Consider the following 56,161-nt stretch of genomic DNA (forward strand, 5'->3'; position numbering starts at 1 on the left):
TTCCTCCAGCTCCAGCTGGGCGCGCAGGAGGAGGTCTGCGCCCTGGTGACGGGCAAGCCGATCGCGGTCTCCGGGATGGAGAACGACGCCGAGGAGCAGGCGGCGGGTCGTGGGGTGCGCTACCGGGTGGTCATCGAACGCGAGGTGCTGGCCCTGCCCTCCGGTCTCCTCGAACTGTCGGCGGCGCTCGGCCGGGAGGAGCGGATCCGGGTCACCGACCGTGTCCCGACGAAACTGGTGGTCGCGGACGCGAGCCTGGCGATGGTGCCGCTGACCGGGCGGGGCGCGGAACCCGCCGCGATCGTCGTGCACGCCAGCGGACTCCTGGAGTCCCTGCGGGGGCTGTTCGAGTCGGTGTGGCGGGACGCGCTGCCGCTGCGGCTCGGGGCGGGCGCGCAGATCACCGAGGAGGAGGCCCCCGGTCCGGACGCCGTGGACCTGGAGATCCTGTCGCTGCTGCTCGCCGGGATGACGGACGCGAGCGTGGCCAAGCAGCTGGACCTCGGGCTGAGGACCGTACAGCGGCGGGTGAAGGGCCTCATGGAACTGACCGGGGTGACGACCCGGCTCCAGCTGGGCTGGCACGCGTACGAGAAGGGCTGGGTGGCCCGGCACTGACCGGGGGCGTGGCCGGGCGCTCCGGTCAGTAGCTGGAGGGGTGGCCGGGCGGCCCGGGTGAGTACCGGGGACACGGCCGGACGCCCCCTGTCAGTACCGGGGGGCGTGGCCGGGCGCCCCGGGGCAGTGGCGGGGGCGTGGCCGGGCGCTCCGCACCGACCGGCCCCGTACCCCGACCGATGGCCTTGACCTGCGGGAACACCGGGTCTCCTGCACCCTGGTCACATGGGTGTGGCGCAGTTCCTGCTGATCGCGACGGTGATGCTGCTCGGACTGTTCGGGGTGCTGGTCCCCGGCGTGCCGGGGACGTGGCTCGTCTGGGCCGCGATGCTGTGGTGGTCCCTGCACGAGCGGACGGACCTCGCCTGGATCCTGCTGGCGTCCACGACGGGCCTGCTGCTGCTCACCCAGGTGGTCGTATGGCAACTGCCGCCGCGCCGCTTCCGGGGCACCGGCATCACCCGCCGGACGGCGGCGTACGCCGGAGCGGGCGCGGTCCTGGGCTTCGTGCTGGTCCCGGTGGTCGGGGCGGTACCCGGCTTCGTCGGCGGGATCTACCTCTCGGAACGGCTCCGCCTCGGCGGGCACGGCCAGGCGCGGGCCTCGACCCGCGCGGTGATGCGGGCGGCGGGCACGAGCGTGCTGGTGGAACTCTTCGCGTGCCTGTTGATCGTGGGGGCGTGGGTGGGGGCGGTGGTGGCGGAGTGACGGGGCCGCCCTTCGGGGTGGCGCCCTTCAGGGGTGGTGCCCTTCAGGGGTGCGGAGCAGGACCCTCAGGGGTGAGGAGGACCTGCCGAGGGGCACGTACGGGCCCCTCTTCGGGGGTGCGGGCGGCCGAGGGGAGGAGCAGGATGAAGTCGGCTCCCCCTCGGGGGTGTTGGGGTCGGCCGGGTGCCGCCGTGCGGGAGCGCGTTCTCCGGGGCGGGACCGGGACCGTATCCCGCCGGAGCGCCGGTCCTCCGCCGGGCGCGCCCATGAGTCCGGCCCTTAGGGGTGGCCCTACCCGTAAGGGCGATCCGACTTGTGCGGGTCGCCCGCCCCGTAAGGGGCGCGTCCTCTACGGGCGTGCGCCTGGCACCGGCGCGGCACGGTCGAGGTACCGCGTCGCGTAGGACCGCCAGGGGCGCCACGCGTCCGTCCCCGAGAGGTCCGGTTCCGGTGCCTCCGGTTCCGGACGGTCCTGTTCTGGACGACCCTGTTCCGGACGGTCCGGGTTCGGGTGATCCGGCAAAGAGACGTCCGGGTCGCCGAGCGCTCGCATCCGGATGAGGGCGGCGGCCCCGGCGTCGACGCCCGGGACGGCTCGCAGGGCGCGCTCGGCCTCGTCGCGGTCGGCGCCCGGGTCGAGCCGGACGTCGCCGTCGGCGAGCGCGCGGGCCAGCGGACCCGCGACGGGGTGCCCGGTCAGCGCCCGGGGCTCCGGGAACACATGGGTGAGGGTGCCGCAGGCGGTGGCCAGCGGCGTACCGCACGCCTCGACGACCCGGGCCGACTCCGCCGCGCCGAGGACCGTCCGCAACGCGAACTCCTCCGGTTCGGCCGTCCCCGGGGAGCGGACGCCGGGCCTGGCCGCGACCTCGGCGGCCAGCCCCGGGACGGCGCCGAGGCGCTCGGCGACCGCGTACGGGTCGGCGTCCAGATCGAAGAGGCGGCGCAGCCGGTGCACGGCGGTGGTGAGGTCGCGCAGTTCGGTCAGATGGATCCGGGCGTCCAGCCAGTGCCCGGCGGACCGTTCGTCCACGGAGACCACACCGGTGCCGTACGGCAGTCGCAGGGTGCGCCGGTAGGTACGGCGCCCGGGGGCGCCGACGACCTCCTCCACCCGGGGCACGGCCTCGGCGGCGAGCAGGTCGAAGACCTCGTCGGCGGCGTACGGCCCCCGGTGCGCCAGCCGCAGCGGCACCCCGGCGGCGAGGGCGGTGCGCGCCCCGGCCCCGCTGCCCGCCTCGGCGCGCAGGTCGGTGGGGGTGCGGGCGTACACGGTGCGGATCGTCTCGTTGAACTGGCGGACGCTGGCGAACCCGGCCGCGAACGCGATCTCGGTCACCGGGAGCCCGGTCGTCTGGAGCAGCAGCCGTGCGGTGTGCGCCCGCTGGGCGCGGGCGAGCGCCACGGGGCCCGCGCCCACTTCGGCGGTGAGCTGGCGCTGCACCTGCCGGGTGCTGTAGCCGAGGCGTCCGGCGAGACCGGGCACGCCCTCGCGGTCGACGACGCCGTCGCCGATCATGCGCATGGCCCGCCCGACGACATCGGCCCGTACGTCCCAGGCGGCGGAGCCGGGCACGGCGTCCGGACGGCAGCGGCGGCAGGCCCGGAAGCCGTGGCCCTGGGCGGCGGCGGCCGTCGGGAAGAACGCGACGTTCCGCCGCTTGGGGGTGACGGCGGGGCAGCTGGGACGGCAGTAGATCCCGGTGGTCCGTACGGCGAAGAAGAACTCGCCGTCGAAGCGTGCGTCCCTGCTGCTGACCGCCTGGTAGCGGGTGTCGTCGTCGGTCACGTCTCCCAGTGTGCGGCCGTACGCGGGGCGGGGCTCGCGGTTTTCGGACGTGACGCTGACGGGAGGGAGGGGGAAGGGAGGAGGGAGGAGGGAGGAGGCGGGCCGGGAGCAGGGGCCGCCCGGCTTCTGGCTCACCGGGGTGAGCCGGGCCCTGGCACGGGCGGGCGGACCGGACCGGGGTCCCGGCTCACCCCGGCCCGGTCGGACGGACCGGGCCGGACCGGACCGAGCCAGGCCGGACCGAGCCAGGCCGGGCAGGGCCGAGCAGGGCAGGCAGGGCGGGCAGGACAGGGCAGGCAAGGCAGGCCCGGCCGGACCAGCCGGGCCCATGATCCGGCCCGATCGGACCACGTCGGGAAGGCCCCGGCCCTGTCGGAGGGGCGCCGGGCCGAAGCCCCCGGGGGTCCACCCGGGTCGGCCGGAACCAGAGGTACCCGCCCGTCCCCCGGGCGAACCGAGGAACGACCGCACCCGGCGGCCCGTACCGCGCGGGCCCTGTCCCGAACCATCCGGCACCCGCCCGCGCCCCGGCCCGGACCCCGGGCCTGCGGCAGGGCGGGGTCCGGACCTCCCGGCCCTATCGGACGCGTCCGCGCTTCAGTTCCATCGCCTGGCGGCCCTCCACACCCTTGCGCTTCCAGTCCTTGAGCATCTCGGTGCGCAGGCGGGCGTCGGTCTTGGCGACGATCCGCTGGTTCTCCCGGAGGAGCTTGCGGTAGCTGTCGAGCCGGCGCACGGGCAGCGAACCGTTCTCGACCGCCGCCGCGACGGCGCAGCCCGGCTCGGACTCGTGGGCGCAGTCGTGGAAACGGCACTCACGGCCCAGCTCCTCGATCTCCGAGAAGACCTGGCCGACACCGGTCTCGGCGTCCCAGAGCCCGACGCCGCGCAGTCCGGGGGTGTCGATGAGGACTCCCCCGCCGGGCAGCACGAAGAGGTTCCGGGTGGTGGTGGTGTGACGGCCCTTGCCGTCGATGTCCCGGGCCGCCTGGACGGCCATGACGTCCTGGCCGACGAGGGCGTTGGCCAGGGTGGACTTCCCGGCGCCGGAGACGCCGAGGAGCACGGTCGTCCCGCCCGCGACGGCGGCGGACAGCACGTCGACCCCTTCGCCGGTGGTGGAGCTGAGGGGCAGCACCTGGACGCCGGGGGCGACCGTCTCGACGTCGTCGACGAGGTAGGAGAGCCCGGTGGGGTCGGGGACGAGGTCCGCCTTGCTGAGGACCACGATCGGCTGGGCGCCGGACTCCCAGGCCAGGGCGAGGAAGCGCTCGATGCGGCCGAGGTCGAGTTCGACGGCGAGGGAGACGGCGATGACGGCGTGGTCGACGTTGGCCGCGAGGATCTGTCCCTCGGACCGCTTGGAGGACGTGGACCGCGCGAAGGCCGTACGGCGCGGCAGGCACGCCCGTACGTACCGGGGGTCGCGGCCCTCGGGATCGACGGCGGCCCAGTCACCGGTGCAGACCACCCGGAGCGGGTCGTGCGGGGTCACGAACGCGGTGTCGGCGCGGACGGTCCCGTCGGCGGTGGCGACATCGCACTGCCCCCGGTCGACGCGCACGACCCGCCCGGGGACGAGCCCCTGAGCGGCGTACGGGGCGAAGGACTCGGCCCAGCCGGAGTCCCAGCCGTGGTCGTCGAGCACGGTGGAGCGGGAGGGAGAGAAGGAAGAGGAGGAGCGGTGGGAAAGCGGGAAAGACAAGGGGGACCCTTCACAGGGGCGGCCCCGGCGCTGCGTTTCTGAACGGTGAGGTCAGCCGGTGGCCACGGAGGTGGAGTGGACGAGCTTCTGCGTGAGGGCGAGGCCCTTCATGGCGACGACAGTCATCTGTCACACCTCCTGTGTCTCTGTGTTCCGCGCGCGGTCCGTCCGCGCTTCCGTACGGCACTGCCGCACGGAATCCCGTACGGCGGTGCCGTACGGGAAACACGGTAGCCGGACCGTCCCGTCGTACGCCACGGGTTTTCTCAGGTCACCGCGAGCACGGTCAGCAGCGCCGCCGCGAGGAGGGCGGCGACCAGGACGGCCGGGGTGCCGGGGGCCGGGACGCGGAGCCTCGGGGCGGGCGGGGCCCCACCCGCGTCGCGGGCGGCGGCGCGGGCGCGGGCCAGGGTGTCGGCCGGGGGGCGCAACGGCAGTTCGACCCGCCAGGGACGGCGCGGTTCGTGGCGGACGACGGCCGCGCGGGGGGTGCGGGCGTCCTGGAGGTCCAGCGGGTGCTCGACCTCGATCCGGTACGGGGGTCCGGCGTCCGGCAGCACCGTCAGATCGAAGACGAACGTGGCGCCACGGGCACGGACCGAGTGGAGCCACGCGGGCGCGTGCGCGGCCCGCCCCGGGTCCACGGGGCCGCGGGCCACGCCCGGCCGGTGCCGCAGGCGCAGCCGGGCGAGCATGACGAGGAGGGTGAGGGTCGCGTTCAGACCCAGCATCATCAGCCAGCGCGGGCCCTCGAACGCCCCGTACACGAGGGCGGCGACGGCGGCGGCACCGAGGACGGCCGCGCCCAGGGTGCCGGGGGCGACGGCGAGGCGCAGCAGCGCCCGGAGGGGGAGGCGACTCGCCCCGGGCTCCGCCACCGGCCCCGTGGCCGCCCTCGCGGTCGCGCCCGTGGTCGCGGCCATGGCCGGGTCCTTATCCAGCTCCCGGGCCGGGTCCCTGCCCGTATCGGCCGCCCCGTCCGTATCCGGTTCGAGTTCCGGATACAGCTCCCGGTACCGGTCGGGGTTCGTGGGGCGCAGGGCCCGCGTGGTGCCCGCCAGGAGCAGGAGGGCGCCGAGGACCACGAGTCCGTGGGCGACGACCACGGCATGGTCGTCCTCACGGCCCACGAGGAGCCCGAGGCCGGCCAGGAGCACGGCCAGTCCGGCGGCCCCGGCGGCCCCGAGGAACGGGGCGGCGCGCAGGACGGCGCCCACCGCCGACAGCGCCGCGAAGAGCAACGCGCCACCCGCCAGGTCGTCGGTGCCGCAGCCGTCGGAGTCGCAGGTCCAGCGGACGGCCGAGCGTTCGGTGGCGTACACGTGGCAGAGGAACCAGGTCTGCCAGAACAGCAGAACGGCTGCCCCGGCCCAGGGCCAGGAAGTCCGTGCGTACACGCGCGTGTCCATGGGCCGACCGTAGTGGGTGGGCCGGACGACGGGGAGGGGCGGACCCCGTGGACGTACGGCACTCGACAGGCAGGGACCGGCTCCGTGGACGGCATACGGGCATACGGCGGACAGCGTCACGCGCGCGTGGCCCGGGACGGTGGCCCCGACGCCCGGTCCCGCTCCGGCCGTCCGTCCGCCCCCGCGCCCGTCCGACGCCTCCGTGAAGGGCTTCCCCTCGTCCGCCCGTCCCGTCCGCGTCCGATTCGTTCAAGACCCGTTCCGGTCCGGACGCATACGTTTCCCTCATGAACACAGCACCCCGTATCACCCCTCAGCTGGACCTCGTCGGCATCGTCGTCTCGGACATGGGCGCCTCCCTCGGCTTCTACCGGCGGCTCGGGATCGAACTGCCCGAAGGGAGCGAGGGGGCGCCGCACGTCGAGGCCGTACTGCCCGGAGGGCTGCGGATCGCCTGGGACACCGAGGAGACCGTGCGGTCCTTCGACCCGGGCTGGACGCGGCCCGTCGGCGGGAACCGCGTCGAACTGGCCTTCCGGTGCGCCGCGCCCGAGGACGTGGACGCGGTCTACGCGGAGCTGACCGCCGCCGGGTACCGGGGCCATCTGGAGCCCTGGGACGCCGTCTGGGGCCAGCGTTACGCCGTGGTCCTCGACCCGGACGGATCCGGTGTGTCGCTCTTCGCGGACTCCGGGAACGAGGCCGCGTAGGCGCCCAGGGTGGTCCCCGCGAGAGCCCGGGTCTCGCGGGCCAGATGGGCCTGGTCGGCGCAGCCCGCGCGGACCGCCGCCTCGGCGTACGGCACTCCGGCCCGGACCAGGGCCAGCGCCCGCTGGAGGCGGAGGACCCGGGCGAGCGTCTTGGGACCGTAGCCGAAGGCGTCCAGGGAGCGCCGGTGGAGCTGCCGTGCGCCGAGCCCGACCTCGTCGGCCGTCTCTGCGACGGCCCGCCCCGCGCCGAGCCGTGCGACGACGGTGCGCAGCAGCGGGTCGGGGGCGGGGGCGTCGGCGGCCCGGACCCGTACCAGCGCGTCGAGGGCGGTCGCCGGGTCGGGGGCGGCGGTGATCCGTTCGCCGAGCCGCCGGGCCTCGGCCCCGCCCCACAGCGCGCCGAGGTCGGTCCTGCGGTCGCGCAGTTCGTGTGCGGGGACGCCGAGGAAGCGGGGCGCGTCACCGGGCGCGAAGCGGATTCCGGCGTACCGGGCGGCGGTCTCGCCGGGCACGTGCGCGCGCGTGTCGGGTCCGGCGACCATGAGGTGCCCGTCGGCCCAGATCAGGTCCATGCACCCGTCGGGCAGCACGGCCCGGACCGGCCCCTCGTCGGGGACGGCGGTACGGCTCCACAGGACGGCGCCGTCGAGCAGGGCGGGACGTTCCTCGTACACCCTTCCAGCCTAGGTCCTGTCGTCACGTTCCCGTCGTCGCCCGAAGGCAGGCGGGAGTTTGACGACAGATGCCAGGCCGTCGCCGCCGGGAACTCCCCCGGTCCGGCGGCCGTTGGAACGTCCGGACCCGGGGGGCGAGCGGATCTGGACCGTGGAGGTCGGTATGGCTCGGCAAGGGGCGCTTCGGCGTGGGTTCGGTGTGATGGCGGTGGTCGTCGCGGTGACGGCGGGCACGGTGACGGCGGCTTCGGCGGCCGGTGGGGACGGGAGACACGGCGCGACCAGGGCCGCGATGGCGGAGCTCGTACGGGACGAGGGGCTGCCCGGGACGATAGCCGGGGTCCGGGAGGGCGACGGCGGCTGGTCGGCGGCCGTCGGGGTGGCGGACACCTCGACGGGGCGGGCGCGGTCGGCCCGGGAGCGGTTCCGGATCGGGAGCGTGACGAAGACCTTCACCGCGACGGTGGTGCTCCAGCTCCAGGCCGAGGGGCGGCTCGATCTGGACGACACCGTGGAGGAGTGGCTGCCCGGCGTGGTGCCGCCCGACGGGACGCACAGCCCGGTGATCACGGTCCGGCAGATCCTCGGGCACCGCAGCGGGCTGTTCTCGTACGACGAGGACCCGCTGATGATCGAGCGGCTGGCCTCGCCCGCCTTCCTGGCGCACCGCTACGACACCTACCGGCCCGAGGACCTGGTGCGGATCGCGGTCTCCCACCCCCGGCTCTTCGAGCCGGGCGAGAGGCTCTCGTACTCCAACACCAACTACATCCTGGCCGGGATGATCATCGAGAAGGTCACCGGCCGCCCGTACGCGCGGGAGATCGAGCGGCGGATCGTCCGGCCCCTCGGTCTCTCCGGGACGAGCCTGCCCGGCACCTCGGCCGCCATGCCCCGGCCGCACGCGCTCGGCTACTCCACGCTGTTCGGCGGCACCACGACCCCGCTGGAGACCACCGAGCTGAACCCCTCCTGGGGCGGTGCGGCCGGGGAGATGATCTCCACGACCGCCGACCTGACCCGCTTCTACTCGGCCCTGATGCGCGGGAGGCTGCTGCCCCGGGCGGAGATGGCCGAGATGGTCCCCGCCACCGGCGGCCCGGGGCTCGGCATCGGCACCGCGAAGCTGAGCTGCGGGGTCACGCTCTGGGGACACGACGGCGGCATCCACGGTTCGTCGACGGTGGCGCTGACCACCCGCGACGGACGGCACGTGGCGGCCTTCCACACCAACGCCGACTGGGTCGTGGGCGAGCGGCGGCTCCTGGAGGCCGAGTTCTGCCGCTGAGCGGCGTCTCGGGGGCACTCCGTCAGGTCCGGGAGCGGAGCGGGTCGCAGTGCCCCCCGCCGGTCTCCCTCCCGCCCGGCCTCCGGGGCGGGCGAGGGGGATACTGGGCGGGAGAATCGCCCCAGCGCCGAAACCGCTCCGGAGGGGTGGCGCCGGCGGGGGTGGCGTCGTCGGAGCCTTCTGAGGGGAGCCGTTCCATGACCACGGCGAAAGACCTGTTCCTCATCGCCATGGAGCCGGGGCCGGGGCGTTCCGTGGGGCAGGGCGATCTGTCGCTCGCGCTCGCGGGAGCCGAGCTGATCGACCTCGTCGGGGCGGGGGCGGTGACCGTGGACGGCGACCGCGTCGTGCCGGGCGGGACCTGGACGCCGGACGATCCGCTCCTTCGGCAGGCCGTGGCGGAGGTCGGCCGGCAGGCGTCCCCCGAGCTGATCGAGGACTGGCTGTGGCGCCGGGGCCGGAACCTCTCGGCCACGTACCAGGAGGCGCTGGAGGCGGACGGTGAGCTGATCCGGAAGCGCGACCGCCGGTCGCCCTTCGGCGCGGGACACGTCGAACCGGCCGACACGCCCGCGCGTCTGCGGGCCGCCGACCGCAGGCGGGAGGGGGAACCCGTACTGGCCGCCCTCGCCTCGGCGGTGGGCATCGGCGAGGGTGCGGGGCTCTCCGGGGGACCCGACGACGGTACGGACGTGAGCACCGGCGGCGCGGACGGCACCGACGTCGATGACAGCGGGCCCGTCGACGGTGGGCCCGACCTTGGGGACGACGCGGTCACCGCCGTGGTGGCCCGCGTCCACGACGCGGTGATGGAGCTGGAGGCGGTACGCCAGCGGCGGGCCATCGAGGGCTCCGCCTTCGCCAATCTGTGGCGCGGGGTCTGAGCCCCGGTCCGGGGCACGGGGTCTGAACCCCCGTCCGCGGTGTGGCGGCTGAGCTCCAGTCCGTGGCGCGGCGACTGGACCCCGGCCCGTGGCGCGGAGTCTGGGCCCCGGCCCGTGGGCCCGTCAGTCCTTCTCCCGGCCGGAGTGCAGCCGGGACTTCACGTCGTCCGGGGGGAGGAACCGGGACCAGCGCTCCGGGAACTCGGACGGCATGTCCGGGTCGTCCTCGTCCACGTCCTCCGCCTCCGCCCGCACCCGGGCGACGAGTTCCGCCGCCTGGACGGCGCGGGCCCGTTCGTTCGCCTCGCGGGCGGCGGCGGTGGCGACGGACGGCCAGACACGGTCGATGGCCGCGTTCACGGCGGCGCCGACGAGGACGGCGAAGGCCGAGATCCCGATCCAGAGGAGGACCGCGATGGGGGCGGCGAGCGAGCCGTAGATCGTGGGGCCCTCGACCTGGCTGGTCAGGTAGATCCGCAGCACGAAGCTCCCCAGCACCCACATCCCGAGCGCGACGAGCGAGCCGGGGATGTCCTCGATCCACGGCGACCGCACCGGCACGGACACGTGGTAGAGCGTGGTGAGGAAGGCGATGGAGAGCAGGATGACGGCCGGCCAGTAGAGGACGGAGACGACCTCCGTGCCCCAGGGGAACAGCGCCACGACCCGGTCGGGGCCGACGACCGCGAGGGGCAGGACGACGGCTCCGATGAGCAGCGCCACGATGTACAGGAGCAGGGCGAGAAGCCGGGTCTTGACGATGCCCCGGTGCCCGTCGAGGCCGTACATGACGGTGATGGTGTCGATGAAGACGTTCACCGCGCGGGAGCCCGACCAGAGGGCGATGGCGAAGCCCAGGGAGATCAGGTCGGGCCGTTTGCCCTGGGTGACGTCGTCGAGGAGGGGTTCGGCGATGTCGCGCACGCCCCGGTCGGAGAGGACCGTCCCGGCCGCGTGGAGGATGTTCTCCCGGATGCTGGCCACGGTGTCCGTGTTGGTCCAGCCGTCGACGTAGCCGAGGACGGCGATCAGACCGAGCAGCAGCGGTGGCAGGGACAGCAGCGTGAAGAACGCGGCCTCGGCGGCGAGCCCGAGGATGCGGTACTCGATGCACGAGTTCACGGTGTCCTTGAGGAGCAGCCAGGCCATCTTCCGCTTCGAGACGTTGCGGTAGAGGACGCGCGCGCGGTGGAGCCTGCTCCAGGGCCGCCGCTCGGGCCGTTCGGGTGTTTCGCTTGCTGCCTGCACCTGCTTACCGTATCGGCATGGCACCGAGCACCCACACCGTGACCAACCAGCCCCCTCGCCTCGTGGGACACGACGTCTTCACGAGCGACCGGGCGCTGGCGGAGGCGGTCGAACGGCACCTCGCCCCCGAACTCCTCCCGGAGGCCCGCGAGGAGCTCGCCGCGCTGGGCGTGGCGACCGGATCGGAGCAGGTACGGGAGTGGGGCGAGCGGGCGAACGCGAACCCGCCCCGGCTGCGGACCCACGACCGGTACGGGCACCGCATCGACGAGGTCGAGTTCGATCCGGCCTGGCACCGGCTCCTGGGCCGTTCGGTGGGGGCGGGCCTGACGAACGCGTGGGGCCGTCCGGGTGGTCATGTCCGGCGGGCCGCCGGGTTCCTGGTGGTGTCCCAGGCGGAGGCGGGGCACGGCTGTCCGCTATCGATGACGCACGCCGCCGTGCCCGCGCTGCGCGCCGAACCGGAACTCGCCGAGGTGTGGGAGCCCGCGGCGCTCTCCTCCGTCTACGAGCGGGAGCTGCGGCCGGTCGCGGAGAAGCCCGGGGTCCTGCTCGGGATGGCCGTGACGGAGAAGCAGGGCGGCAGCGACGTCCGGACGAACACGACGGAGGCGCGCCCGCTGGCGGCCGACGGGGAGTACGTCCTGACGGGGCACAAGTGGTTCTGTTCGGCGCCGATGTCGGACGGGTTCCTGGTGCTGGCCCAGGCACCGGAGGGGCTGACCTGTTTCCTGGTGCCCCGGGTGCTCGCGGACGGTTCGCGGAACGCCTTCGCGCTCCAGCGGCTGAAGGACAAGCTGGGGAACCGTTCGAACGCCTCCGCCGAGGTGGAGTTCGACGGCACGACGTGGGCGCGGCGGGTCGGTGAGGAGGGGCGCGGACTGCGCACCCTCATGGGCGCGGTGGCGGCGACCCGGCTCGACTGCGTCCTCGGTTCGGCGGCGCTGATGCGGCAGGCGGTGACGCAGGCCGTCCACCACTGCGCGCACCGCCGCGCGTTCGGCGGGCCGCTCGTCGACAAGCCGCTGATGCGGAACGTACTGGCCGATCTGGCGCTGGAGTCGGAGGCGGCGACCGTCCTCGGGATGCGGCTCGCGGGCGCGTACGACGCCGGTACGGAGCGGGAGCGGGCGCTGCTGCGGATCGCGGTGCCCGCGGCGAAGTACTGGGTGACGAAGCGGTGTACGCCGTTGGTGGCGGAGGCCCTGGAGTGCCTGGGCGGCAACGGTTACGTGGAGGAGTCGGGGATGCCCCGGCTGCTGCGGGAGTCGCCGGTGAACTCGGTGTGGGAGGGCTCGGGGAACGTGCAGGCCCTCGACGTGGTCCGGGCGCTGCGGACCGAGCCCGCCGCCCTGGACGCGCTGCTGCGGGAGGTCGGGGCGGCGCGCGGCGCGGACCACCGCCTCGACCGGGCGATCCGGGAACTCCTCGGGGAGCTGGCGGACCTGGACGGGGTCGAGGCGCGGGCCCGGCGGCTCGCGGAGCGGCTGGCCCTGGTCCTCCAGGGGGCGCTGCTGGTGCGCTGGGCCCCGCCGGAGGTCGCGGACGCGTTCTGCGCGGCGCGGCTGGGCGGGGACGGCGGCGCGGCCTTCGGCACCCTGCCGCACACCCTGGACCTGCGGAGCCTGGTGGAACGGGCCCGGGTGGAGATCTGAGGGGGCTGGGCCCGTAGGGGGTCGGGGGCGCGGGGCCTGGGACCCGTAGGGGAGCCAGGGGCGCGGACCTCGGGACCGTACGGGAGTCGGGGCGCGGGCTCTGCGACCCGTAGGGGTCCCGGGGGCACGGGCCCTGGGACCCGTACGGGAGTCAGGGGCACAGACCCCCGGGACCCGTAAGGGAGTCAGGGGCGCGGCCCTGCGGCTCGTACGCGAGTGGGCGTTGTGGAGCCCGGAGCCGTACGGGTGCCGGGGGCGCGGTCCCGGGGCCGTACGGGTGTGGGCGGCGTGGGTCCCGGAGACGTACGGGAGTGGCGCCGTCCAGGGGCGGGCCGTTCGCCCGGCGCGGGGGCGGGAAGCTCACCGCGCGCACCAGGGGTGGACCGCAGGGGGTCGGCACGCGCGGAAAAGCGGGGGTGGTGCTGCGCCGACACGGCACCACCCGCCGCTCCGAGCACTGTCACCCACGAGGGGGGTGGACGGCCAGAGTTGCAAAGGGTTGCAGGATTACCCGAACCGGGCCGCGCCGGGTGGTCCCGAACGGCACGATGGGCACCGGCACTCCGGGCAGCCGCCCTGTGCAGAACCGATACAGCGCCCCGGGTGGCTGGGAGAGACCGATGAACAACACGCAGCTCGACATGAAGCGCCTCGCCGCCATGGACGCCGCCCGTGCCACCCGGCTGCTGCACCGGGTGCGGGAGGAGACGCTGGCCGGGCGCCGGCCGCCGATCGCGCCCCGCCCCGTCATCGACGCCTCCTGGCAGCGGATGGCCCGGCTCGGTCTCGACCCCGACCGGGGCACGAGCAGTGTGCTGCTCCGCCGCGACGAGCTGGAGCAGCGGCGCAGGACCACGCTGCTCGCCGAGGTCCTGCAGACGCTCACCGGCGGCCTCGCCGGGATCGCCGACGCCTCGCTCCAGATCATGGTGGTCACCGACGAGCACGGCCGGGTGCTGTGGCGGCAGGGGAACTCGTCCGTGCTGCGGCGGGCGAACGGCATCTGTCTGGAGGAGGGCGCGGCCTGGACGGAGCACACCACCGGCACCAACGCGGTCGGCACCGCGCTCGCCCTGGGCCGCGCGGTACAGGTGCACTCCGCCGAGCACTACGTGCAGGCCCTCCACGACTGGACCTGCGCCGCCGCCCCCGTGTACGACCCGCGCGACCGGCGGCTGCTCGGCATCCTGGACGTGAGCGGTCCCGCCTCCACGTTCCATCCGGCGATGCTGCCGCTGGTCGGTTCGGTGGCCCGGCTCGCGGAGGCCGAGATGCGGGAGCGGCACCGCGGCTCGGTGGACCGGCTCCGGGCGGTGGCCGCGCCGATCCTGTGCCGGGTGGGCGGCCGGGCGGTCGCGGTGGACGAGCACGGCTGGACGGCGGCGGTCACGGGCCTCGCGCCGACGGACCGCGTCCCGCTGCCGAAGTCCTTCGGCGCGGGCCGGATGTGGCTGCCCTCGCTCGGGACGTGCGCGGTGGAGCCGCTGCCCGGCGGCTGGCTGCTGCGGGTCGAGGAGGAGACCCCTCCGGCGGACCCGGGCGCGGGGGCCACGGGCCGGGTGGTGCTCGACCTGAGCAGGCCGCGCCGCTGGACGGTGGCCGTCACGGGGGAGGCGGGCAGCTGGCAGCAGGAGCTGAGCCCCCGGCACGCGGAACTCCTCTACGTCCTGGCGCTGCACCGGGACGGCCGGACGGCGGCGGAGCTGGCGGACGACGTGTTCGGGGACCGCACGAGGACGGTGACCGTACGGGCGGAGATGTCCCGGGTGCGGCGGAACCTGGCCGGGGTCCTGGCCCACCGCCCGTACCGCTTCCGCGAGGAGGTGGTGGTGGAGGTCCTGCGGCCGGAGCACCCCGAGGACCTGCTCCCCCACTCGCTGGCCCCCGCGGTCCGCGCGGCCACGCCCTGACCCCACCACGGACCACCGCCCACCGGGCCACGGGGCCCGGGACCACGGGGGCCTGCCGCCAGCCGGGCCGCGTGTGCCGTGTGTGTCGCCTGTGCTGTGTGTGTCGCCTGCGCCACCTGCGCCGCGTGTCCAGAATCCGGACACTCCGGCCCGCCCACCGGTCTCCAGGCCGAACACCTTGCGGGACCCGTAGGGAAGAACCCGTACGGAAGGTCCCGTACGGAAGGCCCCGTACGGAAGGTCCCCTAACTTCAGGAACCCCCACTCAAGGCCCCGCACGACAGCCCCCTCGCGGGAGGCGCCGCGCCCCGCCCTCACCGACCCCCCTCGCCCCCTCCTTCCGGGCCGTGATGCGATGGCTTCATGCGCATCTCTCTCACCACCTGGTCCCTCGAACAGACGGCACCGTCCGACCTCCGGCCCTCCCGCGTCCCGGAGGGGGACGACATCACGGTCGTCCGGGCCTCGGTCCCCTCCCCCGAGTACAGCCGTTACCTCTACACCGCGGTCGGCGGCGACGTCCGCTGGTCCGACCGGCTGCCGCTGTCGTACAAGCAGTGGCAGGAGATCGTGGAGAAGCCCGGCACCGAGACCTGGGTGGCGTACGACAAGGGCACGCCGGCCGGTTACGTGGAGCTGGAGGCCCAGGACGACGGCGTGGTGGAGATCGTCTACTTCGGTCTGATCCCCGCCTTCCGGGGCCGGGGTATCGGCGGCCACCTCCTCTCCCAGGGAGTGGCGCGCGCCTGGGACCTGGCCGGGCGCTGGCCGGGACGCGAGGAGACCGCGCGGGTCTGGGTGCACACCTGCTCCCTCGACGGCCCGCACGCGATGGCCAACTACGAGCGGCGCGGCTTCCGGCTCTTCGACACCAAGGTCGAGGAGACCGAGGAGTCGGAGACCCCCGGCCCGTGGCCCGGCGCCCACGCCTGAGCCAGGAGGGACCCGTACGGGCCGGACGCGCCATCCCGGACGCTCCCGGAACGCGCCCCCGGGGGCGCCCCTGGGCGCTCCCCCGGGCCGTACCGGCATCCGAGACCGTTCGGTACAGATCTCCACGGCATCCCGGAGGGGCCCCGACCAGGGCCCCTCTTCTGTGACCCGGCACACACCATCTCAACCAGCGAGACCACATCGTCCGCATCCTGGACGATGCTGGACTGGGTCCAAAGTCCCGTGACACGCTTCCGCCATGCCTGGAACTGGAATCGCCTTGGTGAGTCGACGACACGTCGATCTCGGCCGCATGTCCAGCGCCATCTGTCCGGCGCGCTGAGAGAACCAGCACCGCCGCGATCTCCTCTCCACCCGACTCTGCCCCACCCTGCTGCGCACTGCCGCGCCATTCTCTGACCTGAGCGTGAGTGTGCAGGTCAGAGCCGCCCTCTCGCAGTCCCGAAGGACAAGACGCCATGGCCGCCACCCCGGAAAACCCCACTCCCGCCACTGCCCGCCGCAAGGCCGGACGCCACCGTGGCGAGGGTCAGTGGGCCGTGGGGCACTTCACCCCGCTGAACGGCAATGAGCAGTTCAAGAAGGACGACGACGGTCTCAATGTGCGGACACGTATTGAGACGGTCTACTCGAAGCGCGGTTTCGACTCCATCGACCCCAACGACCTGCGCGGACGTATGCGCTGGTGGGGCCTCTACACCCAGCGCAAGCAGGGTCTGGACGGCACCAAGACGGGCGTCCTGGAGCCGGAGGAGCTGGACGACGAGTACTTCATGCTCCGCGTCCGCATCGACGGCGGCCGTCTGACCACCGAGCAGTTGCGCGTCATCGGCGAGATCTCCGAGGAGTTCGCCCGGGGCACCGCCGACATCACCGACCGGCAGAACGTCCAGTACCACTGGATCCGCATCGAGGACGTCCCCGAGATCTGGAACCGCCTGGAGGCGGTCGGTCTGTCCACCACCGAGGCCTGCGGCGACACCCCGCGCGTCATCCTCGGCTCCCCCGTCGCGGGCATCGCCGCGAACGAGATCATCGACGGCACCCCCGCCATCGACGAGATCTACCGCCGGATCGTCGGCAACAAGGACTTCTCCAACCTGCCCCGCAAGTTCAAGTCCGCGATCTCCGGCTCGCCGCTGCTGGACGTGGCGCACGAGATCAACGACATCGCCTTCGTCGGCGTGCACCACCCCGAGCACGGCCCCGGCTTCGACGTCTGGGTCGGCGGCGGTCTCTCCACCAACCCCAAGCTCGGCGTCCGCCTCGGCACCTGGGTCTCCCTCGACGAGGTCCCGGACATCTACGAGGGCGTCATCTCCATCTTCCGCGACTACGGCTACCGCAGGCTCCGCAACCGCGCCCGCCTGAAGTTCCTCGTCGCCGACTGGGGCCCGGAGAAGTTCCGCCGGGTCCTGGAGGACGAGTACCTGAAGCGGAAGCTGACCGACGGCCCCGCGCCCGAGCAGCCCGCGGGCCGCTGGCGCGACCACGTCGGCGTCCACCGCCAGTTGGACGGCAGGTTCTACGTCGGGTTCGCGCCGCGCGTCGGCCGGGTCGACGGCCCCACCCTGACGAAGATCGCCGCCGTCGCCGAGCAGCACGGCTCGGGCCGGGTCCGCACCACCGCCGAGCAGAAGATGCTCGTCCTCGACATCGAGGAGGAGCAGGTCGACTCGCTCGTCGCCGCCCTGGAGGCGCTGGACCTGCGGGTCACCCCCTCGCCGTTCCGGCGCGGCACGATGGCCTGCACCGGCATCGAGTTCTGCAAGCTCGCGATCGTCGAGACCAAGGCCCGGGGCGCCTCGCTCATCGACGAACTGGAGCGCCGGGTACCGGACTTCGACGAGCCGCTGACCATCAACATCAACGGCTGCCCCAACGCCTGCGCCCGCATCCAGGTCGCCGACATCGGCCTCAAGGGCCAGCTCGTCCTGGACGACGAGGGCAACCGCGTCGAGGGCTACCAGGTGCACCTGGGCGGCGCCCTCGGCCTGGAGGCCGGGTTCGGCCGCAAGGTCCGCGGCCTCAAGGTCACCGCCACCGAACTGCCCGACTACGTCGAGCGGGTCCTCAAGCGCTTCCAGGCGGAGCGCGAGACCGGCGAGCGCTTCGCCACCTGGGCCACCCGCGCCTCGGAGGAGTCCCTCTCATGAGCGAGCGAGCCGCCCCCTTCCACTGCCCCTACTGCGGGGACGAGGACCTGCGTCCCAACGAGCAGGGGCACGGCGCCTGGGAATGCGCCGCGTGCAGCCGGGCCTTCCAGCTGAAGTTCCTGGGGCTCCTCGCCCCCGGAACTTCGGGCAACACCCCTGGAAGGGAAGAGATATGACGACCATTCAGGATGTCACCGCAGCCGACCTCAAGGCACTCGCCGAGCAGGCGGGCCGCGACCTGGAGGACGCCTCCCCGCTGGAGATCCTCCGCTGGGCCTCGGACACCTTCGGCGCGGACTTCTGCGTCACCTCCTCCATGGAGGACGCCGTCGTCGCCCACCTCGCCTCCCGCGTCCGGCCCGGCGTGGACGTCGTCTTCCTCGACACCGGCTACCACTTCGAGGAGACCATCGGCACCCGCGACGCCGTGGACGCCGTGATGGACGTCCGCGTCATCACCCTGACCCCGCGCAGGACCGTGGCCGAGCAGGACGCCGAGCACGGCCCCCGGCTGCACGACCGCGACCCCGACCTGTGCTGCGCCCTGCGCAAGGTCAAGCCCCTCGAAGAGGGCCTGACCCGCTACCGCGCCTGGGCCACCGGACTGCGCCGCGACGAGTCCCCCACCCGGGCGAACACCCCGGTCGTCGGCTGGGACGAGAAGCGGCGGAAGGTCAAGGTCTCCCCCATCGCCCGCTGGACGCAGGACGACGTCGACGCGTACGTCGCCGAGCACGGTGTCCTCACCAATCCGCTCCTCATGGACGGATACGCCTCCGTCGGCTGCGCTCCCTGCACCCGCCGCGTCGCGGAGGGCGAGAACGCCCGCGCCGGACGCTGGGCGGGACGGGCCAAGACCGAGTGCGGACTGCACGGATGACGGACACTCAGGAAGTTCAGGAGAAGCACGTGACGGGTGCCACCATCTGGCTCACCGGCCTGCCCAGCGCCGGGAAGACCACCATCGCGTACGAGCTGGCCGGACGGCTCCGCGTGGAGGGCCACCGCGTGGAGGTCCTCGACGGCGACGAGATCCGCGAGTTCCTCTCGGCGGGCCTCGGCTTCAGCCGCGAGGACCGTCACACCAATGTGCAGCGCATCGGCTTCGTCGCCGAACTGCTCGCCTCCCACGGCGTGAAGGTACTGGTCCCGGTCATCGCCCCGTACGCCGACAGCCGCGAGGCGGTCCGCGAGCGCCACCGGGCCGAGGGCACCCCCTACGTCGAGGTGCACATCGCCACCCCGGTGGACGTCTGCTCCGTACGCGATGTGAAGGGGCTGTACGCGAAGCAGGCCGCGGGCGAGATCAGCGGCCTGACCGGGGTCGACGACCCGTACGACGAGCCGGCCGACCCGGACCTGCGGATCGAGTCACAGAACCAGACCGTGCGGGAGTCCGCGGCGCGGCTCCACGCGCTGCTCACCGAGAGGGGCCTGGCATGACGACCACCGTTGCCCATGTTCACGGCGAGACCGACAGTCCGTTCGCACTGTCCCACCTCGACTCCCTGGAGTCGGAGGCCGTCCACATCTTCCGCGAGGTGGCGGGCGAGTTCGAGCGGCCGGTGATCCTCTTCTCCGGCGGCAAGGACTCCATCGTCATGCTGCACCTGGCTCTGAAGGCCTTCGCCCCGGCGGCGGTCCCCTTCTCGCTGCTGCACGTCGACACCGGACACAACTTCCCCGAGGTCCTGGCGTACCGCGACCGGGTCGTCGCCGAGCACGGACTGCGCCTCCACGTGGCCTCCGTACAGGACTACATCGACGCCGGGAAGCTCCGCGAGCGCCCCGACGGCACCCGCAACCCGCTCCAGACCGTCCCGCTGACCGAGGCCATCCAGGAACACCGCTTCGACGCCGTCTTCGGCGGCGGGCGGCGCGACGAGGAGAAGGCCCGCGCCAAGGAGCGGGTGTTCTCGCTGCGCGACGAGTTCTCGCAGTGGGACCCGCGCCGTCAGCGCCCCGAACTGTGGCAGCTGTACAACGGCCGCCACGCCCCCGGCGAACACGTCCGGGTCTTCCCGCTCTCCAACTGGACCGAGCTGGACGTCTGGCAGTACATCCAGCGCGAGGCGATCGACCTCCCGGAGATCTACTTCGCCCACGAGCGCGAGGTGTTCTCCCGCAACGGCATGTGGCTGACGGCCGGTGACTGGGGCGGCCCGAAGGAGTCCGAGACGGTCGAGAAGCGGCAGGTCCGCTACCGCACGGTCGGCGACATGTCCTGCACCGGGGCCGTCGAGTCCGACGCCACCACGCTGGACGCCGTCATCGCCGAGATCGCCGCCTCCCGGCTCACCGAGCGGGGCGCGACCCGTGCCGACGACAAGATGTCCGAGGCAGCGATGGAAGACCGCAAGCGCGAAGGGTACTTCTAATGAGCACGTCCACCGAGCTGTTGTCCGACCAGCTTGCGGCCACCACCCTGCTGCGCTTCGCCACCGCCGGTTCCGTCGACGACGGCAAGTCCACGCTGGTCGGCCGTCTCCTCCACGACTCCAAGTCGGTCCTCGTCGACCAGTTGGAGGCCGTCGAGCACGCCTCGCGCTCCCGGGGTCAGGAGGCGCCCGACCTGGCGCTCCTCACCGACGGTCTGCGGGCCGAGCGCGAGCAGGGCATCACCATCGACGTCGCCTACCGCTACTTCGCGACGTCCCGCCGCCGCTTCATCCTCGCCGACACCCCCGGCCATGTGCAGTACACCCGGAACATGGTGACCGGCGCCTCCACCGCCGAGCTGGCCGTGGTCCTGGTCGACGCCCGCAACGGCGTGGTCGAGCAGACCCGCAGGCACGCCGCCGTCGCCGCCCTGCTGCGCGTCCCGCACGTGGTCCTGGCCGTGAACAAGATGGACCTGGTCGACTACCGGGAGTCCGTCTTCGCCACGATCGCCGAGGAGTTCACGACGTACGCCTCCGAGCTCGGCGTCCCGGAGATCACCGCGATCCCGATCTCGGCGCTCGCCGGGGACAACGTGGTGGAGCCGTCCGCGCACATGGACTGGTACGGCGGCCCCACGGTCCTGGAGCACCTGGAGACCGTCCCCGTCAGCCACGACCTGACGGCCTGTCACGCCCGGTTCCCCGTGCAGTACGTGATCCGTCCGCAGACCGCCGACCACCCCGACTACCGGGGCTACGCCGGGCAGATCGCGGCCGGAGCGTTCCGGGTCGGCGAGCAGATCACCGTACTGCCCTCGGGGCGGACCTCCACGATCACCGGGATCGACGCGCTGGGCGAGTCCGTGGACATCGCCTGGGCGCCGCAGTCGGTGACGATCCGGCTCGCCGACGACATCGACATCTCCCGCGGCGACCTGCTCGCCCCGAGCGGTGACGCCCCGGCGGTCACCCAGGACATCGAGGCGACCGTCTGCCACGTGGCGGACCGGACGCTCACCGTCGGCCAGCGGGTGCTGCTCAAGCACACCACCCGCACGGTCAAGGCGATCGTCAAGGAGATCCCCTCGCGGCTGACCCTGGACGACCTCTCCCAGCACCCGGACCCGGGTCAGCTGGTCACCAACGACATCGGCCGGGTCGTGGTCCGCACGGCCGAGCCGCTCGCGCTGGACGCCTACGCGGACTCGCGCCGCACCGGCTCGTTCCTGCTGATCGACCCGGCGGACGGAACGACGCTCGCGGCGGGCATGGCGGGCGAGTCCTTCGCCACCGCCAAGGCCGTCGTGGACGTCGCGGACGAAGAAGGGTGGGACTTCTAGACCATGCTCTCCGACATCTACTCGACCTTCGCGAAGGAGGGGGGCCGCGTCGGCAGCGGCACCCTCGGCAGCGGCCAGGGAGGTGTGGCGCGATGTGCGTGATGACGTACGCGCACCGCCTGCGCGCCCACACCCCCCACGAGCCGTACCCGATCCCGCTCCATCGCCGAAGACGTGGCCATGTGACCACGTGTCGAGAGGAAAGCTTCCCGTGTCTGCCAACGGAAACGCCCGCACCACCCGTAAGACCCTGCGCCGGAGCGTCGTCGCCGCCGCCGCGCTGCCCCTCCTGATCGGCGCCCTCGCCTCCTGCGGCTACGGCTCCGACGCCAAGAAGGACGAGAACTCGGAGAAGAAGGCCCCGGTCGCGGCCGACGCCAAGAAGCTCTCCGCCTCCGAAGTACGGCTCGGCTACTTCCCGAACCTGACGCACGCCACCGCGCTGATCGGCGTCCAGGACGGCCTGATCCAGAAGGAACTGGGCGGCACCGCCCTCAAGCCGCAGACCTTCAACGCGGGCCCGTCCGAGATCGAGGCGCTCAACGGCGGCTCCCTGGACATCGGCTTCATCGGCCCCTCGCCCTCCATCAACGCGTACGTCAAGTCCAAGGGCCAGAACCTGCGGATCATCTCCGGCTCCGCCTCCGGCGGCGTGAAGCTGGTCGTGAACCCCAAGAAGATCAAGACCCTGGACGACCTCAAGGGCAAGCGGATCGCCACCCCCCAGAAGGGCAACACGCAGGACGTCGCGCTGCTCAACTGGATAGCCGAGAAGGGCTGGAAGGTCGACCCGGAGTCCGGCAAGGGTGACGTCTCCGTCGTCCGCACGGACAACAAGGTCACCCCGGACGCCTTCAAGTCCGGCTCCATCGACGGTGCTTGGGTCCCCGAGCCGACCGCGTCGAAGCTGGTCTCCGAGGGCGGTTCGGTCCTCCTCGACGAGACCAGCCTGTGGCCCGAGAAGAAGTTCGTGATCACGAACATCATCGTGTCGCAGAAGTTCCTCACGGAGCACCCGGACGTGGTCGAGGCGGTGCTGAAGGGCACGGTGAAGACCAACGAGTGGATCAACGCCAACCCCGACAAGGCGAAGGCCTCGGCCAACGCGGCGCTGAAGGCCCTCGGCGGCAAGCCCCTGGCCGACAAGGTCATCGACCCGGCGTGGCCGAGCATCGCCATCACCAACGACCCGCTGGCCGCGACGCTGAAGACCCAGTCCGAGTGGGCCGTCAAGGCCGAACTGATCAAGCAGCCCGACCTGGCAGGCATCTACGACCTGAAGCTCCTGAACAAGGTGCTGAAGGCCGCGGGCGAGCCCGAGGTCTCCGACGCCGGTCTCGGCGTCAAGTAACCGCGACGAGTCCCAGATCCCGTAACCCCAGGAGGTGACGACCATGGCCACGACACTCGCCAAGGCTGCCGAGAGCACCGTGAGGGAGCAGACGCACGCCGCCCGGATCGAGCACGTCTCGAAGTCCTTCGCCGGCCCGGCCGGGGGCCAACTCGTCCTGGACGACGTCAGTCTCGACGTCGCGCCCGGCGAGTTCGTCACCATCCTGGGGGCATCGGGGTGTGGCAAGTCCACCCTGCTGAACCTGGTCGCGGGCCTCGACCGGCCGACCCAGGGGTCCATCGAGACCCCGGGCGGCCGACCGGCGCTGATGTTCCAGGAACACGCCCTCTTCCCGTGGCTGACCGCGGGCAAGAACATCGAACTCGCCCTGCGGATGCGCGGGGTGCCCCGGGCCGACCGGCGGCCCGAGGCCGAGCGGCTGCTCGACCTCGTCCGGCTCGGCGGCGCGTACGGCAAGCGGGTGCACGAGCTGTCCGGCGGGATGCGGCAGCGCGTGGCGCTGGCCCGCGCGCTGGCCCAGGACAGCCGACTCCTGCTGATGGACGAGCCGTTCGCGGCGCTCGACGCCATCACCCGGGACGTGCTGCACGGCGAGCTCACCCGGGTCTGGGAGACCTCCAACACCAGTGGCTCCGCCACGGGGAACCTCTCCGTCCTCTTCGTCACACACAATGTGCGCGAGGCCGTCCGCCTCGCGCAGCGCGTGGTCCTGCTCTCCTCCCGGCCCGGCCGGGTGGCCAAGGAGTGGACCGTGGACATCCCGCAGCCCCGCCGCATCGAGGACGCGGACGTGGCCGAACTGTCCCTTGAGATCACTGAGCACCTGCGTGGGGAGATCCGCCGCCATGGCCAGCACTGACACCACCGCGAAGGCCAAGCGGGACGACCTCGCGGGTCTGGAGGCCGGACTCGACGCCCTGGACGCGGTCGAGATCCGCCGCACCCCGGTCCGGGAGGTCCTCCTCAAGAAGGTCCTCCCGCCGACGCTGGCCGTCGGACTCGTCCTCGTCGTCTGGCAGATCCTCGTCTCGGCGAAGATCACCGAGGAGACCAAGCTGCCCGCACCGTCCGCGGTGTGGGACGGCCTGACCGACATGTGGCTCCAGGGGACCCTGCTCGAAGTCGTCTGGACCAGCGTCTCGCGCGGTCTGTCCGGCTTCCTGCTCGCCCTCGCCATCGGCACCCCGCTGGGTCTGCTGGTGGCACGGGTGAAGTTCGTGCGCGCCGCGATCGGACCGATCCTGTCCGGTCTCCAGTCGCTGCCCTCGGTGGCCTGGGTGCCGCCCGCCGTGCTCTGGTTCGGCCTGAACGACGCCATGATGTACACCGTGATCCTGCTGGGCGCCGTGCCCTCCATCGCCAACGGCCTGGTCTCCGGCGTCGACCAGATCCCGCCGCTCTTCCTGCGGGCGGGCCGCACCCTGGGCGCCACCGGCCTCAGGGGCACCTGGCACGTGGTGCTCCCGGCCGCGCTCCCCGGCTATCTGGCGGGGCTCAAGCAGGGCTGGGCGTTCTCCTGGCGCTCGCTGATGGCGGCCGAGATCATCGCCTCCTCCCCCGATCTGGGCCTCGGTCTGGGCCAGCTCCTGGAGAACGGCCGCAACAACATCGACCTGCCCGGTGTGTTCCTGGCGATCCTGCTCATCCTGGTCGTCGGCATCGCCATCGACCTGCTGATCTTCAGCCCGCTGGAGCGCTGGGTGCTCCGCAGCCGCGGCCTCCTGGTGAAGTGAGCTCTGAGCCGACCGTGAACCGTCCCGTCCTCCTCGTCGTCGCCCACGGCAGCCGTGACCCCCGGCACGCGGCGACCGTCCGGGCGCTGGTGCGCCGGGCCGGTGCGCTGCGGCCGGGGCTGCGGGTGGAGACGGCGTTCCTGGACTTCGACCTGCCGTCGGCGCCGGGGGTCCTCGACCGGCTCGCGGCGGACGGGGTGCGGGACGTGGTGGCGCTGCCGCTGCTGCTGACCCGGGCCTTCCACGCGAAGGCCGACGTCCCCGCCGTCCTGCGGCAGGCCCCGCCGTCGCTGCGGGTGCGCCGGGCGGAGGTCCTGGGACCCTCGCCGCTGCTGATCGCGGCGGTGGAACGGCGGCTGTACGAGGCCGGGCTCACGCCCGGCGACCGGAGCACGACCGGGGTCGTCCTGGCCTCGGCGGGCTCCTCGGACCCGGAGGCGATCGCGGTGATCGCAGAAACGGCGCGGGAGCTGCGGCGCACCGGTTGGTGCTCCGTGCGGCCCGCGTTCGCCTCCGCATCCCTTCCGCGTACGGAGGACGCCGTGGCGGCCCTGCGCGCGGAGCCGGGCGTCGGCCGGGTGGCCGTCGCCCCGTACGTGATCGCCCCCGGCCGTCTCCCGGACCGCATCGCGGCCGGGGCGGCGGGCGCCGACGTCCTCGCGGACGTCCTCGGCCCGGCCCCGGAACTGGCCCGGCTGCTCCTGGAGCGGTACGACGGGGCGCGGGCGGCCCGCCCGGTGGCCCGGACGGCCTGACAACGGCCCCGGTCCCGGGCCGTACGCCCCCTGAAGCGCCTCGCCCGGTCGTACGCCCTCCCGGGCGCGGCGGGCGGGACGCGCACGAGGTCCTCCGCGCCGACGGGCCGCCGCGCAGGCCGACGAGCCGCGGGCCCTTCCGGTGCGGGAGTCGCCCGTGGGGCGGGAGTGGTCCCGTGGGGCGGGAGTGACCCGTAGCGCGAGAGTGGTCCCGTTCCGCCCGACCGGCCCCGCCCGACCGGCCCGGTCCGCACGGTGGACACCACGTCGGTCCCGCCGCCCGAAGGGCGCGCGCCCGCACGGGCACCGCTCCTCCCCGCTCCCCTCCTCCCCGTTCCGTTACACGCCTGAAGTGATCTCCTGATCCGCCCGACACCCGACCGAGACGGGCCGGACGGGAAGCGTGGTCAGGATCGGGGCGGACGGGGGCGGCCGGACGCCGGCCTCGCGCAAGCCCGCCGGGGCGATGCCCGGCGGCAGACGAAAGCGGGTTCACCCTTGCGCAAGTCAATGAGCCGCCGGACGGTCGCGGCCCTCGCGGGGACCGGCGCGTTCGGGATCCTGGGCACGGTCGCTCCCTCCGCCTCGGCGATCGTCGGCGGCGCCCCGGTCGCGGACGGCGCGCGGCCCTATGTCGTACAGATCGAGCAGCAGGAAGCCGACGGCACCTGGTCGCACTTCTGCGGCGGGGCACTGATCGACAGCCGGGTCGTGGCCACGGCGGCGCACTGCTCGATGTGGGCCCAGCAGGGCAAGGTCAAGATCCGGCTCGTGCTGGGGCGGTCCGACTCCGCCTCGTCGGCGGGGACCGTGCTGACCGACGAGCGCTTCACCGTCTACAGCCACCCCGAGTTCTCGACCGCGACCAACTCGGACCTGGGGCTGATCGTGCTCGACCGGCCCGTGCGGCAGACCGCCGCGGTCCTTCCCCCGATGAACGCCGAGCCGCGACCCGGCCGGGTGCTGCGGGCCGCGGGCTGGGGGCGCACCGATCTCGGGGACCCCGCCAAGCCCTCGCGCCTGCGCGAAGCCGCGCTTCTCGTGAAGAAGTTCGACGACGAGGGCGGCATCTGGGACAAGAAGTTCCTCTGCGCGGGCACGGACACGGTCCGGGTCGGGCCCGGTGACAGCGGGGGCCCGCTGTTCGCCCCGAACGCGTCCGGCAGGGCCGTCGTCTACGGCGTCGTGACCGGGGAGACGAACACCTGCACCGGGCTCTTCACCAATCTGACCGACCCGGCGCTCTGGAAGCCGTTCCGCGCGCCGCTCGCCTCCCACGGGCTCTCCCGGGTGATCCCGGCCGAGGGCCGCCCCGCCGACGCGGCCTGACCCCGTCCCGCGCGCCGGGGGCCTCAGCCGAGGTCGAGGCCTCCGGTGCGGGTCCGCTTGAGCTCGAAGAGGTCGGGATGGCGGGCGAGGACGCGGAACCCGTCGAAGAGTTCGGCGGCTGCCTCGCCGCGCGGGACGGCCCGCAGGACCGGTCCGAACCAGACGGTGCCGTCGACGTGGAGGGTCGGGGTGCCGACGTAGGCGCCGCTCTCCGGCTCCTTGCCCGCGTCATGGCTGCGGCGGACGGCCTCGTCGTACGCCGGGTCGTGGGCGGCGGCGGCCAGTTCGACGGGCAGGCCGAGTTCGGCGAGGGACTCGGCGACGACGGCGTCGAAGTCGTCCCGCTTCCGCTCGTGGATGCGGGTGCCGTACGCGGTGTAGAGCGGGCGCAGGACGTCCTCGCCGTGCCGCGCGGCGGCGGCCACGGCGACCCGGACGGGCCCCACGGAGGCGTCGACGAGGGTGCGGTACCAGTCGGGCAGGGTGTTGCCCTCGTTGTGGAGGTGGAGGCTCATGACCTTGAAGCGGAGGTCGATGTCCCGGAGCCGCTCGACCTCCAGGATCCAGCGGGAGGTGATCCAGGCGAAGGGGCAGGCGGGGTCGAAGTAGAAGTCGACGACGGGCCGGGTCCCACCGGGAGCGGCGGCCCCGGCTTCTCCGGTGGCCCCTGCTTTCTCAGTGGCCCCGGTCTCCCCGATGGCCCCGGCCTCCTCGGCGCTCCCGATGGCCTCTGTGGTCCTGGTGGCACCAGCGGCACCAGCGGCACCGACAGCCTTGATGGTCTCTGTGATCCCCGTAGTCGTCATACGGCGAATCTAGCCACCAAGTGGCCTGCCGCTCTGGTCCAATCGGGCACGGCCGGAGTGGGCCACTTCTCCCGGCCCGCCGTCACTTCCCGCCGTCACTTCCCGCCGTCACCCCTCGCCCGCCGTTCCCACCCTCACTCCCCGCCGGTCATCTCCACCAGCTTGCGGACCGTGTTCCAGTTGCGGCCGGTGACGACCAGGCCCTTGACGACCGAGGCGCGGGAGACCGCCTCGCCGAGCTTGGAGTTGCCCAGGCCCTCGGGGGCGTAGAGGTAGAGGACGCGGTCGCCGAGGGCGAACGCCTCGGGGAGGTGGGCCTCCCGGTCGATCCCGGCGAAGCGTCCGGGGTCGGCGGACTCGGAGAGGTAGAGGGCGTGGAGCTGCTTGCCCTCCAGTTCGGCGGCGGGGAAGGGGCAGGCGGCGGCGACCGCCGCCAGATAGGCGCCGTCGCGGACGAGGCAGTCGACGCGGAAGCCGAACCGGCGCTCGACCGCGTCCTCGATCTCCGAGGCGAGCGCCTCGTCGGAGACGGCGGGGACACCGGCACCACCACCGGCACCACTGGCACCACTGGCACCAGCACCACCGGCATCGGCACCGGTGGTGAAGACCGCGTTCCCGCTCTGCAGATACGTGCGGACGTCCCGGTGGCCGAGCCCTTCGAGGCAGGACCTGAGGTCCGCCATGGGGACCTTGCGGCGACCGCTCACGTTGATGCCGCGGAGCAGGAGCGCGTATGTCTGCGTCATGGGGTCAGCGTAGGACGGTCACCGCGCCTCGTGGGGGGTGGCGCGGTGACCGGTCCGAACACTGTCCGATCGAGGGGAGCCGGGAGAAGAGCCGTCACCCATCTGTGACTTATTCAACAAGGTTTCGTAAGGTCGGAACCAGGTGGAACCATGCTTTTCCTTGCCGTAACGGGTGGGCCTCAGGGGCTCGTGGTGCGGGTGGGAGAATTCGGCTCGATCGCACAGATGAGGGAGAAGGTCGATGGACGAGGCGCGGGCGCGGGAGATCCTGGCCGGGGCGGGGCTGCCGGTCGCGGAGGCGCGGCTGCTGGCCCTCGGTGAGAACGCGGTCTTCGCGGTGGGGGATCTCGCCGTGAAGGTCGGCCGGGACCCCGAGGTGTTCGAGCGGGCGGAGCGCGAGCTGGCGCTCGCCGCCTGGCTGGCCGAGGCGGACGTTCCCGCCGTGCGCGCGGCGGAGGACGCGCCCCGCCGGGTGGACGGGTGTCCGGTCACCCTCTGGCACCGGCTGCCCGAGAGCGTCCGGCCCGCCGAGCCGCGCGATCTGGCCTCGCTCCTGAGGCTGGTGCACGCGCTGCCGGAGCCGACCGGCTTCACGCTGCCCCGGCGGGAGCTGCTGGGCGGGGTCGAGCGGTGGCTGCGGCTCGCGGGGGACGCGATCGACCCGGCGGACGCCGCTTTCCTGCGCGAGCGGCGCGACGCGTTCGCGCCGACGGCCGCCGCGCTGACCCCCCGGCTGACGCCGGGTCCGATCCACGGCGACGCCCTCCCCCGCAATGTGCACATCGGCCCCGACGGTCCCGTCCTGGTGGACCTGGAGACCTTCTCGTCCGATCTGCGCGAGCACGATCTGGTGGTGCTCGCGCTCTCCCGGGACCGGTACGGCCTGGACCAGGCGGCGTACGAGGCCTTCACGGAGGCGTACGGCTGGGACGTGCGGGAGTGGGAGGGGTGCGCGGTGCTGCGCGGGGCGCGGGAGACCGCGAGCTGCGCGTGGGTGGCGCAGCACGCGCCGACGAACCCGAAGGCCCTCGCCGAGTTCGAGCGGCGGGTGGCCTCGCTGCGGAACGGCGATCCCGAGGTGCGCTGGTATCCGTTCTGACATCATGGTCCGGTCGAACCGGGCCGATCTACAGGGGTGTTGGGGATGAACGTGGAACTGTCCGAGGTGACGCTCGACGTCGAGGTGAGCGGAGAGGGTCCGGCCGTGCTCCTGGTGCACGGTTTCCCCGACAGTCACCGGCTCTGGCGTCATCAGGTCCCGGCGCTGAACGCGGCGGGCTTCACGACGGTCGCCCCCACCCTGCGCGGTTTCGGGGCCTCGTCCCGTCCGGCGGGCGGACCGGAGGCGTACGACCCGGCGAAGCACGTGGGTGACCTGCTGGAGCTGCTGGCCCGGCTGGAGCTCGACCGGGTGCATCTGGTGGGGCACGACTGGGGTTCGGGGATCGTCCAGGGCCTGGCGCAGTTCGTGCCGGACCGGGTGGCGAGCGCGACCCTGATGTCGGTGGGCAGCATCGCCGCGATCCTGCGGGCGGGGTGGGAGCAGCGGCAGCGCCTGTGGCACGTCACGATGTTCCAGCACGAGGGGCTCGCGGAGGAGTGGCTCTCCCGCGACGGCCACGCGAACCTGCGGGAGATGCTCGGTGACCACCCGGACGCGGCGGAGGTCCTGGAGCCCCTGCGCGCTCCGGGCGGGCTGACCGCCGCGCTCGGCATCTACCGGGCGGGGCTGCCGGTCGAGCTCCAGTTGGGTCCCGTCCCGGAGCCGCCCCCGCTGACCGTCCCGGTGATGGGCGTCTGCTCCACCGGCGACCGCTATCTCGGTGAGCGGCAGATGGCGGACACCGGCGCGTACGTCTCCGGCTCCTGGCGGTTCGAGCGGGTCGAGGACGCCGGGCACTGGTTCCAGCTGGACCAGCCGGAGAGGGTCAACCAGCTGCTGCTCTCCTTCTTGAAGGAGAACGCCTGAGGGTTGTCGTCCCCCGTGCCCGGGTGGGGGCCCCATGGGCCCGGCGGGGTGTTCCGCTAGCCGACGGCCAGGGCGAGCGGGGTGCGCAGGGGCCAGGTCGGGTCCACGACGGCGTCCGGGTCGCCCTTGCCGCGCAGGAAGTCCTGGAAGTTCTCGGCCCAGGCGCGGTACCAGCCGATCTGGCTCTCGTGGAGTTCGGCCGGGTCGAGTGCGGCGACCCGGTGGTGCCGCTCGGCTATCGCGACGGCGACCCGGACGGCGGCGAGCGCGTCGGCCGCGGCCTCGTGGGCGGCTTCGAGGACCACCCCGTACTCCCCGCAGACCGCCGCCAGGGTGCGCTTGCCGCGCCGGTAGCGGTCGACGGCCCGGTCGATGGTGTAGGGGTCGACGACGGGTCCGACGGGGACGCCGCCGATGCGCTCGCTCAGGGAGGGCAGTCCGTGGCGGCGCAGCTCGGCGGAGAGCAGCGTCAGGTCGAAGGAGGCGTTGTACGCCACGACCGGGACGCCGTCCTCCCAGTAGGCGGCGAGGGTCGCCGCGATCTCGTCGGCGACCTCGCGGACCGGGCGGCCCTCGGCGGTGGCGCGCTCGGTGCTGATGCCGTGGATCGCGGCGGCCTGCTCCGGGATGCGGACGCCCGGGTCGGCGAGCCAGTCCCGGCGGCGGACGACGTGTCCCGCTCCGTCGACCTCGACGATCGAGGCCGTCACGATGCGGGCCTCCAGTGGATCGGTGCCGGTCGTCTCCAGGTCGAAACCGGCCAGTGGTTCCCCATGCCAAGCCATCGGGTCCTCCTCGTCTGATCTCCCCCGTGGTGCTGACCACCCTCGCACGCGGCACTGACAACGCCGTCGGTCGGCCCCCGAAGGGCCCCCGCGGTGGGTCAGGAGACCGGTCGTGAGTCGAGCCAGACGGACTCGAACTCCTCCCGGTAGGTCTCGAAGAGCCCGTGGTCGCCGTCGCGGGCGCCCTGGCCGTGCCGGACCACGTTCCGGCCGCCGCGCAGGACGAGGACGGGTGCCTCCATGCCCCGGGCGCGGCGCAGATAGGACTGGACGACGCCGACGCCGTCCGGTCCGTCGCCGTCCACCAGATAGGCGGTGAAGCGGGGGGTCTCGTCGAAGACGTGGATCTGGAAGGCGCCGGGGTCGCGGAGCTTGGAGCGGACCCGGCGCATGTGCAGGATGTTCATCTCGACCGAGCGGCTGAGTTCGCCCTTCTTCAGTCCCAGCTCGCGTTCGCGCCGCTTCACGGCGCTGCTGGCGGGGTTGAGGAAGAGGAGCCGGGTGCGGCAGCCGGACTCGGCGAGCCGGACCATGCGGCGGCCGGAGAAGTTCTGCACGAGCAGGTTCAGGCCTATGCCGGTGGCGTCGAGGCGGCGGGCCCCGCCGAAGAGGTCCTCGGCGGGCAGTTGCCGCTGGAGCCGGACCCGGTCGGGGTGGACGGAGACGACGTCCGCGTACCGGTCGCCGACGAGGTCCTCGACCGCGTCGACGGGCAGCCGGTCGGCGGAGGGCACCGCGGCGCCGCTGCCGAGGATCTCCAGGATGCGGGCGGAGGCCCGTTCGGACTGGGCGAGGACGGTCAGGGAGAGGGCCCGGTTGCGGGAGACGACGTTCCGGGTGACCTCCAGTTCGTCCAGGGCCAGCTCGACCTCGCGCCGGTCGTCGAAGTAGGGCTCGAAGCAGGGCCAGTGCTGGACCATCAGCTCGCGCAGCTGGGGCAGAGTGAGGAAGCTGAGGACGTTGTCGTCGGCCGGGTCGAGGAGGTAGCCCTTGCGGCGGGAGACCTCACGGACGGCGACGGCCCGCTGGACCCACTCCTGGCCGGCGGGACCGGCGGCGGCCACCACCCACTCCTCGCCGTGCACGGGTTCGTACACGGGCCGCAGGACGGCGGCGACCACGGCGCGGAGCCGCTGTTCGACCAGGTTCAGCCAGATGTAGGCGCGTCCGGCGCGCTGGGCGCGGGTGCGGACCTCGCTCCACGCCTCGGCGCCCCAGTCGAGTTCGGCCCCTATCTCCACGGGCCGGACGACGGTGACCGTGCCGGGTGGCACGCCCGGCGGCGTGACCGCGCCGGGCGTCGCCTCCGCGGGCCCGGCCGGGCCCCCGTCGTGACCCTCGTCACCTGGGGGCAGCTCCAGACCTCCCGAGCTCACCCGCGCACCGCCTTCTGCTCCTGGACGCCCGTGTCGACCGGTCCGACAACGATCAAGGAAGGGTACTCCGGGAGCGGGAGGCGGTGCAGCAGGATCGTCAGGCTGCTTCGTCAACTACCGAGATCGGGCTGTCCGTTCTGGGAGGCGAGTTCGGACGGAGTGAGCGGATTCATAGCGGTGACGTCACGGGGGGCCAGCTGGAAGCCCTGCCAGTGGACCGGCATGGGCTGCTGGTCCTCGTCCCGGGCGATGTGGTGGAACCCTATGTTGACCCAGACGGACGGTTTGGTCAGAGTCTCACCATTGACCCATTTGTCCACGCTGTCACCGGCATTGGCGCCGCAGTTGCCGATGTTGTTGCTGGCGAACTTCTCGCAGGCGCGGGCCTGGGTGAAGTAGATGTCGTGCTTGGTGAAGCCGCGTCCGGCGTGGGTGTCGCTGTGGCCGGGCACGATCTCGTAGGAGCGGGCGTGGCCGTCGGCGTTCTTGCCGGTGCCGCTGACCACCCGCCACCAGCGCATGTTCTTGGCGTCCCCGGCGAGTTCCTTGGTGACGACGCTGCGCTGGGTCTTCACGGTGGGGCCGCCGCCGCCCGCCGCGGGGGCGGTGACGGTGGAGTCGAACTGTTCGATGCGGTCCTTGGTGGAGCCGTCGAGGCCGAAGTCGAGCTTCCAGAAGACGTTGTGGGCGTGGCTGGTGGCGTAGCCGCGGGCGCCCTTGCCGAGGGGCCAGCTCCGGCCGTCGGTGGCGTTGTAGTCGACCGGGGAGAGGCTGCCGGTGGCTCCGACGTTGGCCCCTATGGTGCCGTCGGCGGAGAAGCGCCACTCGGTGATGTACTCGTACCAGCCGACCTTGTTCACGGTGTAGACCAGCAGGTCCTTGGCCTGGGCCTGGTAGACCTTGTTGCCGGTGTCGCTGGCCATGCGGTAGGCGTGGCCGCGGGCCCGGGTCGTGGTGCACAGGGCCTTGGTCTCGCCGATCTCGGGGACCTTGACCGTGGTGATGGTGCCGCCGGGACACTCGGCGGGCTTGAGGCCCTGCAGTCCCCAGCCGAATCCGGCGCCGGTCAGGTCGTCGTACTCGGAGACGCCGTCGTCGTACGGGACGTGGATCTGCGCGAGCCGGGCGCTCTTGAGGACCTTGATGGGCGCGGTGGCGCCGGGCGGCTGGAAGGTGATGTTGTCGAGGGTGAGCCCGGCGTCGGTGTCGTAGCGCCAGCACATGCGCCAGGTGGTGCCGCCGTCGAGCTTCTGGGTGATGCGGTAGGCGGCGGAGCAGTCGGCGGCCGGCGGGGCGGGCGAGCGGGTCGGCGCCGGGGGGCGGGGGGCGGCGGTGGCCCCGGTCGCGGGGGCGGCGGCGGCCGTGGCGGTGCCGAGCAGGGCGGCCGCGGTCAACAGGGCTCCCCGGCGGGTACGCCGGTGTGACTGATGGGACATGGGAACGTACTCCTCGGTACGGAGATGCGGCGGGCGGTGGTCAGCCGACGCGGGTGACGGTCCTCGCCGAGAGGTCGACGATGAGGTTGCGGGTGTCGATCCAGGCCCCGTTGAGGACCTTGGTGACGAGCCGGACGCAGCGGTGCTTCCCGCAGTCGGCGAGCGCCTCGGGGACGTTCGCCTCGCGGTAGGGGCGGTAGACGTCGCCGTTGAACCACAGCTGGGTGGTGGAGGTCAGCTGCTTGCCCGTGGCGTCCTTGTAGTCCTCCTTGACGCCCTTGCCGAGCGGGCTGGCGAGGATCAGCTCCAGCGCCTTGCGGAGTTCCTCGGGGTGGGCGGAGGGCTGGACCCCGCGCTGGGCCGCGGAGCGTTCGACCTTGCCGGTGTCGAGGTTGACGGTCCGGGTGATCAGCTCGTCCCGCGCGTAGTCGTAGAGGCGGACCTCGGCGCGGCGGGTCGGGTCGTCGGCCAGCGGATCGGAGAGGTCGGTGCCGAGGTGCTGGGGCCCCCGCCCGCCCACGACGTCCTGCTGTGCGGCGGCGCCGGGCTGGGCGAGCGCCAGGGCCTCGGCGCGGGCCAGTTCGTCGTCGGTGAGCGGATCGCTGCCGATGCCCCGGGCGCCCTCGACGGCGGCGGGGACGACGGTGGCGGGCGCGGGCGCGCCGCCCCCGCCCGCGGCCCCTTCGCCGCCCTGCTGTCCCGTGCCGGACGCTCCGGCGGTGTCGGACGCTCCGGCCGTTCCGGCCGCCGGTCCCCGGGCGCCGGGCGTGTCGTCGGCTCCCGCCGATCCGGGCAGGCTGATCGCGACCGCGACGGCGGTTCCCGTCACCGCCATGGCCGCTCCGGCCACCACCTTCCCCAAGTGGCGGCGCGCTATTTCGTACACACTTCCCCCTCGTTCCCCCTCTTGTTCTGCGGTCACCCGGTAGGACGAGGTGAAGTCCTAGGAGGTTGCGCCTCTTTCGGGCAGGATGCGGCCGAAGAGCAACCCCAGAACCCGGACAGAAGAGGAATTTTCATACTCATGCAGGTCTGGCCGGGACAGGCGTACCCCCTGGGCGCCACCTATGACGGAGCGGGCACCAATTTCGCGGTCTTCTCGGAGACCGCGCACCGGATCGAGCTGTGCCTGATCGACGACGACGGCGCGGAGACGTCGGTCGAACTGCGCGAGACCGACGCGTTCGTGCGGCACGCCTATCTGCCGGGCGTGATGCCGGGACAGCGGTACGGGTTCCGGGTGCACGGCCCGTACGCGCCGGAGCGCGGGCTGCGCTGCAACGCGGCGAAGCTGCTCCTCGACCCGTACGCGCGGGCGATGTCGGGGCGGATCGAGTGGGGCGAGGCGGTGTACGGCTATCCCTTCGGACGGCCGGACGCGCGCAACGACCTGGACTCCGCCGGGCACACGATGACCTCGGTCGTGGTCAATCCGTACTTCGACTGGGGCGACGACCGGCGACCGCGCACCGAGTACCACCGCACGGTGATCTACGAGGCCCATGTGAAGGGCCTGACGATGCTGCACCCGGACCTGCCGGAGGAGCTGCGCGGGACGTACGCGGGACTCGCGCACCCGGCGGTGATCGGACATCTGAAGGAACTGGGCGTCACCGCGCTCGAACTGATGCCCGTTCACCAGTTCGTGAACGACCACCGGCTGGTGGACGCGGGGCTCTCCAACTACTGGGGCTACAACACGATCGGCTTCTTCGCCCCGCACAACGCCTACGCGTCCTGGGGCGACCGGGGCCAGCAGGTCCTGGAGTTCAAGTCGGCGGTGCGGGCACTGCACCAGGCGGGCATCGAGGTCATCCTCGACGTGGTCTACAACCACACCGCCGAGGGCAACCACCTGGGCCCGACGCTCTCCTTCCGGGGCCTGGACAACCCCTCGTACTACCGGCTCGGCGACGACCCCCGGACCTACACCGACACCACGGGCACCGGGAACTCGCTGCTCATGCGCTCCCCGCACGTACTCCAGATGATCATGGACAGTCTGCGGTACTGGGTGACCGAGATGCACGTGGACGGCTTCCGCTTCGACCTGGCCGCCACCCTGGCCCGCCAGTTCCACGAGGTGGACCGGCTGTCGTCCTTCTTCGACCTGGTGCAGCAGGACCCCGTGGTGAGCCAGGTGAAGCTGATCGCCGAACCGTGGGACGTCGGCGAGGGCGGCTACCAGGTCGGCAACTTCCCGCCGCTGTGGACCGAGTGGAACGGCAAGTACCGGGACTGCGTGCGGGACCTGTGGCGCGGCGAACCCCGCACCCTCGCCGAGTTCGCCTCCCGGCTGACCGGCTCCTCCGACCTCTACCAGGGCGACGGGCGACGGCCGCTCGCCTCCGTCAACTTCGTGACCTGCCACGACGGCTTCACCCTGCGGGACCTCGTCTCGTACGACGAGAAGCACAACGAGGCCAACGGCGAGGGCAACCGGGACGGCGAGAGCCACAACCGGTCGTGGAACTGCGGGGTGGAGGGCGACAGCGGGGACGTCGGGATCGTCGAGCTGCGCGCCCGCCAGTCCCGCAACTTCCTCGCCACCCTGATGCTGTCGCAGGGCGTCCCGATGCTCAGCCACGGCGACGAGTTCGGCCGCACCCAGGGCGGCAACAACAACGCCTACTGCCAGGACAACGAGGTGTCCTGGGTGCGCTGGCCCAAGGAGAACAGCGAGGCGGAGGCGACCCTGCTCCGCTTCACCCGCGCGATGGTACGGCTCCGCAGGGAGCACCCGGTGTTCCGGCGCCGCCGCTTCTTCCACGGACGGCCCGTCGAGGGCACCCACGACGAGCTGACCGACATCGCCTGGTTCACGCCCGAGGGCGAGGAGATGACGTCCCGCGACTGGCAGGCGGCGCACGCGCGGGCGCTGACCGTCTTCCTCAACGGCAACGCCATCTCGGAGCCCGGCCCGCAGGGCGAGCGGATCGCCGACGACTCCTTCCTGCTGATGTTCAACGCCTCCTCGCAGGAGCTGGACTTCGTCGTCCCGGACGGCCACGGGGCCTGCTGGCGGACGGTCGTGGACACCTCCGACCCGGAGGGGATGCCGCCCGGGGAGGGCCCGGAGCTGGCGGGCGGCGAACGGATGACGCTCGCGCCGCTCAGCCTGAGCGTCCTGCGCCGCCCCGTCTGACGGCGGGCCCCGCCGGGGCGGACGGTACGGGCCGGATCCGCACCGCCCAGGACAGCGCCGCGCAGGCCACGGCCGCGCCCACCGCCACCGCGAACGCGGCGGGCGCGCCGTGACGCTCGGCGAGCCGCCCGGAGAACGCCAGGGCGAGCGCCTGACCGGCCACGACGCCGCTGGTGAGGAAGGCCATGGACTCGGCGAGCCGGGTCGCGGGGACGGTCCGCTCGGTGAGCCCGAAGACGGTGATCAGATGCGGGGCGTAGGCGGCGCCGAGGACCGTCACCACCGCGTACAGACCGCCGAGGGAGCCGGTCCACGGCAGCGGCAGGGAGAGCACGACGAGCCCGGCGGTCGCCGCGCGCCAGCGGGCCGTCAGACCGATCCGGGCGGGCAGGGCCGCCAGGGAGAGCCCGACGACGGCGCTCATCACCCCCGTCGCCGCGTACACGAGCCCCGCCTGCGCGGGGACGCCGAGGTCCTCGGTGAGGGCGGTGATCCCCGCCTGGGAGGCGCCGAACATGGCCCCTTGGAGGAGCATCGCCCCGCGCAGCGCGTACGCGGCCCCCGCGAGCCTGGTCCGTCCGGCGGAGCCCTCGCGGGTGGACACCGGACCCGGCGCGGTGGCGGCGGCCGAGGGGGGCAGGGCGAAGGCCGTGCCGAAGACGGCGAGGAGCAGCGCCGCGAGGAGGAGGGCGGCGGCCGGGTGCGCGACGGCGGCGGCGACCCCGACGAACGCCGGTCCGAGGACGAAGGACACCTCGTCGAGGGTGCCCTCGAAGGAGAGCACCGTGCCGACGAGCCGCTCGTCGGCGCCGGACCGGCGGGCGAGCGCCACCGAACGGGTCCGGGCGAGCGGACCGGCCTGCGGCACCGACGCCCCCGCGAGGACCGCCACCGCCGCCAGCGGGCCGGTGGGAACGCGGGCGAGCGCGGCGAGGACCAGCCAGGTGACGGCGAGCGCGTTGACGGCGGAGGCGGCGAGGAGGACCCCGCGCTGTCCGTGCCGGTCGGCGAGCCGTCCGACGACCGGCCCCGCGACGGTCTGCCCGGCCGTGAGCGCCCCGCCCACCAGGCCCGCCGTGCCGAGCGAGCCGCTGGTCTCCGCCACCAGGAGCAGGGTGCCGAGCTGGCACATGGCGGTGGGCAGCCGGGCGAGGAAGGAGACGACGGGGAGGCCGGGGCCGAGCAGCGCGAAGGTGTCGCGGTAGGTCCGGAACATCGGGCGAACCTCACGCGATGCACTCGAACGGGTGCATGGGCCGATGACACAGAAGCCTCCCGGCCGGGTACGTACGTTCGCATGACCTCCCTCACGGCCGGTTCCGCGTCCGCCCGTCCCGTCCCGCCCACCGCCACCTACCGGCTCCAGCTCCGGCCGGAGTTCCCGTTCGCGGCGGCCGGACGGGCCGTGCCGCACCTGGCCGGGCTCGGCATCTCGCATCTGCACCTCTCCCCCGTCCTGGAGGCGGTCCCCGGCTCGGCCCACGGGTACGACGTCACCGACCACCGGTCCGTCCGGGCCGAACTGGGCGGCGAGGAGGGCCTGCGGGACCTCGCCGCGACCGCGCGGGCGCACGGCCTCGGCCTCGTCCTCGATCTGGTGCCCAACCACATGGCGGCCTCGCCCCGCCACAACCACGCGCTGCGCGCGCTGCTCAGGGACGGCCCCGGGTCGCCGTACGCCCGCTGGTTCGACATCGACCGCTCGGCCGGGGACGGGCGGCTGCTGCTTCCGGTGCTGCCCGCGCGCCTCCCCGAGGTCAGGGACCGGCTGCGGGTCGGCGACGGGGTGCTGCGCCTGGACGACCAGGAGTTCCCGCTGCGGCCCGGCACCGAGGGGCTGCCGCTGGACGCGCTCCTGGACGCCCAGTGGTACCGGCTCGGCTGGTGGCGGCTGGCCCGGACCGAGCTGAACTACCGGCGCTTCTTCACCGTCTCCGAGCTGATCGGGGTCCGGATGGAGGACCCGGAGGTGTTCGCGGCCACCCACGCGAAGATCGTCGAGCTGGTCCGGGACGGGGTCGTGGAGGGCCTGCGGGTCGACCATCCGGACGGGCTCGCCGACCCGCAGGGCTATCTGGAGGACCTGGCGGCGGCGACCGGCGGGCGGTGCTGGACCGTGGTCGAGAAGATCCTCACCGGGTCCGAGCGGCTGTCCGCCGCCTGGCCGGTCGCGGGGACCACCGGCTACGACGCCCTGCGCCGCCTCGACGGGGTGTTCACCGACCCGGTGGGCGCCCGGCGGCTGACCGATCTCTACCGGGAGTTCACCGGACAGCGCGCGGACGCGGGCGGTCGCTGGGAACCCACGGAGGAACGCGCCGCCCACGAGGTGGCCGGGCACGACCTGGCCGCCGAGACGGCCGTCCTCACCCGGCTCGCGGGCCGGATCTGCGCCGCCGACCCTGCCCTGCGGGACCACGCGCCCTGGGCGCTGCGCACCGCCGTCCGCGAACTCCTCGTCCGGGTACCGGTCTACCGCGCCTACCGGACCGGCGGCGAGGAGGTCCTGACCCCGGCGGCGGCGCGCGCCGCGAAGGCCGTGTTCACCGTGCCGGAGGAGGCGACGGCGGTGGACGTCGTCCGGGGACTGGCGCTCGGCGCGCTGGGCGAGGGACCCGAACACCGGGCGTTCCGGGCCCGGTTCGCGCAGACGTCGTCGGCGCTGCGGGCCAAGTCCGTGGAGGACACCGCGTTCTACCGGTACGTCCCGCTGCTCTCGGCCAACGAGGTCGGCGGCGAGGCGGGCGCCCCGGCGGTGCCGGTGGACGAGTTCCACGCGTACTGCCTGCGGATCTCCCGCGACTGGCCCGGCACCGGGACCGTGCTGTCCACCCACGACACCAAGCGCAGCGCCGACGTCCGGGCCGGGATCGCGGTCCTCTCCCAGTGCCCCGAGGTGTGGGCGGAGCTGCTCGCCGGGGTCGCCGGGGTGCCCGCCCCGGACCCGCACGTGGCCTGGTCCGCGTGGCAGACCGCCTTCGGCTTCGGCACGCCCGACCCGGACCGGCTCGTCCCCGCCGTCCTCAAGTCCGTACGGGAGGCGGGGCTGCGGACCAGCTGGACCGAGCCGGACACGGAGTACGAGCGGGCGGTGGCCGCGTTCGCGGCGGCGGGACCCGGCCGGGTCCCGCTGCGGGGGGCCTCGGCGGCGGCCCTCGCCCTGGAGCCGCACATCCGGGCGCACGCGCTCGGCGCGCTCCTCGCGCAACTGACGATGCCGGGGGTGCCGGAGCTGTACCAGAACACGGAACGGGCCTACCGGGCGCTGGTGGACCCCGACAACCGGGGCCTGTTCGAGACCGGTCCCGACGACGACCGGACGGCCCTGGTCCGCGCGGCGCTGCGGCTGCGGCGGGAACGCCCGGCGGCCTTCGGCGCGGTCGGGTCGTACGCGCCGCTGGCCGCCGAGGGCCCCGCCGCCCGCCACTGCCTGGCCTTCGCCCGCTCCGGCGAGGTGGTCACGGCCGTCACCCGTCTCTCGCTGCGCCTCGCGGAGGCGGGCGGCTGGCAGGACACCGGGCTCGTGCTGCCGGACGGACGGTGGGCCGATGTCCTGGACGGGGAAAGGGAGTTCGGGGGCGGTCCGGCGCAGGGAGTGCGTCTCGCGGAGCTGTTCGCACGGCGGCCGGTGGCGCTGCTGACGCGGGTGGGGAGCTGAGGGAGGGCGGCCCGGAGGGGCCGTCCGGCGGCTGACGGACGCGGACGGCCGGGCTCGTGGAAGGCGGACGGCCAGGCCCTCGGAGGGCCACCAGGTCCTCCGAGGGGCACGACTGGGCGGGTCGTCAGCCGCCGGGGCGGACGATCAGGCTCCGGGGCCCCCGGGTGATGAGACCGGACCACACCGGCCGGAAGCCGTCGGCGAGCCGGAGCCGGGGCATCGCCTCGAACAGGGCCCGCAGGGCGTACTCGGCCTCGAAGCCCGAGAGGAGGACCGCCGGGCAGAACCCGGTGCCGTAGGTGAGCTGCCCGGGGTCGTCGCGCGACGGATCGAACCGGTCGGGGTCGCGGAAGCGTTCCGGGTCGCGGCCCGCCGAGCCGAGGAGCAGCGCGACGGACGCGCCCGCCGGGACGACCCCGCCGCTCACCGGTACGTCCGCCGCCGTGCGGCGCACCGCGATCTGCACGGGCGGGTCCCGGCGCAGCGACTCGGTCCAGGCGCGGGCGACGAGCCCGGCGGGCGCGTCGCGGAGCGCGGCCGTCCGCTCCGGGTCGGCGAGGACGTTGCCGAGGAAGGAGGCGAGCGCCTTCTCCCGTACGGCGATCTGTCCGCCGCACTCGCCCGCCAGGGCCCCGGCGGCCCGGCCGCGCACCAGCCGCATCATGTCCCGGTAGGGCACGCCGACGGCGGCGGCGAGCGTCCCGGCGGGCAGCCAGTGGCAGAAGTCCGCGACCAGGTCGGTCTGCGGGCGCCCGGCGATCCGGCGGGCCAGGACGTACGCGGTGCGTTCGGCGACGGCCCGCAGGGCCTCGGTGTCGACGTCCACGTGGGCCCGTGCGCACGGCGGGTCGCCGGGCCGGTGCCCGTGGGTGAAGCGGGGGTCGGTGAGGGCGGTGGCCACGTCCGCGTACCGGCTGAGCACCCAGGCGCGCAGCAGCGGGTCGTGGGTGAGCGGGAAGTCCTCGCGCAGGGCGCGGTGGACGCGGTGCGGGTCGCGCGAGGCGCCCGGGTCGAGGGGGCTGGGGGCGACGGTCCGGGTGCCGGGTCCTGGGCCGTCGGAGGCGGTGGGGCCGTACGCGTCGCGGACCCGTCCGGGGGTGCCCGGCCGTCGGGGCGCGGCGGGGGCCATGGCCGGGAGCCGTGTCCAGGGGTCGGCGGCGGTCCACGGGCCGCCGGTGGGCGTCCGGGGCCGGTCGCCGGGTATCTCCCGGCCCGGCTCGCGGTTCGGCTCGTCGCTCATCGCGCCCCCTGTCGGTCGGGTGGGTGCCCCGGCCGACCGACCGTGACACGCGTCCCCCCAGCCCATCACCACCGGCCCGCCACCGCCCGCCGCGTACCGCCGGACGGGTGAAATCGGGGAACCGCGCGCCGGAGGCCGTACGGGTGACCGGTACGGGCCGTGGGGCCGGGGACGGTCGCGGGCCATGGCCGGTGAGGACCGTACGGGCCGTGGTCCGGGCCTCGCACGACCGGACGCCGACCCGGACGCAGACCCCGGCGCCGCACGCGCGAAGGCCCTGGTCCCGCGCCGCACGCGCGGAGACCCCGGCCCCGCGCCGCACGCGCGAAAGGGCCCCCGCCCGGCGGCGGGGGCCCTTTCTTCCCTCAGAAGGCGCCGTTCAGGGACCACCAGGTGCCGGTGGTCTCCTCTCCCGCTCCGAGGCCGCCCCGGCCCGTGCCCTTGTACTGGACCAGCCAGTCGGGGTCGGCGGTCGTGAGCAGGTCGGGCTTCCCGTCGCCGGACCAGTCGCCGTTGGCGATCAGGGACGTACGGGAGTTCCAGCCACCGCTGCCGACCAGTTTGCGGGCGCCGATCCCGCCGGCCTTGCCCGGGTAGAGCCAGAGCTTGCCGGTGGACGCCTCGCGGGCGTAGAGGTCCGCCCGGCCGTCGCCGTCCATGTCACCGGGGCCCACCAGGGCGTTCATCGCGTTCCAGCCGCCGCTGCCGATCAGCTTCCGGCCGCCCAGCGCGCCCGTCGACGTACCCGGGTACAGCCACAGCTTGCCGGTCGCCTTCTCCACCGCGAGCAGATCGGACCGCTTGTCACCGGTCAGGTCGCCGAAGGCGGTGATCCGGGTCATGGAGTTCCAGCCACCGCTGCCGATCAGCTTGCGCGTGCCGAGGGCGCCGGTCCCGGTGCCGGGGTACAGCCACAGCTTGCCCGTGGCCTTCTCCCGGGCGATGACGTCCTCGCGTCCGTCCCGGCTGAAGTCCCCGTGCCGGACCAGGGCGTCCATGCCGTTCCAGCCGCCGCTGCCGACCAGTCGGCCACGTCCGTCACCGGGCAGGAACCACAGGCGCCCGATGACGTCGCGGACGAGGACGTCCGCCTTCCGGTCGCCGTTCAGGTCACCGAATCCGGCCGCCGTGGGCGAGGTCGCCGCCTCCCAGTAGGGGTACGGGTCCGTCTCGCACTCACGCCTCGTGGGGACCATCTTGACCGAGCTGATGGAGCTGGGGCCGAAGTGGGTGGCGTAGACGTCCTTCTCGAACGTCATGTAGCCGCCCGACTGACCGTAGTCGGGGTCGTCGTACGTGCAGGCGATGAGCGAGCTGCGGTTGATGGCGACCTGGAACTTGTTGTTCCAGGTGCCCAGCGTCGGCTTGCTGGTCTTCGTCTTGAACATCGTGCCCGAGGTGCTGGAGCTCGACCACGCGCAGAAGTAACCGTCCGGGCAGCCCCGTACGGTGGCGGCCTGCGCGGGCGCGGCGCCCGCGCCGGACAGCGCCATCGAAGTGAGTCCCAGGGCGACGGCCGTCGAGGCCAGACGCCGGGACAGGGGTGTACTCATGCGTTCCCTCCCTGAACGCGACACGCACGTGCTTTCGAGCGCGCCGCGAGGAGGACCGTACCCGGTGTCCGGGACCGGGGCCCACGGGGTTCTCCCTCCCGGCGGCGGGCCCGGCGCCTGCCCGGAGAGCCCCGAAGACCGGGGACCCGAGAACCCGGACCCGGGGTGCCCGGAGGCCCCGGAGTTCCCTCAGGGTCCGGGCGCGTACGGACTCAGTCGTACGACAGCCGGAACGACATCTCCCCGAAGCCGACGACGTCGCCGGGGCGGACGGCCACCGCGCCCGTGACGCGTCGGCCGTTGACCGTCGTGCCGTTCGTCGAGCCGAGGTCGCGGAGGATCCACATGCCGCTCTGGAGGGAGAGCTCCGCGTGGAGGCGGGACGTCGTCTCGTGGCTGAGACGGAGGCCGTTGACCGGGTCGCGGCCTATCCGCAGCGGATGCGGGCCGGGGGTGGGCAGGAGGAGCTTCGGCAGCCGCTCCGCGTGCCAGGCGCGGCCGAGACGGGCCGTGAAGGCCGACATGCGTCCGACCACGCCCACCACCCGGCGGGTCCAGCCGCCCTCGGTCCTCAGGTCGGCGGTGAGCAGGGCGAGTTCGTCCGGCCGCCGGGCCTGGAGCGCGCGTTCCATCCGGAAGAGGAACGTGTCGTGCGAGAGGCGTCCCTGGGCGGCGCCCTCGCGGAGCAGCCCGAGCGCGCGGTCCCGCTCGGCGTCGGTCAGCCGAGGCGAGTTCGCCGGAAGCTCGAAGGGGGTCGTCACACCGGTGATTGTCGGTCCGGCGGGCCCGCAGTGTCCAGAAGGGCCCTTGACCTGGGGGTCCCCGCAGTGCGGCCGAAGGACCCCGGCGCGGAAAACCCGTGTCCGGCCCCGTCCCGCCCCTGTTACGGTCCCCCGGTTCGGCACCATCGCTTCCCCGGGGGAAAACCCGACGTGACCACGTCTTCCGCAAGCAATCACGACCTCGTCGTCCGTCCGCTCGCCGGGCCCGGCGAGCTCGGCCTGTTCCTGCGCCTCAGCTACACGCTCGACCACGAACTGGCCGACGACCTCGCCGGGGGCCGTCGGCTGCCGGAGTGGATGTGGGTGGCGCTCGACGGCGACCGGCTGCTCGGGCGGCTCTCCTGGTGGACGAAGGCGCCGGGAGGGCCGCCCGAGTACCTCGACTTCTTCGACCTCGATCCGGCGCTCTCCCCGGAGGAGCGCGCCGAGGTCGGGCTGCGGCTCCTGGAGACCGCGACCGCCGCCGTGGTCCCGGCGGGCACGCCGCGTCCCGAGTACGCGCGGTTCCTGCCCGCCGACTGGCGGGAGGTGCCGGAGACCCGGGCGGTCGTGGAGTCCCTCTTCGGTGTCCTGACCGCCTCGGGCGCCCGGCCCCTGGTGGAGCGGCTGCGGCTGGAGTGGCTGCCGGGGACCCCCCTGCCGGAGCCGACGGGCCGGCTGCTGTTCCGGCCGGTGCGGGACCGCGAGGACCTGGTGTCGCTGATGACGCCGGTCATGGAGGGCACGCTCGACGCGCACGGGCGGGCGGACCTGGCGTCCGGGCTCTCGGCGCGGGAGGCGGCGGAGCTGCACTACGACGAGGAGCTGGGGCGGTACGCGTCGCCGCGCGCGTGGTGGCGGGTGGCGGAGCTGCCGGGGACCGGGGAACCGGTCGGGTTCGTCGTCCCCGCGCGCAACAACTACCACCACACGATCGCGTACATCGGGGTGCTGCCCGCGCACCGGGGCCGGGGGCACGTCGACGACCTCCTCGCCGAGGGGACCCGGGTCCTGGCCGCCCTCGACGTGCCGCGCGTCCGGGCGGCGACGGACCTGGGGAACGTACCGATGGCGGAGTCCTTCGCCCGGACGGGCTACGTGGCCTTCGAGCGCGCCGTCGCCTACGTGTGGGACGCGCCGGGCGCGGCGGGGTCCTGACTGCGAGGATGGCTCCGGTGACCGTTCGCGCACGGGCGGTCACCGGATCTTCCGACTGGACCGTCGACGAGGGGATTCCCGTGCTCTTCGAGGTGTGGGCGCCGCACGCGCGTGAGCGGGTGACGCTGGAGCTGGACGGCTCCCGGCACGATCTGGACCGGGACGCCGGGCGGGACGGCTGGTGGACGGGGGTCGTGGCCGCCGGGGACGGCGACCGGTACGGCTTCGCCCTGGACGGCGGTCCGGTGCTGCCGGACCCGCGCGCGCGGCGGCTGCCCTCGGGGCCCGACGGGCTCGCCTCTGTCGTGGACCACTCGGTGTACGAGTGGCGGCACGAGGCCCCGAAGCTGCGGTTGCGCGGCGGCGTCCTGTACGAGCTGCACATCGGCACGTTCACCCCGGAGGGCACGCTCGACGCGGCGGCGGCCCGGCTGGGGGAGCTGGCGGGGCTCGGCATCACCCATGTGGAGCTGATGCCGCTGTGCCCTTTCCCCGGGGTGCGGGGCTGGGGGTACGACGGGGTGGCGCCGTGGGCGGTGCACGAGCCGTACGGCGGTCCCGAGGCGCTGAAGCGGTTCGTGGACACGGCGCACGGTCTCGGCATGGGCGTGGTCCTGGACGTGGTCCACAATCATCTGGGGCCGTCCGGGAACCATCTGCCGTCCTTCGGCCCGTACTTCACGGAGACCCACCACACCCCGTGGGGCGCGGCGGTGAACCTGGACGCGCCGGGCTCGGACGAGGTCCGGGCGTACTTCCTGGGGAGCGCGCTCGCGTGGCTGCGGGACTACCGGATCGACGGGCTGCGGCTGGACGCGGTGCACGCGCTCGCGGACACCCGGGCGTACCCGTTCCTGGAGGAGCTGTCGGCGGCGGTCGACGAGCTGGCCGGGGAGCAGGGGCGGCGGCACTTCCTGATCGCCGAGTCGGATCTGGGCGACCCGCGCACGACGACTCCGCGCGCCCACGGGGGACTCGGGATCCACGCCCAGTGGAACGACGACTTCCACCATGCCCTGCACACCGCGCTCACCGGGGAGTCGCAGGGCTACTACGCGGATTTCGCGCGCGCCCCGATGGCGGCGCTGGCGAAGACGCTCACCCGGGTGTTCTTCCACGACGGCACGTACTCGGCGTTCCGGGGCCGTCGGCACGGGCGGCCGGTGGACCGGGAGCGGACCCCCGCCCACCGTTTCCTGGGGTACGCGCAGACCCATGACCAGATCGGCAACCGGGCGCTCGGGGACCGGCTCTCGGCGTCCCTCTCCCCCGGGCTGCTCGCCTGCGCGGCGGTCCTGGTCCTGACGGGGCCCTCGGTGCCGATGCTGTTCATGGGCGAGGAGTGGGGGGCCGGGACGCCCTGGCAGTACTTCACGGACCACACCGATCCGGAGCTGGCGGAGGCCGTACGGCGGGGCAGGCGGCGGGAGTTCGCGGCGCACGGCTGGGACGAGGAGGAGGTTCCCGATCCACAGGACCCGGCGACCCGGGACCGTTCGGTGCTCGACCGGACGGAGCGGGAGCGGGACCCGCACAAGCGGCTGCTCGCCTGGCACCGGGAACTGATCGCGCTGCGCCGGACCCTGCCGGACCTGACGGACCCGGACCTCGCGGGGGTGCGGGTGGCCTTCGACGAGGACGCCCGCTGGCTGGTCTTCCGGCGCGGGGTGCTGCGGGTGGCGGTCAATCTGGGCGCGGAGGCGGCGGAGATCCCGATCGGCTCCCGGGGGAACGACCGGGTCCTGGCGGCGTGGGGGCCGGTGGCGGCGCCGACCGCGGACGGGGTGCTGCGGCTCCCCGGCGAGTCGGCCGTCGTCCTCACGGACGGCTGAGGGCCGGGGCCGGTCTGGGCGACGGCCGCTCTGTCCATCCGGCGGGGGCGACGGCCGCCGTCCACCCGGCGGGGCGGTCTCCGGCCGGTCCGCCGCGCGGGCGACCGGGGTTCAGTCGACGATCGCCATCTCGCGCGGGGTGTTGTTGAAGCGGCGGCCCGTCCCGTCCTCGGTGGCCGTGACGATGTCCTCGACGCGCACGCCGAAGCGGCCCGGCAGATAGACGCCGGGCTCGATGGAGAAGCACATGCCGGGGACGACCGGGAGTTCCTCGCCCTCGACCATGTACGGCGGTTCGTGGGTGGTGACGCCGATGCCGTGGCCGGTGCGGTGGATGAAGTACTCGCCGTAGCCCGCGTCCGTGATGACCTCGCGGGCCGCCCGGTCGACGTCCTGGCAGGCGGCCCCGGGGCGCACCGCCTCGAATCCGGCCTGCTGGGCCTCCCGTACGAGGTCGTGGACGCGCCGCTCCTCGTCGGTGGGTTCGCCGACGTGCACGGTACGGGTGGTGTCGGAGCCGTATCCGTCCTTGAGCCCGCCGAAGTCGAGGACGACCATGTCGCCGTGCTCGATGACCCGGTCCCCTGCCTCGTGGTGCGGGTTCGCGCCGTTGGGTCCCGAGCCGACGACGGTGAAGTCGACCTGGGAATGCCCGAAGCGGAGGAGGAGGGCGGCGAGGTCGGCGGCGACCTCGGTCTCCCGGCGGCCCGCGAAGCGGACCTTGAGGATCTCGCCGTACGCCCGGTCGGCGGCGGCCCCCGCGGCGGCGATCCTGGCGAGTTCATGGGCGTCCTTGACGCCCCGGAGCATCGGCAGGGCCTCCGTCAGGGAGACGTACGAGGTGCCGGGGAGGGCCCGCTGCAGGCCGAGGAGGTGCATGGACCAGGCGTTGTCGCTGACGGCGAAGCGGCCGTCGACGTCGAGGAGCGGCGCGGTGACGGCGTACGGGTCCTTGCCGTCGGTCCAGTCGCGGAGGGTGAGCGCGGCGGCGCCCCCGGCCTTCGCCGCGTCGGGCGCCTCCAGGGCGGGGACGACGAGGACGGGTTCCTGGCCGACGGCGAGGACGAGGACGGTGAGCCGTTCGGTGATCGCGGTGGGCCGGTAGCCGGTGAGGTGGACGAGGTCGGGTCCGGGGGCCACGAGGACGCCCGTGAGTCCGGCGTCGGCGGCGGACTCGGCGGCGCGCGCCATCCGCGCGCGGTAGTCGTCCGTGGTGAAGGGCACGACCTCGTCGGTGGGACCGGTGCTCGTCATGGCGGGGCTCCTTCTGGGCGGCCTCGGGGTCTCCTGGCCGGGGGTCTCGCACGGCCCGGCCGCTCGCGGTGGGGGGGCGGTCACGGTCGGGGGCGCTCGCGGTCGGGTCCGCTGACGGCTCGGGTCGCTCGCGGTCGGGGTCGCTCGCGGCCGGGGGGCGTCCACGGCCCGGATCGCTCACGGTCCCCGGGATTCCGTCGTACAGCATCCTGCCCGGGACGGTCCGCCGCCGCGACCGCTCAGCGGCGGTCCGGGCCCTGGGTGATGAGCCGTTCCAGGAGTTCCTGGAAGTCGTCGCCGACGACGATCCGCAGCTCTCCGCGTTCCTGGTCGTGCTCGCTGAGCTGGGTGAGGGTGCCGCCGCGCCACCAGAAGACGTACGGGCTGATGGCGCCCGGGGTGTCCTCGTACCCGGAGGCGGCGAAGGAGGCCATGGCGCCGAGGGCGGGGATGATCGTGGTGTCGCGGATGGGGTGGAAGGCGAGCTGGTGCCGGAAGGGCAGGGCGACGAGGGCGCCGTGCTCGCCGAGGGGCGCCCCGGTGACCCGGCGGACGACGCCGTCGAGGTCGAGGACGCGGCTCGCGGTGTAGAAGGAGTCGCCGAGGATGATCTCGAAGCGCATCCCGTCGGCGTCACGGACGGTCTCGTGCTCCTCGACGGGCAGTCCGCGCAGGTTGCGCAGGGCCCGGTCGCGGAGCTGGGCGTGGTCGCCGAGCCGTTCGAGGGCCTCGTCGGTGAGCATCATGACGCTCTCGGGAAGGTCGAGGGCGAGCACCTCGTACAGTCCGGGGGCGACGGTCCTGGCATAGCCGAAGGCGGCGGCGTCGATGCCGTCGCCGCTGACGACCCGGGGGTAGAGCTGGGAGCGGATCTGCTCGGGCGGCAGGGTGTCGAGCGCGGACGGCCCGTCCATGGCGCGGACGACGAGCCCGATGTGCCGGTGGATGGTGGCGGGCCAGACGCGGGGGCCGCGCCGGTCCTGGTGGCAGACGGCGGCGAGGTTGCCGAGGCCGAAACGGCGGCCCTTGTCGTCGATGACGTGGTCGGCGTAGACGGTGACTTCGAGGCCGAGTTCGGCGAAGGTCTCCCGGACCCGGCCCCGGAACAGCGCGGCCTCGCGCCGCGAGAAGTACCCGAACCCGGGATCCCTCGGCGCGTCCTCGCCGTCCCGCCTGGGCCCCCGCCGCAACCACCCCACGCCAGCCCGCCTTTCGTCGCCGTTGAGGCCAGCGTAGCGACTGGGGGTGTCCGGCCCCGGTCCGTCGGGTGAACCCGGCCCTCCCGTACGGGTCCACCCTCCGGGACGGACCGGTGAAGTCGTTCGGGGCCTCGGCGTCCGCCCGTACGCGGAGGAGAGGGAGGACCCGGGACGTCGGCGGGCGACGACGACTCGGCGAGCGTGCGAGCGTGCGGGCGTGCGCGCCGGGGGCCGTGAGCGGCACGATCCGGAAGACGCGCCCCGGCTCCGGTGACCCCGAAGGGCGTGCGGCGGTCCCGGTGCGCGCGGGTGCGCTTCGGGTGCCTCCGGTCGGAGAGCCGTACGCCTGGGGGCGGGAGGGAAGCGATGGCAACGTACGTCACGCAACGGATCAAGTCGGGCACCCAGCGTGAGAAAGCGCTGCTGTGCGCCCGCCTCGAAAGGGAGTTCATCGTGCTTCGTCTTCGTTCGCTCGCCTTCGCCGCGGTCACCGCGATCACCGCTCTCGGGATCGTTCCGACCACCAGTACCGCCGTCGCACCGAGCGTTATGGCCTATTCGTGCTCGCCGGGCTACTTCTGTATCTACAGCGACTGGAACGGCGGCGGGACCCGATGCCAGTGGTCCCAGGAGAGGAAGGCCAATACCGCCGACGACTGCTCGTTCATCCAGCGCGGGGAGAACGTCCGCTCGGTGCGGAACGGCACCGGCCACCGGGTGCAGTACTACACGCAGACCAACTACAACTCCCGGGTCGGCTCCACCCCGTCCGGCGGGGAGGGAAACCTCCAGGGCAACTACCAGATCCGGTCGTTCAAGAGCCAGTAGCCCGGACCTCGGCGCCGGGTCCCCGACTTCGGGTCCCCGGCTCCGGCCGTGTGCCCGCGCGGGCGGTCCGGAGGCCGCGTCCGGCGGTCCGGAAGTCGCCGGGAGGGGCGGCGGAGCGCCACGCGAGGGAGGCGCGCCCCTGACCTCCCGCGCTCCCCCAGTTATCTGGCCGAAAGCCGCCGCGCACGCGCTCGCGGTCCGGGCGCCCTCCGCTACCTTCGGGACGACTGAACGGAGGACCGTGATGGTTCGAGGCTGGGAGGCCGACCCCTCTTCACCGCTGGTGCGGCGCCTGGGCAGATCGCCCGCCGAACTGGGGACCACGGGGGGCGAGCAGGGGTGTCCGGACGTCTGGGAGCTGGAGAACGGTGACATCGCGGTCGTGGGCCGCGACCTCACCGATTCCTATCTGGCCCGCCTCCCGCCGGGCCTCGTCGTCGCCCCGGACGAACGGATCGTCGTGATCCCCCGCCGCACGGCGGCGGCGGCGAAGGCGGACCTGCCCGATGAGTAGCCCCCGCCCCGAGGGCCCCGGGCCGCCAGGGTGACGGGATGGTCCGCGCCCAGTTCCCGCAGGCGGGCGGCCACCAGGTCCGGGCCCAGGGTGCCTCACGGTCCAGTTCCGGTCCGGGAGGCAGTTCCAGCAGGCACGCCCGCGCTCCCAGGGTCAGTGGGCCGTCGAAGAGTGCTCCGCGCGCACGAAGACAGCGGACGTCACCCGTCCAGCGTGATCACCCGGTGGGCCCGGTTCCGGCCTCGGGTGATCAGGTGGGCGTTGGGTTCGTCCGAGGTGTGGACCCAGTGTTCGGCGTGGGTGCGGTCCTTGCCGAAGCGGATGTGGCGTTCGATCAGGCGGGGCACGCGGGTTCCGGCGGGCAGGTGGAGGTACCAGGCTTCGTCCAGGAGGGGCAGGACGGCCGACCACGCTCCTTCGTCGTGGAGCAGGTAGTTGCCCTCCGTGATGACCAGCGGGACCTCCGGCGCGACCGGGATCGATCCTTCGATCGGCTCCTCCAGGGACCGGTCGAAGGCCGGGGCGTAGACCGTGGTGCCCGGTTCGGGGGTGCGGAGGCGGGCCAGGAGCGCCGCGTACCCGGCGGCGTCGAAGGTGTCGGGCGCGCCCTTCCGGTCGGCCCTGCCGAGCCGTTCCAGTTCGGCGCCCGCCAGGTGGAAGCCGTCCATGGGGACGAGGACGGCGAGCCCGTCGAGCCGGGCGACGAGCCGTTCCGCCAGGGTGGACTTCCCCGCGCCGGGCGCGCCCGCGATCCCCAGCAGCCTCCGCCGCCGCCCGCCAGGGAAGGTGGCCTGAAACTCCCCCGCACCGGCACCGGCACCGGCCCCCGCGCGCGCCCCGGCCCCGGCCGGTCCCCTGACCCCGATGGCCACTCCAGTCCCAGGGCTCACTCCGGCCCCAGGGGCCACCCCGGCCCCCGCCGTCTCCCCCGCCAGCGCCCTCGCCGCCGCCACCAAGGTCTCGAACTGTTGCGCGCGCATGTCGGGCATTCTCGCACCCGTCCGGCCGGTTGACGCGGGTAGATTCCTCCGTATTACGTTGGCTCCCATGCCGTCCATCGCACTCGTCACCCTCGTCGTCCGTGACTACGACGAGGCCATCGCCTTCTACACCGACGCCCTCGGGTTCGACCTGGTCGAGGACACCGACCGGGGCGGTGGTACCCGCTGGGTCGTCGTCCGGCCGCCCGGTGCGGCAGGGGTCGGCGGCGTCGGGAACGCCGGTCTCCTCCTGGCCCGCGCCAAGAACGACGCCGAGCAGGCGTCCGTCGGCAACCAGACCGGTGGCAGGGTCGGCTTCTTCCTGCACACCGACGACTTCGCCCGCGACCACACCCGGATGACGGCGGCGGGCGTGAAGTTCCTGGAGGAGCCGCGCCACGAGCCGTACGGTTCCGTCGCCGTCTTCGAGGACCTGTACGGCAACCGCTGGGACCTGCTCCAGCCCGCCGCCTCCGCGTAGAAGCCCCGGTCGAGCAGAAGCCCCGCTTAATTCGCTGTCGCGCGGCCCGTCGTCCTTCCTACACTCGCGTCCCACGGCCCGCCGTCCGGTGGTGCCGTGGGAGAGACGTCCGTCCGAGGGGAGACCGCCGTGCGCAGCCACCGCAGCGCCGTCGTGTCCTTCTCCCGCGCCCGGTACGACGTGATCCTCGCCTCTCCGTCCGGCCGGTGGCGGCTGCGCGCCCGCCATCGCCGCCCGTGACTAAGTCCGTTCCCCAGAAGCGTTTCTGATGGTCCGTCTCGTCCGGGAATCGCGCCGCCCCCTTCCCTCGCGGCAGCGAAAGGCACGACACCGTGCGTACTCACGAGAGCATCACCACCGTCCGCGACATCGGCATCCTCGCCCATGTCGACGCGGGCAAGACCACCCTCACCGAGCGGGTCCTCTTCCTCACCGGCGCCGTCCACAAGCGCGGCGAGGTCCACGACGGCACGACCGTCACGGACTTCGACCCGCAGGAGCGGGACCGGGGCATCACCATCTTCGCGGCGGCGGTCAGCTGCGACTGGGCGGGGCACCGGGTCAATCTGCTCGACACCCCCGGCCACGTGGACTTCTCCGACGAGGTCGAGCGTTCGCTGCGCGTCCTGGACGGTGCCGTCGCCGTCTTCGACGCGGTCGCGGGCGTCGAGCCGCAGAGCGAGGCGGTGTGGCGGCAGGCCGACCGGCACGGCGTGCCCCGGATCGCGTTCGTCAACAAGCTGGACCGGGCGGGCGCGGACCTGGACTCCGCCGTGGAGTCGATCCGTACACGCCTCGGCGTCGTCCCGCTGCCCGTGCAGCTCCCGATCGGGCGTGAGGACGGTTTCGCCGGAGTCGTGGACCTGGTCGGGATGCGGGCGTACGTGTGGCCCGACGGCGGCGGCACCCCCGTCGAACGGGACGTGCCGGACGACCTCCGCGCGGAGGCCGTCCGACGCAGGCGACGCCTCGACGAGACGGTGGCGGAGCTGCACCCGGACGCCCTGGAGGAGTTCTGCGAGCGTGGCGAGCTGTCCCCCGCGACCCTGCGGGGTGTCCTGCGCGCACTGACCCTCGACGGCGGCGCGGTGGTCGTGCTGTGCGGTTCGGCGTACCGGAACCGGGGTGTCGAACCGCTCCTCGACGCCGTCGTCGCCTATCTCCCGTCCCCTTCGGACATGCCGCCGGTGCGCGGGGAGGTTCCGGCGGACCCCGCGGCGCCGTTCACCGCGCTCGTGTTCAAGGTGACCGCGACGGCCACCGGCCGCATGACGTACGTCCGTGTCTACGCGGGCACCGTCGAGAAGGGAGGAACCGTGCTGGACACGACATCGGGCCGCACCGAGCGGATCGCCCGCGTACTGCGGGTCCAGGCGGACCGGCAGACCGAGATCGACGGGGCCCGCCCCGGGGACATCGTGGCGCTCGTCGGGCCGAAGGGCACCCGTGCCGGGGCGACCCTGTGCGCCCCGGACGCGCCGCTCGTCCTCGAACCCCCCTCGACCGCCGAACCGGTGGTGTCGGTGGCGGTGGAGGCGCGCCGGAGCACCGACACCGGCCGGCTGGCGACGGCGCTCGCCCGGCTCTCCGAGGAGGACCCGTCGCTCGTCGTGCGGTCGGACCCGGAGACGGGCCAGACCCTCCTGTCGGGTCTCGGTGAACTGCACCTGGAGGTCGCGGTGGAGAAGCTGCGGCGCGACCGGGGCCTTGAGGTCACGGTCGGCCGCCCCCAGGTCGCGTACCGCGAGACCGTGGACGAGGGCGTCACCGGTCTGCTGTACCGGCACGTCAAACAGGACGGCGGCTCGGGCCAGTTCGCGCATGTCGTCATCGACGTCGAGCCTCTCGGCCCGAACGCGTCCGATACGGAAGGGGAGTTCGTGTTCGCTTCGACGGTGACGGGCGGGCGCGTGCCGCAGGAGTACGTCCGCGCGGTCGAGGCGGGCTGCCGCGACGCCCTCCTGGAGGGCCCCCTCGGCGGGCATCCGGTGACCGGCGTCCGGGTCACGCTCACGGACGGCGCCACGCACCCGAAGGATTCTTCGGAGCCGGCGTTCCGCGCGGCGGGCCGCTTCGCGCTCCGCGAGGCGCTGCGGGCGAGCGCGATGACGCTCCTGGAGCCGGTGGCCGACGTCACGGTCACCGTCCCCGAGGAGTCCGTCGGCGCGGTCCTCGGGGACCTCGCGGCCCGCCGTGGCCGGGTCACGGACCGTACGGCCCGGGGTGGTACGGCGGTGGTGACGGCGACCGTGCCGCTGGCCGAACTGTTCGGCTACGCGTCCCGGCTGCGGGGCCGCACCCAGGGCCGTGGCACGTTCACGACCCGTCCGGCGGGGTACGCCCCGGCGGCCCGTCCGCAGGACTGACCCCTTCGGGGCGGGGCTGCTCGTACGGGCCGAGGTCGATCTCGGCCCGTACGGTCTTGCCGACCGGCAGCCGGTCCAGCACCTCCCACCGGGTCGCCAGCGCCTGGACGAGGAGCAGTCCGCGCCCGCCCTCGTCCAGGGGGCTCGGCGCGGGCTGCTCCCCGTGGGCGGGCCGCCGCTCGCCCCGGGTGTCGGAGACGTCGATCCGCAGCCGCCGTCCGGGCAGATGGCTGAGGACCAGCTCGCAGTCCCGGCCGGACACCCGGCCGTGGGTGACGGCGTTCGCCGCCAGCTCCGCGACGAGGAGCCCGACCGTGTCGGACAGCTCGCAGCCGTAGGGGAAGTGCCAGCAGTGCAGTTGGAGCAGGGCGAGCCTGCGGGCGAGCCGGGCACCGCGAGGGGTCGAGCTGAACCGCTGCGCGAACACACGTACGGTGACGGTCTCTTCATGGGTCAGAGGTGGGGGCATGGTGCCAATGTGGCCATGTCAGGGGCCTGTTCCCAGGTCAGCCACTCGTACTCCCGAGAGAGTACGAGCTCACCCTCTGGACCGTACTCATCACGAACCGTAAGCATGGGGCGCGATCAGTGCGAGGGCACGGGTGCGGGAGGTGGCCAGATGATGGACGAGAATCCGGGTGACGGTCTCGACTGGGGGGAGCCGGAGCCCACCGAGGGGCTGAAGGCGTTCGGGGCGGTGCTCCAGGTCTTCAGGAACCGGGCGGGGCTGACGCAGGAGCAGTTCGCCGAGCTCGTGGGGTACTCGGTGGCGACGGTCGGCTCCGTCGAGCAGGGGCGGCATTTACCGTCGGTCACCTTCGTCAACCGGGCGGAGGAGATCCTGGACGCCTTCGGAGCGATCCGGGCGGCGGCGAAGCACCTGACCCGCAGGCGTGGGCTCGCGCGGTGGTTCCAGCAGTGGGCTCAGTTGGAACTCACCGCCGTCACGCTGTACACGTACGAGAACCGGCTGGTGCCTGGCGTGCTGCAGACACCGGCGTACGCCCGGACGTTGTTCGAGAAGCAGATCCCGGCGACGGGTGACGACGAGATCGAGGCCCTGCTCAGCGCTCGCGTCGAGCGCGCGAAGCTGCTGACGGAACGGCCCCACACGATCTACAGCTTCATCATCGAGGAGCATGTCCTGCGCCGTCTGACGGGTGGCCCGGAGGTCATGAAAGAACAGCTCGATCACATCATCGAGATGTCCACCCGGCGTAACGTCGACATCCAGATCATGCCTCAGTCACGCGAACACCATGCCGGGCTCGACGGCCCCGTACAACTCTTGGAAACCCCGGAGAACCAGTGGTACGCCTACTGCGAGGGCCAGGAGAACGGGCTCCTCTTCTCCGACTCCAAAGTGGTCAGCATCCTGCAGAAGCGGTATGCCAGGATGCGAGCACAGGCTCTGTCCGCGGAGGACTCCCTGAGCCTGTTGCGGGAGATGCGAGGAGCACTATGAGCGTCA

51 protein-coding genes (2 of these 51 only partly in view) are annotated in these 56,161 nt (G+C 73.4%); 32 read left to right on the forward strand and 19 right to left on the reverse strand.

Annotation, left to right across the window (positions count from 1 at the left end):
* Together ACFXGN_RS12220 and ACFXGN_RS12225 are read left to right on the forward strand one after the other, a co-directional pair.
* Window positions 1-618 carry the 3' portion of a helix-turn-helix domain-containing protein gene (locus ACFXGN_RS12220; protein WP_384856989.1) on the forward strand. The gene continues 366 nt to the left of window position 1, outside the view, so the window shows 618 of its 984 coding nt (coding positions 367-984); its start codon lies off the left edge, out of view; the stop codon is at window positions 616-618.
* 225 nt (window positions 619-843) lie between these two features.
* Window positions 844-1,326 (forward strand): DUF456 domain-containing protein, encoded by a 483-nt coding sequence (locus tag ACFXGN_RS12225; protein ID WP_384856992.1) that lies wholly within the window; start codon window positions 844-846, stop codon window positions 1,324-1,326.
* Between the two features lie 349 nt (window positions 1,327-1,675).
* On the opposite strand, the gene ACFXGN_RS12230 is transcribed toward ACFXGN_RS12225, so the two are convergent.
* The 3 genes from ACFXGN_RS12230 to ACFXGN_RS12240 all read right to left on the reverse strand — a co-directional run bounded on the left by ACFXGN_RS12230 (window position 1,676) and on the right by ACFXGN_RS12240 (window position 6,229).
* Complete coding sequence (locus tag ACFXGN_RS12230; RefSeq protein WP_384856994.1) at window positions 1,676-3,115, reverse strand: AlkA N-terminal domain-containing protein; 1,440 nt, start codon at window positions 3,113-3,115, stop codon at window positions 1,676-1,678.
* 577 nt (window positions 3,116-3,692) lie between these two features.
* Window positions 3,693-4,820 carry a ribosome small subunit-dependent GTPase A gene (gene rsgA, locus ACFXGN_RS12235; protein ID WP_384856997.1) on the reverse strand — a complete coding sequence of 376 codons (1,128 nt, stop codon included), beginning with the start codon at window positions 4,818-4,820 and terminating at the stop codon, window positions 3,693-3,695.
* Window positions 4,821-5,086: 266 nt separating this feature from the next.
* Window positions 5,087-6,229 (reverse strand): hypothetical protein, encoded by a 1,143-nt coding sequence (locus ACFXGN_RS12240; protein ID WP_384857000.1) that lies wholly within the window; start codon window positions 6,227-6,229, stop codon window positions 5,087-5,089.
* A gap of 287 nt (window positions 6,230-6,516) precedes the next feature.
* Here ACFXGN_RS12240 and ACFXGN_RS12245 point away from each other — a divergent pair, with 287 nt between their 5' ends.
* Window positions 6,517-6,939: a VOC family protein gene (locus tag ACFXGN_RS12245; protein ID WP_384857003.1), complete on the forward strand. Its 423-nt coding sequence runs from the start codon at window positions 6,517-6,519 to the stop codon at window positions 6,937-6,939.
* Here ACFXGN_RS12245 and ACFXGN_RS12250 read toward each other — a convergent pair.
* Window positions 6,867-7,613, reverse strand: a complete 747-nt coding sequence (locus ACFXGN_RS12250) for a helix-turn-helix domain-containing protein (protein WP_384857006.1) — start codon at window positions 7,611-7,613, stop codon at window positions 6,867-6,869. The genes ACFXGN_RS12245 and ACFXGN_RS12250 overlap by 73 nt on opposite strands.
* A gap of 202 nt (window positions 7,614-7,815) precedes the next feature.
* On the opposite strand from ACFXGN_RS12250, the gene ACFXGN_RS12255 reads away from it, so the two are divergent.
* Together ACFXGN_RS12255 and ACFXGN_RS12260 are read left to right on the forward strand one after the other, a co-directional pair.
* The gene (locus tag ACFXGN_RS12255) at window positions 7,816-8,901 is read left to right on the forward strand and encodes a serine hydrolase domain-containing protein (protein WP_384857008.1); all 1,086 of its coding nucleotides are present in this window, start codon (window positions 7,816-7,818) and stop codon (window positions 8,899-8,901) included.
* A 197-nt stretch (window positions 8,902-9,098) separates the two neighbouring features.
* A complete protein-coding gene (locus tag ACFXGN_RS12260; protein ID WP_384857011.1) occupies window positions 9,099-9,785 on the forward strand; it encodes a GPP34 family phosphoprotein in 687 nt (228 codons plus the stop codon).
* A 123-nt stretch (window positions 9,786-9,908) separates the two neighbouring features.
* On the opposite strand, the gene ACFXGN_RS12265 is transcribed toward ACFXGN_RS12260, so the two are convergent.
* A complete protein-coding gene (locus ACFXGN_RS12265) occupies window positions 9,909-11,033 on the reverse strand; it encodes a YihY/virulence factor BrkB family protein (RefSeq protein WP_351790029.1) in 1,125 nt (374 codons plus the stop codon).
* Window positions 11,034-11,050: 17 nt separating this feature from the next.
* Between ACFXGN_RS12265 and ACFXGN_RS12270 the strand changes: the two genes are divergently transcribed.
* The 15 genes from ACFXGN_RS12270 to ACFXGN_RS12340 all read left to right on the forward strand — a co-directional run bounded on the left by ACFXGN_RS12270 (window position 11,051) and on the right by ACFXGN_RS12340 (window position 26,600).
* Window positions 11,051-12,688, forward strand: coding sequence for an acyl-CoA dehydrogenase family protein (locus tag ACFXGN_RS12270; protein ID WP_384857014.1), 1,638 nt, complete (start codon window positions 11,051-11,053; stop codon window positions 12,686-12,688).
* A gap of 620 nt (window positions 12,689-13,308) precedes the next feature.
* Entirely contained in the window at window positions 13,309-14,598 is a 1,290-nt protein-coding gene (locus tag ACFXGN_RS12275) for a GAF domain-containing protein (protein ID WP_384857017.1), read from the forward strand.
* A 363-nt stretch (window positions 14,599-14,961) separates the two neighbouring features.
* On the forward strand, window positions 14,962-15,531 hold the full coding sequence (locus tag ACFXGN_RS12280; RefSeq protein WP_384857020.1) for a GNAT family N-acetyltransferase: 570 nt from the start codon (window positions 14,962-14,964) through the stop codon (window positions 15,529-15,531).
* A 259-nt stretch (window positions 15,532-15,790) separates the two neighbouring features.
* Entirely contained in the window at window positions 15,791-15,874 is an 84-nt protein-coding gene (locus ACFXGN_RS12285) for a putative leader peptide (RefSeq protein ID WP_310887545.1), read from the forward strand.
* Window positions 15,875-16,010: 136 nt separating this feature from the next.
* On the forward strand, window positions 16,011-17,708 hold the full coding sequence (locus ACFXGN_RS12290) for a nitrite/sulfite reductase (protein ID WP_384857023.1): 1,698 nt from the start codon (window positions 16,011-16,013) through the stop codon (window positions 17,706-17,708).
* Window positions 17,705-17,884 carry a hypothetical protein gene (locus tag ACFXGN_RS12295; protein WP_384857026.1) on the forward strand — a complete coding sequence of 60 codons (180 nt, stop codon included), beginning with the start codon at window positions 17,705-17,707 and terminating at the stop codon, window positions 17,882-17,884. The genes ACFXGN_RS12290 and ACFXGN_RS12295 overlap by 4 nt, the downstream gene beginning before the upstream one ends.
* Window positions 17,881-18,588, forward strand: a complete 708-nt coding sequence (locus ACFXGN_RS12300; protein ID WP_384857028.1) for a phosphoadenylyl-sulfate reductase — start codon at window positions 17,881-17,883, stop codon at window positions 18,586-18,588. Before ACFXGN_RS12295 ends, ACFXGN_RS12300 begins: the two co-directional genes overlap by 4 nt.
* Window positions 18,585-19,151: an adenylyl-sulfate kinase gene (gene cysC, locus ACFXGN_RS12305; RefSeq protein WP_384857030.1), complete on the forward strand. Its 567-nt coding sequence runs from the start codon at window positions 18,585-18,587 to the stop codon at window positions 19,149-19,151. The genes ACFXGN_RS12300 and cysC overlap by 4 nt, the downstream gene beginning before the upstream one ends.
* Window positions 19,148-20,086, forward strand: a complete 939-nt coding sequence (cysD, locus tag ACFXGN_RS12310) for a sulfate adenylyltransferase subunit CysD (protein WP_384857032.1) — start codon at window positions 19,148-19,150, stop codon at window positions 20,084-20,086. The genes cysC and cysD overlap by 4 nt, the downstream gene beginning before the upstream one ends.
* Window positions 20,086-21,429 carry a sulfate adenylyltransferase subunit 1 gene (locus ACFXGN_RS12315; protein WP_384857035.1) on the forward strand — a complete coding sequence of 448 codons (1,344 nt, stop codon included), beginning with the start codon at window positions 20,086-20,088 and terminating at the stop codon, window positions 21,427-21,429. The genes cysD and ACFXGN_RS12315 overlap by 1 nt, the downstream gene beginning before the upstream one ends.
* Before the next feature lie 211 nt (window positions 21,430-21,640).
* On the forward strand, window positions 21,641-22,780 hold the full coding sequence (locus ACFXGN_RS12320; RefSeq protein WP_384857038.1) for an aliphatic sulfonate ABC transporter substrate-binding protein: 1,140 nt from the start codon (window positions 21,641-21,643) through the stop codon (window positions 22,778-22,780).
* Between the two features lie 43 nt (window positions 22,781-22,823).
* A complete protein-coding gene (locus ACFXGN_RS12325) occupies window positions 22,824-23,642 on the forward strand; it encodes an ABC transporter ATP-binding protein (protein WP_384857041.1) in 819 nt (272 codons plus the stop codon).
* Window positions 23,629-24,516 carry an ABC transporter permease gene (locus ACFXGN_RS12330; protein WP_384857044.1) on the forward strand — a complete coding sequence of 296 codons (888 nt, stop codon included), beginning with the start codon at window positions 23,629-23,631 and terminating at the stop codon, window positions 24,514-24,516. The genes ACFXGN_RS12325 and ACFXGN_RS12330 overlap by 14 nt, the downstream gene beginning before the upstream one ends.
* Before the next feature lie 14 nt (window positions 24,517-24,530).
* Window positions 24,531-25,271: a sirohydrochlorin chelatase gene (locus tag ACFXGN_RS12335; protein ID WP_384857724.1), complete on the forward strand. Its 741-nt coding sequence runs from the start codon at window positions 24,531-24,533 to the stop codon at window positions 25,269-25,271.
* Between the two features lie 510 nt (window positions 25,272-25,781).
* The gene (locus tag ACFXGN_RS12340) at window positions 25,782-26,600 is read left to right on the forward strand and encodes a S1 family peptidase (protein WP_384857047.1); all 819 of its coding nucleotides are present in this window, start codon (window positions 25,782-25,784) and stop codon (window positions 26,598-26,600) included.
* A 23-nt stretch (window positions 26,601-26,623) separates the two neighbouring features.
* Here the strand turns inward: ACFXGN_RS12340 and ACFXGN_RS12345 are convergent, their stop codons facing one another.
* Entirely contained in the window at window positions 26,624-27,298 is a 675-nt protein-coding gene (locus tag ACFXGN_RS12345) for a DsbA family protein (protein ID WP_384857727.1), read from the reverse strand.
* A gap of 242 nt (window positions 27,299-27,540) precedes the next feature.
* Window positions 27,541-28,155, reverse strand: a complete 615-nt coding sequence (locus ACFXGN_RS12350) for a DUF1697 domain-containing protein (protein WP_384857050.1) — start codon at window positions 28,153-28,155, stop codon at window positions 27,541-27,543.
* 241 nt (window positions 28,156-28,396) lie between these two features.
* Here ACFXGN_RS12350 and ACFXGN_RS12355 point away from each other — a divergent pair, with 241 nt between their 5' ends.
* Window positions 28,397-29,254, forward strand: coding sequence for a phosphotransferase (locus ACFXGN_RS12355; RefSeq protein ID WP_384857053.1), 858 nt, complete (start codon window positions 28,397-28,399; stop codon window positions 29,252-29,254).
* 45 nt (window positions 29,255-29,299) lie between these two features.
* On the forward strand, window positions 29,300-30,124 hold the full coding sequence (locus tag ACFXGN_RS12360; protein ID WP_384857056.1) for an alpha/beta fold hydrolase: 825 nt from the start codon (window positions 29,300-29,302) through the stop codon (window positions 30,122-30,124).
* A gap of 56 nt (window positions 30,125-30,180) precedes the next feature.
* Here the strand turns inward: ACFXGN_RS12360 and ACFXGN_RS12365 are convergent, their stop codons facing one another.
* The 4 genes from ACFXGN_RS12365 to ACFXGN_RS12380 form a co-directional block, all read right to left on the reverse strand.
* Window positions 30,181-30,909: a 3'-5' exonuclease gene (locus ACFXGN_RS12365; protein WP_384857059.1), complete on the reverse strand. Its 729-nt coding sequence runs from the start codon at window positions 30,907-30,909 to the stop codon at window positions 30,181-30,183.
* Window positions 30,910-31,007: 98 nt separating this feature from the next.
* Window positions 31,008-32,285 carry an SAV2148 family HEPN domain-containing protein gene (locus tag ACFXGN_RS12370; protein ID WP_384857061.1) on the reverse strand — a complete coding sequence of 426 codons (1,278 nt, stop codon included), beginning with the start codon at window positions 32,283-32,285 and terminating at the stop codon, window positions 31,008-31,010.
* Between the two features lie 110 nt (window positions 32,286-32,395).
* The gene (locus tag ACFXGN_RS12375; protein WP_384857063.1) at window positions 32,396-33,721 is read right to left on the reverse strand and encodes a copper amine oxidase; all 1,326 of its coding nucleotides are present in this window, start codon (window positions 33,719-33,721) and stop codon (window positions 32,396-32,398) included.
* Window positions 33,722-33,761: 40 nt separating this feature from the next.
* Window positions 33,762-34,607: a Tat pathway signal sequence domain protein gene (locus ACFXGN_RS12380; protein WP_384857066.1), complete on the reverse strand. Its 846-nt coding sequence runs from the start codon at window positions 34,605-34,607 to the stop codon at window positions 33,762-33,764.
* Between the two features lie 138 nt (window positions 34,608-34,745).
* Between ACFXGN_RS12380 and glgX the strand changes: the two genes are divergently transcribed.
* Entirely contained in the window at window positions 34,746-36,866 is a 2,121-nt protein-coding gene (glgX, locus tag ACFXGN_RS12385; RefSeq protein ID WP_384857069.1) for a glycogen debranching protein GlgX, read from the forward strand.
* Here the strand turns inward: glgX and ACFXGN_RS12390 are convergent.
* The gene (locus tag ACFXGN_RS12390; RefSeq protein ID WP_384857072.1) at window positions 36,835-38,082 is read right to left on the reverse strand and encodes an MFS transporter; all 1,248 of its coding nucleotides are present in this window, start codon (window positions 38,080-38,082) and stop codon (window positions 36,835-36,837) included. The two genes, glgX and ACFXGN_RS12390, sit on opposite strands and share 32 nt — an antisense overlap.
* An 81-nt stretch (window positions 38,083-38,163) precedes the next feature.
* On the opposite strand from ACFXGN_RS12390, the gene treY reads away from it, so the two are divergent.
* On the forward strand, window positions 38,164-40,524 hold the full coding sequence (gene treY, locus ACFXGN_RS12395) for a malto-oligosyltrehalose synthase (protein ID WP_384857075.1): 2,361 nt from the start codon (window positions 38,164-38,166) through the stop codon (window positions 40,522-40,524).
* A gap of 124 nt (window positions 40,525-40,648) precedes the next feature.
* Here treY and ACFXGN_RS12400 read toward each other — a convergent pair whose 3' ends face one another.
* From ACFXGN_RS12400 to ACFXGN_RS12410, 3 genes are all read right to left on the reverse strand, one after another.
* Complete coding sequence (locus tag ACFXGN_RS12400) at window positions 40,649-41,764, reverse strand: cytochrome P450 (RefSeq protein WP_384857078.1); 1,116 nt, start codon at window positions 41,762-41,764, stop codon at window positions 40,649-40,651.
* 365 nt (window positions 41,765-42,129) lie between these two features.
* Complete coding sequence (locus tag ACFXGN_RS12405) at window positions 42,130-43,317, reverse strand: FG-GAP-like repeat-containing protein (protein ID WP_384857081.1); 1,188 nt, start codon at window positions 43,315-43,317, stop codon at window positions 42,130-42,132.
* A 212-nt stretch (window positions 43,318-43,529) separates the two neighbouring features.
* A complete protein-coding gene (locus tag ACFXGN_RS12410; protein ID WP_384857084.1) occupies window positions 43,530-44,078 on the reverse strand; it encodes an FHA domain-containing protein in 549 nt (182 codons plus the stop codon).
* Window positions 44,079-44,249: 171 nt separating this feature from the next.
* Between ACFXGN_RS12410 and ACFXGN_RS12415 the strand changes: the two genes are divergently transcribed.
* Window positions 44,250-45,236 carry a GNAT family N-acetyltransferase gene (locus ACFXGN_RS12415; protein WP_384857086.1) on the forward strand — a complete coding sequence of 329 codons (987 nt, stop codon included), beginning with the start codon at window positions 44,250-44,252 and terminating at the stop codon, window positions 45,234-45,236.
* 80 nt (window positions 45,237-45,316) lie between these two features.
* Window positions 45,317-47,068 (forward strand): malto-oligosyltrehalose trehalohydrolase, encoded by a 1,752-nt coding sequence (gene treZ, locus ACFXGN_RS12420; RefSeq protein WP_384857730.1) that lies wholly within the window; start codon window positions 45,317-45,319, stop codon window positions 47,066-47,068.
* 111 nt (window positions 47,069-47,179) lie between these two features.
* Here the strand turns inward: treZ and ACFXGN_RS12425 are convergent, their stop codons facing one another.
* Complete coding sequence (locus tag ACFXGN_RS12425) at window positions 47,180-48,322, reverse strand: M24 family metallopeptidase (RefSeq protein ID WP_384857089.1); 1,143 nt, start codon at window positions 48,320-48,322, stop codon at window positions 47,180-47,182.
* A 239-nt stretch (window positions 48,323-48,561) separates the two neighbouring features.
* A complete protein-coding gene (locus tag ACFXGN_RS12430) occupies window positions 48,562-49,521 on the reverse strand; it encodes a hypothetical protein (RefSeq protein WP_384857092.1) in 960 nt (319 codons plus the stop codon).
* A 366-nt stretch (window positions 49,522-49,887) separates the two neighbouring features.
* Here ACFXGN_RS12430 and ACFXGN_RS12435 point away from each other — a divergent pair, with 366 nt between their 5' ends.
* Together ACFXGN_RS12435 and ACFXGN_RS12440 are read left to right on the forward strand one after the other, a co-directional pair.
* On the forward strand, window positions 49,888-50,349 hold the full coding sequence (locus tag ACFXGN_RS12435) for a peptidase inhibitor family I36 protein (RefSeq protein WP_384857095.1): 462 nt from the start codon (window positions 49,888-49,890) through the stop codon (window positions 50,347-50,349).
* Window positions 50,350-50,593: 244 nt separating this feature from the next.
* Complete coding sequence (locus ACFXGN_RS12440; RefSeq protein ID WP_384857097.1) at window positions 50,594-50,863, forward strand: hypothetical protein; 270 nt, start codon at window positions 50,594-50,596, stop codon at window positions 50,861-50,863.
* Window positions 50,864-51,063: 200 nt separating this feature from the next.
* Here the strand turns inward: ACFXGN_RS12440 and ACFXGN_RS12445 are convergent, their stop codons facing one another.
* Window positions 51,064-51,843, reverse strand: a complete 780-nt coding sequence (locus tag ACFXGN_RS12445; protein WP_384857100.1) for a nucleoside/nucleotide kinase family protein — start codon at window positions 51,841-51,843, stop codon at window positions 51,064-51,066.
* A 67-nt stretch (window positions 51,844-51,910) separates the two neighbouring features.
* On the opposite strand from ACFXGN_RS12445, the gene ACFXGN_RS12450 reads away from it, so the two are divergent.
* Together ACFXGN_RS12450 and fusA are read left to right on the forward strand one after the other, a co-directional pair.
* Window positions 51,911-52,324, forward strand: coding sequence for a VOC family protein (locus tag ACFXGN_RS12450; RefSeq protein WP_384857103.1), 414 nt, complete (start codon window positions 51,911-51,913; stop codon window positions 52,322-52,324).
* Window positions 52,325-52,656: 332 nt separating this feature from the next.
* The gene (gene fusA, locus ACFXGN_RS12455; RefSeq protein WP_384857106.1) at window positions 52,657-54,690 is read left to right on the forward strand and encodes an elongation factor G; all 2,034 of its coding nucleotides are present in this window, start codon (window positions 52,657-52,659) and stop codon (window positions 54,688-54,690) included.
* Here fusA and ACFXGN_RS12460 read toward each other — a convergent pair.
* Window positions 54,641-55,159 (reverse strand): ATP-binding protein, encoded by a 519-nt coding sequence (locus tag ACFXGN_RS12460; RefSeq protein WP_384857109.1) that lies wholly within the window; start codon window positions 55,157-55,159, stop codon window positions 54,641-54,643. The two genes, fusA and ACFXGN_RS12460, sit on opposite strands and share 50 nt — an antisense overlap.
* Window positions 55,160-55,309: 150 nt before the next feature.
* Between ACFXGN_RS12460 and ACFXGN_RS12465 the strand changes: the two genes are divergently transcribed.
* Together ACFXGN_RS12465 and ACFXGN_RS12470 are read left to right on the forward strand one after the other, a co-directional pair.
* Window positions 55,310-56,155 carry a Scr1 family TA system antitoxin-like transcriptional regulator gene (locus ACFXGN_RS12465; protein WP_384857112.1) on the forward strand — a complete coding sequence of 282 codons (846 nt, stop codon included), beginning with the start codon at window positions 55,310-55,312 and terminating at the stop codon, window positions 56,153-56,155.
* On the forward strand, window positions 56,152-56,161 hold the beginning of the coding sequence (locus ACFXGN_RS12470) for a DUF397 domain-containing protein (protein WP_384857115.1). Its footprint extends 227 nt past the window's final position; 10 of the gene's 237 nt are visible here — the first part of the coding sequence; it begins with the start codon at window positions 56,152-56,154; its stop codon lies beyond the right edge, outside the window. Before ACFXGN_RS12465 ends, ACFXGN_RS12470 begins: the two co-directional genes overlap by 4 nt.

This window comes from Streptomyces sp. NPDC059247 (genome assembly GCF_042754005.1).
In the GTDB taxonomy this organism is placed as follows: domain Bacteria; phylum Actinomycetota; class Actinomycetes; order Streptomycetales; family Streptomycetaceae; genus Streptomyces.

Coding starts and splice junctions, on each gene's coding strand:
- ACFXGN_RS12225 (WP_384856992.1), top strand. CDS start 844: ATGGGTGTGGCGCAGTTCCTGCTGATCGCGACGGTGATGCTGCTCGGA.
- ACFXGN_RS12240 (WP_384857000.1), bottom strand. CDS start 6,229: ATGGACACGCGCGTGTACGCACGGACTTCCTGGCCCTGGGCCGGGGCA.
- ACFXGN_RS12245 (WP_384857003.1), top strand. CDS start 6,517: ATGAACACAGCACCCCGTATCACCCCTCAGCTGGACCTCGTCGGCATC.
- ACFXGN_RS12255 (WP_384857008.1), top strand. CDS start 7,816: ATGGCGGTGGTCGTCGCGGTGACGGCGGGCACGGTGACGGCGGCTTCG.
- ACFXGN_RS12260 (WP_384857011.1), top strand. CDS start 9,099: ATGACCACGGCGAAAGACCTGTTCCTCATCGCCATGGAGCCGGGGCCG.
- ACFXGN_RS12270 (WP_384857014.1), top strand. CDS start 11,051: ATGGCACCGAGCACCCACACCGTGACCAACCAGCCCCCTCGCCTCGTG.
- ACFXGN_RS12275 (WP_384857017.1), top strand. CDS start 13,309: ATGAACAACACGCAGCTCGACATGAAGCGCCTCGCCGCCATGGACGCC.
- ACFXGN_RS12280 (WP_384857020.1), top strand. CDS start 14,962: ATGCGCATCTCTCTCACCACCTGGTCCCTCGAACAGACGGCACCGTCC.
- ACFXGN_RS12285 (WP_310887545.1), top strand. CDS start 15,791: ATGCCTGGAACTGGAATCGCCTTGGTGAGTCGACGACACGTCGATCTC.
- ACFXGN_RS12290 (WP_384857023.1), top strand. CDS start 16,011: ATGGCCGCCACCCCGGAAAACCCCACTCCCGCCACTGCCCGCCGCAAG.
- ACFXGN_RS12295 (WP_384857026.1), top strand. CDS start 17,705: ATGAGCGAGCGAGCCGCCCCCTTCCACTGCCCCTACTGCGGGGACGAG.
- ACFXGN_RS12300 (WP_384857028.1), top strand. CDS start 17,881: ATGACGACCATTCAGGATGTCACCGCAGCCGACCTCAAGGCACTCGCC.
- cysC (WP_384857030.1), top strand. CDS start 18,585: ATGACGGACACTCAGGAAGTTCAGGAGAAGCACGTGACGGGTGCCACC.
- cysD (WP_384857032.1), top strand. CDS start 19,148: ATGACGACCACCGTTGCCCATGTTCACGGCGAGACCGACAGTCCGTTC.
- ACFXGN_RS12315 (WP_384857035.1), top strand. CDS start 20,086: ATGAGCACGTCCACCGAGCTGTTGTCCGACCAGCTTGCGGCCACCACC.
- ACFXGN_RS12325 (WP_384857041.1), top strand. CDS start 22,824: ATGGCCACGACACTCGCCAAGGCTGCCGAGAGCACCGTGAGGGAGCAG.
- ACFXGN_RS12330 (WP_384857044.1), top strand. CDS start 23,629: ATGGCCAGCACTGACACCACCGCGAAGGCCAAGCGGGACGACCTCGCG.
- ACFXGN_RS12340 (WP_384857047.1), top strand. CDS start 25,782: ATGAGCCGCCGGACGGTCGCGGCCCTCGCGGGGACCGGCGCGTTCGGG.
- ACFXGN_RS12350 (WP_384857050.1), bottom strand. CDS start 28,155: ATGACGCAGACATACGCGCTCCTGCTCCGCGGCATCAACGTGAGCGGT.
- ACFXGN_RS12355 (WP_384857053.1), top strand. CDS start 28,397: ATGGACGAGGCGCGGGCGCGGGAGATCCTGGCCGGGGCGGGGCTGCCG.
- ACFXGN_RS12360 (WP_384857056.1), top strand. CDS start 29,300: ATGAACGTGGAACTGTCCGAGGTGACGCTCGACGTCGAGGTGAGCGGA.
- ACFXGN_RS12365 (WP_384857059.1), bottom strand. CDS start 30,909: ATGGCTTGGCATGGGGAACCACTGGCCGGTTTCGACCTGGAGACGACC.
- ACFXGN_RS12375 (WP_384857063.1), bottom strand. CDS start 33,721: ATGTCCCATCAGTCACACCGGCGTACCCGCCGGGGAGCCCTGTTGACC.
- glgX (WP_384857069.1), top strand. CDS start 34,746: ATGCAGGTCTGGCCGGGACAGGCGTACCCCCTGGGCGCCACCTATGAC.
- ACFXGN_RS12390 (WP_384857072.1), bottom strand. CDS start 38,082: ATGTTCCGGACCTACCGCGACACCTTCGCGCTGCTCGGCCCCGGCCTC.
- treY (WP_384857075.1), top strand. CDS start 38,164: ATGACCTCCCTCACGGCCGGTTCCGCGTCCGCCCGTCCCGTCCCGCCC.
- ACFXGN_RS12400 (WP_384857078.1), bottom strand. CDS start 41,764: ATGAGCGACGAGCCGAACCGCGAGCCGGGCCGGGAGATACCCGGCGAC.
- ACFXGN_RS12405 (WP_384857081.1), bottom strand. CDS start 43,317: ATGAGTACACCCCTGTCCCGGCGTCTGGCCTCGACGGCCGTCGCCCTG.
- ACFXGN_RS12425 (WP_384857089.1), bottom strand. CDS start 48,322: ATGACGAGCACCGGTCCCACCGACGAGGTCGTGCCCTTCACCACGGAC.
- ACFXGN_RS12435 (WP_384857095.1), top strand. CDS start 49,888: ATGGCAACGTACGTCACGCAACGGATCAAGTCGGGCACCCAGCGTGAG.
- ACFXGN_RS12440 (WP_384857097.1), top strand. CDS start 50,594: ATGGTTCGAGGCTGGGAGGCCGACCCCTCTTCACCGCTGGTGCGGCGC.
- ACFXGN_RS12445 (WP_384857100.1), bottom strand. CDS start 51,843: ATGCGCGCGCAACAGTTCGAGACCTTGGTGGCGGCGGCGAGGGCGCTG.
- ACFXGN_RS12450 (WP_384857103.1), top strand. CDS start 51,911: ATGCCGTCCATCGCACTCGTCACCCTCGTCGTCCGTGACTACGACGAG.
- ACFXGN_RS12460 (WP_384857109.1), bottom strand. CDS start 55,159: ATGCCCCCACCTCTGACCCATGAAGAGACCGTCACCGTACGTGTGTTC.
- ACFXGN_RS12465 (WP_384857112.1), top strand. CDS start 55,310: ATGATGGACGAGAATCCGGGTGACGGTCTCGACTGGGGGGAGCCGGAG.